The organism is Bacillus nitroreducens, assembly GCF_964021195.1.
The window spans coordinates 403,700-461,370 of record NZ_CAXHYI020000001.1 but is presented as its reverse complement, the minus strand read 5'-3'; the positions used below and the strand labels follow the sequence as shown (position 1 = coordinate 461,370).

At 39.5% G+C, this 57,671-nt stretch carries 52 protein-coding genes (2 of these 52 running past the window's edge); 33 read left to right on the top strand and 19 right to left on the bottom strand.

The genetic code is table 11. The features are described 5' to 3' along the window. The 3 genes from ACWPVE_RS02260 to ACWPVE_RS02250 form a co-directional block, all read left to right on the top strand. Positions 1–250, top strand: the 3' end of a protein-coding gene (locus ACWPVE_RS02260) for a GTP pyrophosphokinase (RefSeq protein WP_453990441.1). 374 nt of this gene lie to the left of the window's left edge; the window shows 250 of its 624 coding nt (coding positions 375–624); the start codon falls outside the window, past its left edge; the stop codon is at positions 248–250. Positions 251–320: 70 nt separating this feature from the next. Further along, positions 321–1,115, top strand: a complete 795-nt coding sequence (locus ACWPVE_RS02255; protein ID WP_453990440.1) for an NAD kinase — start codon at positions 321–323, stop codon at positions 1,113–1,115. Between the two features lie 17 nt (positions 1,116–1,132). Next, positions 1,133–2,032 carry an RluA family pseudouridine synthase gene (locus ACWPVE_RS02250; RefSeq protein ID WP_453990439.1) on the top strand — a complete coding sequence of 300 codons (900 nt, stop codon included), beginning with the start codon at positions 1,133–1,135 and terminating at the stop codon, positions 2,030–2,032. A 992-nt stretch (positions 2,033–3,024) separates the two neighbouring features. Here ACWPVE_RS02250 and prpE read toward each other — a convergent pair. Further along, complete coding sequence (gene prpE / locus ACWPVE_RS02245; protein ID WP_453990836.1) at positions 3,025–3,762, bottom strand: bis(5'-nucleosyl)-tetraphosphatase PrpE; 738 nt, start codon at positions 3,760–3,762, stop codon at positions 3,025–3,027. A 72-nt stretch (positions 3,763–3,834) separates the two neighbouring features. Then, entirely contained in the window at positions 3,835–5,010 is a 1,176-nt protein-coding gene (locus ACWPVE_RS02240; protein WP_453990438.1) for an FtsW/RodA/SpoVE family cell cycle protein, read from the bottom strand. Between the two features lie 345 nt (positions 5,011–5,355). On the opposite strand from ACWPVE_RS02240, the gene mgtE reads away from it, so the two are divergent. Beyond that, positions 5,356–6,747 carry a magnesium transporter gene (gene mgtE / locus ACWPVE_RS02235; RefSeq protein ID WP_453990437.1) on the top strand — a complete coding sequence of 464 codons (1,392 nt, stop codon included), beginning with the start codon at positions 5,356–5,358 and terminating at the stop codon, positions 6,745–6,747. Positions 6,748–6,777: 30 nt separating this feature from the next. Then, positions 6,778–8,625 carry a monovalent cation:proton antiporter family protein gene (locus ACWPVE_RS02230; protein WP_453990436.1) on the top strand — a complete coding sequence of 616 codons (1,848 nt, stop codon included), beginning with the start codon at positions 6,778–6,780 and terminating at the stop codon, positions 8,623–8,625. Between the two features lie 41 nt (positions 8,626–8,666). Here ACWPVE_RS02230 and fabI read toward each other — a convergent pair whose 3' ends face one another. Further along, positions 8,667–9,446 carry an enoyl-ACP reductase FabI gene (gene fabI / locus ACWPVE_RS02225; RefSeq protein ID WP_453990435.1) on the bottom strand — a complete coding sequence of 260 codons (780 nt, stop codon included), beginning with the start codon at positions 9,444–9,446 and terminating at the stop codon, positions 8,667–8,669. A gap of 360 nt (positions 9,447–9,806) precedes the next feature. Here fabI and ACWPVE_RS02220 point away from each other — a divergent pair, with 360 nt between their 5' ends. From ACWPVE_RS02220 to ACWPVE_RS02205, 4 genes are all read left to right on the top strand, one after another. Beyond that, positions 9,807–11,084: an IS110 family transposase gene (locus ACWPVE_RS02220; protein WP_453990434.1), complete on the top strand. Its 1,278-nt coding sequence runs from the start codon at positions 9,807–9,809 to the stop codon at positions 11,082–11,084. Between the two features lie 386 nt (positions 11,085–11,470). Then, positions 11,471–11,983, top strand: a complete 513-nt coding sequence (locus ACWPVE_RS02215; RefSeq protein WP_453990433.1) for a DUF3231 family protein — start codon at positions 11,471–11,473, stop codon at positions 11,981–11,983. Between the two features lie 337 nt (positions 11,984–12,320). Beyond that, complete coding sequence (locus tag ACWPVE_RS02210) at positions 12,321–13,553, top strand: MFS transporter (RefSeq protein ID WP_453990432.1); 1,233 nt, start codon at positions 12,321–12,323, stop codon at positions 13,551–13,553. Between the two features lie 6 nt (positions 13,554–13,559). Continuing rightward, positions 13,560–14,906 carry an amino acid permease gene (locus ACWPVE_RS02205; protein ID WP_453990431.1) on the top strand — a complete coding sequence of 449 codons (1,347 nt, stop codon included), beginning with the start codon at positions 13,560–13,562 and terminating at the stop codon, positions 14,904–14,906. On the opposite strand, the gene ACWPVE_RS02200 is transcribed toward ACWPVE_RS02205, so the two are convergent. Continuing rightward, a complete protein-coding gene (locus tag ACWPVE_RS02200; RefSeq protein ID WP_453990430.1) occupies positions 14,903–15,532 on the bottom strand; it encodes a LysE family translocator in 630 nt (209 codons plus the stop codon). The two genes, ACWPVE_RS02205 and ACWPVE_RS02200, sit on opposite strands and share 4 nt — an antisense overlap. Before the next feature lie 89 nt (positions 15,533–15,621). On the opposite strand from ACWPVE_RS02200, the gene ACWPVE_RS02195 reads away from it, so the two are divergent. Beyond that, the gene (locus tag ACWPVE_RS02195; protein ID WP_453990429.1) at positions 15,622–15,870 is read left to right on the top strand and encodes a hypothetical protein; all 249 of its coding nucleotides are present in this window, start codon (positions 15,622–15,624) and stop codon (positions 15,868–15,870) included. 81 nt (positions 15,871–15,951) lie between these two features. Here the strand turns inward: ACWPVE_RS02195 and ACWPVE_RS02190 are convergent, their stop codons facing one another. Further along, positions 15,952–16,302 carry a hypothetical protein gene (locus ACWPVE_RS02190; RefSeq protein WP_453990428.1) on the bottom strand — a complete coding sequence of 117 codons (351 nt, stop codon included), beginning with the start codon at positions 16,300–16,302 and terminating at the stop codon, positions 15,952–15,954. A gap of 499 nt (positions 16,303–16,801) precedes the next feature. On the opposite strand from ACWPVE_RS02190, the gene ACWPVE_RS02185 reads away from it, so the two are divergent. From ACWPVE_RS02185 to ACWPVE_RS02160, 6 genes are all read left to right on the top strand, one after another. Further along, positions 16,802–17,329: a hypothetical protein gene (locus ACWPVE_RS02185; RefSeq protein ID WP_453990427.1), complete on the top strand. Its 528-nt coding sequence runs from the start codon at positions 16,802–16,804 to the stop codon at positions 17,327–17,329. Between the two features lie 475 nt (positions 17,330–17,804). Then, positions 17,805–19,160 (top strand): arsenic transporter, encoded by a 1,356-nt coding sequence (locus ACWPVE_RS02180; RefSeq protein WP_453990426.1) that lies wholly within the window; start codon positions 17,805–17,807, stop codon positions 19,158–19,160. A 134-nt stretch (positions 19,161–19,294) separates the two neighbouring features. After that, positions 19,295–19,645: a DUF1360 domain-containing protein gene (locus ACWPVE_RS02175; protein ID WP_453990834.1), complete on the top strand. Its 351-nt coding sequence runs from the start codon at positions 19,295–19,297 to the stop codon at positions 19,643–19,645. 178 nt (positions 19,646–19,823) lie between these two features. Further along, on the top strand, positions 19,824–20,705 hold the full coding sequence (locus ACWPVE_RS02170) for a hypothetical protein (RefSeq protein ID WP_453990425.1): 882 nt from the start codon (positions 19,824–19,826) through the stop codon (positions 20,703–20,705). 199 nt (positions 20,706–20,904) lie between these two features. Further along, positions 20,905–21,576, top strand: a complete 672-nt coding sequence (locus tag ACWPVE_RS02165) for a DUF2642 domain-containing protein (RefSeq protein ID WP_453990424.1) — start codon at positions 20,905–20,907, stop codon at positions 21,574–21,576. A gap of 450 nt (positions 21,577–22,026) precedes the next feature. Further along, positions 22,027–22,908: a BMQ_0737 family morphogenetic spore coat protein gene (locus tag ACWPVE_RS02160; protein ID WP_453990423.1), complete on the top strand. Its 882-nt coding sequence runs from the start codon at positions 22,027–22,029 to the stop codon at positions 22,906–22,908. Between the two features lie 671 nt (positions 22,909–23,579). On the opposite strand, the gene ACWPVE_RS02155 is transcribed toward ACWPVE_RS02160, so the two are convergent. Continuing rightward, positions 23,580–24,434, bottom strand: coding sequence for a hypothetical protein (locus ACWPVE_RS02155; RefSeq protein ID WP_453990422.1), 855 nt, complete (start codon positions 24,432–24,434; stop codon positions 23,580–23,582). A gap of 144 nt (positions 24,435–24,578) precedes the next feature. Beyond that, positions 24,579–25,304, bottom strand: a complete 726-nt coding sequence (locus ACWPVE_RS02150) for a BMQ_0737 family morphogenetic spore coat protein (protein ID WP_453990421.1) — start codon at positions 25,302–25,304, stop codon at positions 24,579–24,581. A gap of 216 nt (positions 25,305–25,520) precedes the next feature. On the opposite strand from ACWPVE_RS02150, the gene ACWPVE_RS02145 reads away from it, so the two are divergent. The 3 genes from ACWPVE_RS02145 (at position 25,521) to ACWPVE_RS02135 (ending at position 28,887) form a co-directional block, all read left to right on the top strand. Next, positions 25,521–25,898 carry a hypothetical protein gene (locus ACWPVE_RS02145; protein ID WP_453990420.1) on the top strand — a complete coding sequence of 126 codons (378 nt, stop codon included), beginning with the start codon at positions 25,521–25,523 and terminating at the stop codon, positions 25,896–25,898. 109 nt (positions 25,899–26,007) lie between these two features. Continuing rightward, positions 26,008–26,130 carry a hypothetical protein gene (locus ACWPVE_RS02140; protein WP_453990419.1) on the top strand — a complete coding sequence of 41 codons (123 nt, stop codon included), beginning with the start codon at positions 26,008–26,010 and terminating at the stop codon, positions 26,128–26,130. Positions 26,131–27,525: 1,395 nt separating this feature from the next. Continuing rightward, a complete protein-coding gene (locus ACWPVE_RS02135) occupies positions 27,526–28,887 on the top strand; it encodes an arsenic transporter (RefSeq protein WP_453990418.1) in 1,362 nt (453 codons plus the stop codon). Positions 28,888–29,311: 424 nt separating this feature from the next. On the opposite strand, the gene ACWPVE_RS02130 is transcribed toward ACWPVE_RS02135, so the two are convergent. Together ACWPVE_RS02130 and speD are read right to left on the bottom strand one after the other, a co-directional pair. After that, positions 29,312–29,680: a hypothetical protein gene (locus tag ACWPVE_RS02130; RefSeq protein ID WP_453990417.1), complete on the bottom strand. Its 369-nt coding sequence runs from the start codon at positions 29,678–29,680 to the stop codon at positions 29,312–29,314. A 221-nt stretch (positions 29,681–29,901) separates the two neighbouring features. After that, positions 29,902–30,324 carry an adenosylmethionine decarboxylase gene (speD, locus tag ACWPVE_RS02125; protein ID WP_453990416.1) on the bottom strand — a complete coding sequence of 141 codons (423 nt, stop codon included), beginning with the start codon at positions 30,322–30,324 and terminating at the stop codon, positions 29,902–29,904. A 283-nt stretch (positions 30,325–30,607) separates the two neighbouring features. Between speD and ACWPVE_RS02120 the strand changes: the two genes are divergently transcribed. Next, a complete protein-coding gene (locus ACWPVE_RS02120; protein ID WP_453990415.1) occupies positions 30,608–31,519 on the top strand; it encodes a spermidine synthase in 912 nt (303 codons plus the stop codon). 150 nt (positions 31,520–31,669) lie between these two features. Here ACWPVE_RS02120 and ACWPVE_RS02115 read toward each other — a convergent pair whose 3' ends face one another. Further along, positions 31,670–32,659 carry a spermine/spermidine synthase domain-containing protein gene (locus ACWPVE_RS02115; RefSeq protein WP_453990414.1) on the bottom strand — a complete coding sequence of 330 codons (990 nt, stop codon included), beginning with the start codon at positions 32,657–32,659 and terminating at the stop codon, positions 31,670–31,672. 142 nt (positions 32,660–32,801) lie between these two features. After that, entirely contained in the window at positions 32,802–34,112 is a 1,311-nt protein-coding gene (locus ACWPVE_RS02110) for a nucleotide sugar dehydrogenase (RefSeq protein WP_453990413.1), read from the bottom strand. Between the two features lie 289 nt (positions 34,113–34,401). Here ACWPVE_RS02110 and ACWPVE_RS02105 point away from each other — a divergent pair, with 289 nt between their 5' ends. The 4 genes from ACWPVE_RS02105 to ACWPVE_RS02090 are packed head-to-tail and all read left to right on the top strand — an operon-like array spanning position 34,402 to position 38,520. Next, the gene (locus tag ACWPVE_RS02105; RefSeq protein ID WP_453990412.1) at positions 34,402–35,505 is read left to right on the top strand and encodes a DegT/DnrJ/EryC1/StrS family aminotransferase; all 1,104 of its coding nucleotides are present in this window, start codon (positions 34,402–34,404) and stop codon (positions 35,503–35,505) included. Positions 35,506–35,508: 3 nt separating this feature from the next. Then, the gene (locus ACWPVE_RS02100) at positions 35,509–36,579 is read left to right on the top strand and encodes a Gfo/Idh/MocA family protein (protein ID WP_453990411.1); all 1,071 of its coding nucleotides are present in this window, start codon (positions 35,509–35,511) and stop codon (positions 36,577–36,579) included. Between the two features lie 4 nt (positions 36,580–36,583). Beyond that, complete coding sequence (locus ACWPVE_RS02095) at positions 36,584–37,534, top strand: NAD-dependent epimerase/dehydratase family protein (protein WP_453990410.1); 951 nt, start codon at positions 36,584–36,586, stop codon at positions 37,532–37,534. Beyond that, positions 37,531–38,520, top strand: coding sequence for a glycosyltransferase family 4 protein (locus ACWPVE_RS02090; RefSeq protein ID WP_453990409.1), 990 nt, complete (start codon positions 37,531–37,533; stop codon positions 38,518–38,520). Before ACWPVE_RS02095 ends, ACWPVE_RS02090 begins: the two co-directional genes overlap by 4 nt. Before the next feature lie 106 nt (positions 38,521–38,626). Here ACWPVE_RS02090 and ACWPVE_RS02085 read toward each other — a convergent pair whose 3' ends face one another. After that, complete coding sequence (locus ACWPVE_RS02085) at positions 38,627–39,631, bottom strand: DUF4855 domain-containing protein (protein ID WP_453990408.1); 1,005 nt, start codon at positions 39,629–39,631, stop codon at positions 38,627–38,629. 141 nt (positions 39,632–39,772) lie between these two features. On the opposite strand from ACWPVE_RS02085, the gene ACWPVE_RS02080 reads away from it, so the two are divergent. The 5 genes from ACWPVE_RS02080 to ACWPVE_RS02060 all read left to right on the top strand — a co-directional run bounded on the left by ACWPVE_RS02080 (position 39,773) and on the right by ACWPVE_RS02060 (position 50,893). Continuing rightward, entirely contained in the window at positions 39,773–40,759 is a 987-nt protein-coding gene (locus tag ACWPVE_RS02080) for a hypothetical protein (protein ID WP_453990407.1), read from the top strand. Between the two features lie 66 nt (positions 40,760–40,825). Beyond that, positions 40,826–41,518, top strand: a complete 693-nt coding sequence (locus ACWPVE_RS02075) for a DapH/DapD/GlmU-related protein (protein WP_453990406.1) — start codon at positions 40,826–40,828, stop codon at positions 41,516–41,518. 311 nt (positions 41,519–41,829) lie between these two features. Beyond that, entirely contained in the window at positions 41,830–44,607 is a 2,778-nt protein-coding gene (locus ACWPVE_RS02070; protein WP_453990405.1) for an NTTRR-F1 domain, read from the top strand. Between the two features lie 278 nt (positions 44,608–44,885). Then, the gene (locus tag ACWPVE_RS02065) at positions 44,886–49,724 is read left to right on the top strand and encodes an NTTRR-F1 domain (RefSeq protein WP_453990404.1); all 4,839 of its coding nucleotides are present in this window, start codon (positions 44,886–44,888) and stop codon (positions 49,722–49,724) included. Between the two features lie 83 nt (positions 49,725–49,807). Then, a complete protein-coding gene (locus ACWPVE_RS02060) occupies positions 49,808–50,893 on the top strand; it encodes a glycosyltransferase (protein ID WP_453990403.1) in 1,086 nt (361 codons plus the stop codon). A gap of 64 nt (positions 50,894–50,957) precedes the next feature. Here ACWPVE_RS02060 and ACWPVE_RS02055 read toward each other — a convergent pair whose 3' ends face one another. Continuing rightward, complete coding sequence (locus ACWPVE_RS02055; RefSeq protein WP_453990402.1) at positions 50,958–52,277, bottom strand: glycosyltransferase family 4 protein; 1,320 nt, start codon at positions 52,275–52,277, stop codon at positions 50,958–50,960. Between the two features lie 136 nt (positions 52,278–52,413). Between ACWPVE_RS02055 and ACWPVE_RS02050 the strand changes: the two genes are divergently transcribed. From ACWPVE_RS02050 to ACWPVE_RS02035, 4 genes are all read left to right on the top strand, one after another. Further along, positions 52,414–52,641: a hypothetical protein gene (locus tag ACWPVE_RS02050; RefSeq protein ID WP_453990401.1), complete on the top strand. Its 228-nt coding sequence runs from the start codon at positions 52,414–52,416 to the stop codon at positions 52,639–52,641. A 100-nt stretch (positions 52,642–52,741) separates the two neighbouring features. Beyond that, positions 52,742–52,885, top strand: coding sequence for a YjcZ family sporulation protein (locus tag ACWPVE_RS02045; RefSeq protein WP_453990400.1), 144 nt, complete (start codon positions 52,742–52,744; stop codon positions 52,883–52,885). 144 nt (positions 52,886–53,029) lie between these two features. Then, complete coding sequence (locus ACWPVE_RS02040) at positions 53,030–53,284, top strand: stage VI sporulation protein F (RefSeq protein WP_453990399.1); 255 nt, start codon at positions 53,030–53,032, stop codon at positions 53,282–53,284. Between the two features lie 142 nt (positions 53,285–53,426). After that, the gene (locus ACWPVE_RS02035; RefSeq protein ID WP_453990398.1) at positions 53,427–53,666 is read left to right on the top strand and encodes a hypothetical protein; all 240 of its coding nucleotides are present in this window, start codon (positions 53,427–53,429) and stop codon (positions 53,664–53,666) included. A gap of 8 nt (positions 53,667–53,674) precedes the next feature. Here the strand turns inward: ACWPVE_RS02035 and ACWPVE_RS02030 are convergent, their stop codons facing one another. The 6 genes from ACWPVE_RS02030 to ACWPVE_RS02005 all read right to left on the bottom strand — a co-directional run. Then, positions 53,675–54,352 carry a DUF421 domain-containing protein gene (locus ACWPVE_RS02030; protein ID WP_453990832.1) on the bottom strand — a complete coding sequence of 226 codons (678 nt, stop codon included), beginning with the start codon at positions 54,350–54,352 and terminating at the stop codon, positions 53,675–53,677. A 40-nt stretch (positions 54,353–54,392) separates the two neighbouring features. After that, the gene (locus ACWPVE_RS02025; protein WP_453990397.1) at positions 54,393–54,587 is read right to left on the bottom strand and encodes a hypothetical protein; all 195 of its coding nucleotides are present in this window, start codon (positions 54,585–54,587) and stop codon (positions 54,393–54,395) included. A 48-nt stretch (positions 54,588–54,635) separates the two neighbouring features. Beyond that, positions 54,636–55,058, bottom strand: a complete 423-nt coding sequence (locus tag ACWPVE_RS02020; RefSeq protein ID WP_453990396.1) for a GNAT family N-acetyltransferase — start codon at positions 55,056–55,058, stop codon at positions 54,636–54,638. A 6-nt stretch (positions 55,059–55,064) separates the two neighbouring features. Then, the gene (locus tag ACWPVE_RS02015) at positions 55,065–55,580 is read right to left on the bottom strand and encodes a YjcG family protein (protein ID WP_453990395.1); all 516 of its coding nucleotides are present in this window, start codon (positions 55,578–55,580) and stop codon (positions 55,065–55,067) included. Positions 55,581–55,692: 112 nt separating this feature from the next. Next, the gene (locus ACWPVE_RS02010) at positions 55,693–56,415 is read right to left on the bottom strand and encodes an alpha/beta hydrolase (protein ID WP_453990394.1); all 723 of its coding nucleotides are present in this window, start codon (positions 56,413–56,415) and stop codon (positions 55,693–55,695) included. A gap of 107 nt (positions 56,416–56,522) precedes the next feature. Continuing rightward, positions 56,523–57,671, bottom strand: partial view of a dicarboxylate/amino acid:cation symporter gene (locus ACWPVE_RS02005; protein WP_453990393.1) — the 3' portion only. 81 nt of this gene lie beyond the right edge of the window; 1,149 of the gene's 1,230 nt are visible here — the last part of the coding sequence; the start codon falls outside the window, past its right edge; it ends in the stop codon at positions 56,523–56,525.

Below are 57,671 nucleotides of genomic sequence, written 5' to 3'. Positions count from 1 at the left end.
TCCAGTACAAACGATTGATGGTGAAAAGAAAATCTTGGTAGAAATACAGATTCGTACACTTGCGATGAACTTTTGGGCAACAATTGAACATTCTTTAAACTACAAATATAAAGGCAGATTTCCTCAAGAAATTGAAGACCGCCTTCAACGTGCAGCAGAGGCTGCGTTTTTGCTAGACGAAGAAATGTCAAAAATCCGCGGAGAAATTCAAGAAGCGCAAGCAATTTTTTCAAGAAAAACTGAAAAATAATATGCCTGTAATCAGTGAGGATATACTGCTCATTATTGCGGAATAAATCATAATAGATAGGGTGTAAAACATGAAATTTGCTGTAACTTCGAGAGGTGACTCGAACTCGAATACATTAATGCATAAAATCAAAACGTATTTAATGGATTTCGGGCTCACATATGATGAGGATCAACCTGATATTGTTGTTACTGTCGGAGGAGATGGAACATTATTATATGCCTTTCACCGTTACCGCAGTCGATTAGATAAAACAGCATTTGTAGGGATTCACACAGGACATCTCGGATTTTATGCAGACTGGGTTCCTGAAGAAATAGAGAAACTTGTAATTGCAATTGCAAAAACACCTTATCAAGTAGTGGAATACCCATTACTTGAAGTGTATATTCGTTACATTAATGGTGGACGTGAATCGAGATACCTTGCTTTGAATGAATGTACGGTAAAAAGTGTGGAAGGATCACTCGTAATGGACCTTGAAATCAAGGGCCAACTATTTGAAACTTTCCGTGGTGATGGACTATGTATATCAACGCCTACAGGAAGTACTGCGTATAATAAAGCCCTTGGTGGTGCAATCTTGCATCCTTCTATTGAGGCGATTCAAGTTGCGGAAATGGCTTCTATTAATAATCGGGTGTTTAGAACGATTGGTTCGCCGTTAATTTTACCGAACCATCACACTATTTTATTAAAGCCAGTTAATGATGTGGACTTTCACATAACGATTGATCATTTAACACTTTTACACAAAGATGTTAAATCTATTCAATGCCGTGTGGCTGCAGAAAAGGTACGATTCGCTCGTTTTCGCCCTTTCCCATTTTGGAAAAGAGTGCGTGATTCATTTATTTCAGATTAATGAAGGGATAGAGGATTTTGGCGGCTTTTACATTAGAGTGGCACATATCGGCAGACGATAGTGGTAAATTCGTTAGAGAGTTTCTAAAAGAACAATCGATTTCAAAAACGGCTCTAACGGATATTAAATTTGCTGGGGGCGGCATTTTCATAAATGGAACGCCAGTTACCGTTCGTCACAGACTTTCAAAGGGTGAGATTCTCAAAGTTGTTTTTCCACCAGAGGCACCAAGCTCCGATTTGCAACCTGAAAATTTACCTTTGCATATCGTTTACGAAGATGCCTATCTACTAGTTGTAAATAAACCACCATATCAGCAATCAATTCCATCACGTGAAAGTTCTAGTGGGAGTCTGGCGAATGCATTGATTTATTACTACGATTCTATAAGTCATAATGCAACCGTGCATTTAGTAAATCGACTTGATCGTGATACTTCTGGATTATTGTTAGTCGCCAAACATCGCCATATTCACCATTTGATGTCTGAGCAACAAAAGGCAGGAAAATTGAAAAGAATATACGAAGCCATTGTGCATGGGGATTTTGCTATTGAATCTGGTACGATTGATGCACCAATTGGTAGGAAAGACGATAGTATCATCGAACGACAAGTACGTGAGGATGGACAGAAGGCGGTTACTCACTTTAAAGTTGTTGAGAACGTTGGAAAGTGGACTCATGTGCAACTTCAATTAGAGACAGGGAGAACACATCAAATTCGAGTCCATCTATCTCATATCGGTCATCCAATCGTTGGGGATGACTTGTATGGTGGAGAGCGTAAAGAGATTGCACGGCAAGCACTCCATTGCTGTAAACTTCGGTTCCAACACCCAATGGATAAAAGAAAGCTAGTCTTTGATGCGGAAATGCCAAACGATATGAAAGAGTTATTAAGAAAAGCGACCATTTGAAGACGGTCGCTTATTTTTGGTTTGTGGTACTCGGGACGAGCTGGAGTAACGTGGTAATCCAATTATTAGGAGGATGATGGTACTCGGGATGAGTTGGAGTGTCGAGGTAATCTAATTATTAGGAGGTTGATGGTACTCGGGATGAGTTGGAGTATTGCGATAATCCAGAAATTAGGAGGATGGTGGTACTCGGAAGGAGCTGGAACTCCACAACATTCCAATTATTAGGAGATTGATAGCACTCGAATCGAGTTGGAGTATCACGATAATCCAATTATTAGGAGGATGATGGTACTCGGGATGAGTTGGAGTGTCGAGGTAATCTAATTATTAGGAGGATGATGGTACTCGGGATGAGTTGGAGTATTGCGATAATCCAGAAATTAGGAGGATGGTGGTACTCGGACGGAGCTGGAGTGACGTGGTAATCCAATTATTAGGAGGATGATGGTCCTCGGGACGAGTTGGAGTATTGCGATAATCCAGAAATTAGGAGGATGGTGGTACTCGGAAGGAGCTGGAACTCCACAACATTCCAATTATTAGGAGATTGATAGCACTCGAATCGAGTTGGAGTATCACGATAATCCAATTATTAGGAGGATGATGGTCCTCGGGACGAGTTGGAGTATTGCGATAATCCAGAAATTAGGAGGTTGATAGTACTCGGCCCGAGCTGGAGTATCATGATAATCCAATTATTAGGAGGATGATGGTCCTCGGGACGAGTTGGAGTATTGCGATAATCCAGAAATTAGGAGGATGGTGGTACTCGGGACGAGCTAGAGTACCACAAAAATCCAGAAAATAGGTGCCTGATAGCCCTCGAACAGAGCTCGCGTGCCTCCTAAATCCACATTTTAGGAGACTCACAGTACTCGAACCTACCTGGAGCGACTCCAATATCCATTGATTGCGCTCCAACCCACTCTTAGTAACCTATCATCCAAAGAACAAATCATATCTGTTTTCAAACAGTCATCCACCTAAACCTAGTCAAACTCCCGAAATTTTTCTGCGACGCATGGCATCGAAGAAGGGACACTGACTGTCTCCATTTCAGGATATCTCAGCGCCGTTAAGTGTCCGCCAAATACACAGCCAGTATCAATATTTATCGTGTTATGTATACGTCTTGGTTCCTTCACGGGGGTATGACCATAGACAATCCATGAGGATCCTCGATATTGCTTCGCCCAGTCACGTCTAACGGGGGTACCATCAGGATTACTTTTACCTGTGATATCACCATACAAGACAAAGGTTTTTACTTTTTTATCTGTGCGACCGATATAATCTTCACGGATTCCAGCATGCGCAATGACTAGTTTCCCACCATCCAACCTTTCATATAGCGGAGCTTTTTCATATAACTCAATAAACTGATTACGGACTGAGTCTTGTTCTTTACTACTCAAGGCCTCATATTCTGCAACGGTTGTTTCCAAACCGTGTGTGACTTGGACGTTACTCCCAAGGAAGTATCGATATAGTTTGTTGCAGTGATTTCCTGGTACATAATAGGCTTTTTTCTCTTGAACTACAAGTTGATAGACGGTTTCAATTACCCGTAGTGATTCAGGACCTCTGTCTGTTAAATCTCCAACAAAAGTAAGTACCCGATCAGGATGTAGTGGAATCCCACTTTCCCACGAATATCCAAGCTTCTTTGTTAGTTCTTCAAACTCCTTAAAACATCCATGTATGTCGCCGACTACATCAATTTTCATCATGAACACCCTTCATATAAAAATAAAGCCACTCTTCCTAGTATAAGAAGAATGGCTCAAAATTATTTTTGGTTAATCAAACATAAACTTCTTTGTCCTCGAACGAACATTTAATACAATCCCAATCGCTACCATATAGGTTGCTAGGGAACTACCCCCGTAGCTAATAAAAGGTAGCGGTAAACCTGTGATAGGTAAAATACCTACTGTCATCCCGACGTTTTGGAACACTTGGAACGTAATCATACCGATTACACCTGCACATAAGTAACTTCCGAATGGGTCATGACTTTCAAGTGCAATATGTATCATTCGGTAGATTAATAAGAAGAATAAAGAAATAATGATACTTGTTCCAACAAAACCGAATTGTTCGGCCACTACAGCAAATATAAAATCGGTGTGTCCTTCGGGGATTGTTACCTCAGATTCACGAAAGCCTTTCCCTTGCAATTGACCAGAACCAATCGCGAGCAGAGAACGAACTAGTTGGTGCCCTTCATTACCTGCAGTCCCCCAAGGATCGAGCCAACCATAAAAACGACTCATTTGGTAGTCTTCAATAATGTACTCAAAGAAGAAGTCAGGAAAGTTGAAATAAAGAAAAACACCTAAAGATACCGTGAAAACAGCGGTAAATACAGCAGATAAAATGATTCTCCATTTAATTCCAGCTACAAGTAACATAGTAGCAATTATTGCCATAAAGACCATAGTCATTCCCATGTCTGGCTGCAAGACTAATAATCCAATCGGAGGAGCTGATGCTAACATAATTTTTCCAATTAGAACGAGATCATCCTTCACAGTACTAATCGGATATTTTTCACGGTGGTCGACAATAATTTTACTCAATACAATGATGATGATGATCTTCATTAATTCTGATGGCTGGAAACTCGCAAATCCAAAGTTATACCAGCTTGTTGCTCCTTTGACTTTACTGGCAAAGGGGATGTCAACAATATATTTTTCAACAAAGAGTCCAAATAATAATACCATCCCAAATCCATATAGATACCAGGAGATCATTTTGAAACGGTCAAAATCGATTACCATTGTCCCGGCAATTGCAACGAGGCCAATGACATACCACTGAATTTGCTGAGCTGAGAAATTTATATTTTTAAGCTTTTCTGGTAAAAATGGCTGTGCACTTTGAATGGCAATCACACTAACAATGGCCATAAGGAATAAAATAAACAATAATGTATAATCAATTTTCTGTGGATTATTTTCTTTATTCATGGATAAAAAAATCCTTTCTAATCAAGCACGATTTTTATATCATAGAAAACAGGGTATAAGTTATAGCTAATTTTACAAAGGTGCTTAGTGAAAAAACACCATGAACCTGTGAAATCTAGCCAATCGCGTTTTCAAGGTAGCATTTGTCTAAGCTAAAAGTGCGCTAAGCGCATTTAAATGAGCCAATTCTATCTTAGCTCATTTTTGGATGATTGCAAATCATAACATAGTAGTTATTAAAAAAATAATAATATACATAAGGTAGAAAAAAGTAAATGGTTGTATGTTACATTTCTATTAAATGTATGGTAAGATTTTAACTTTCAGCTGGTTAGGGGGGAGCATATGTTACAGCAACAAGAGATTAAAGAGATTAATGAAAAAGAGCAACAACAACTCGAAATTGAACAATTACTTACAGCTCTCGAAAATGAGGATATTGATCAATTCCGGGATTTATTCTTAAATATACATCCGTATGAAAGAGCAAAATTCTACGCAAAGCTGTCAAAAGAGACAAGAGTTCACGTACATCGCTTTTTATCGCCAACTGAAATGGCAGAGGTATTTGAAAACCTCGAAATTGACGAGAATGATTATGAAGAGTTATTATCGGAAATGGACCCAACCTTTGTAGCTGATATGCTTTCAAAAATGTTTGCTGACAATGCAGTTGATGTCTTAAATGAATTAAACAAAGAACAGGTCGCAAGTTATTTAACAATTATGGATGAAGACGCTGCAGGAGAAATAAAACAGCTTCTTCATTATAAGGAATATACAGCAGGTAGTATCATGACTACCGAATATATTGCAATTCATGCCAACCAAACAGTGAAATCTGCGATGCATATCTTAAAAAAGGAAGCGCCTCGTGCTGAAACGATTTATTATGTGTATGTGATCGATGAAGAAAAACGCCTAGTAGGAGTTATCTCGATACGTGATTTGATTGTTACAGATGACGATACAATGATTCATGAAATTATGAATGACCGTGTTGTATCTGTTTCTGTTAGCGAGGATCAGGAAGAAGTTGCACGTAGGATGAAGGACTATAATTTCTTAGCCGTACCAGTTGTTGATTTTCAAAATCATTTGTTAGGAATTATCACAGTAGATGATATCATTGACGTTATTGATGAAGAAGCATCTGATGACTACTCGAAACTTGCTGGGATATCTGATGTTGATTCTGATGATAAAAACATTTTTACATCTGCGAAGAACAGATTACCATGGTTAATTATTTTATCGTTTCTCGGAATGCTTACAGCAAGTCTAATTGGTCGTTTTGAAGCTACTTTAGATCAAGTTGCTATTTTAGCAGTCTTCATCCCGTTAATTGCAGGGATGGCAGGGAATACTGGAACACAAGCTTTGGCAGTAGCCGTACGAAGAATCGCGATAGGTGAAGATGAAGATGAAAATAAATGGTTGTTGATACTACGGGAAGCTGGAACAGGTGTAATAACTGGGACTGTTTGTGGAACGGTAATAATGTTTGTTGTTTATTTTTGGAAAGGTGAATTCTTTCTTGGCTTATTAGTAGGATTTTCAATTTTAATTACGTTGATTGTAGCAACATTAGCGGGTGCACTCGTGCCACTCATAATGCATCGTTTAAAAGTGGATCCTGCAGTTGCATCAGGACCTTTCATTACCACAATCAATGACATTATTAGTATTTTAATTTATTTTGGATTAGCAACACTGTTTATGAATTACTTAGTGTAATAAACTTCATTAATTAAAAGGGGGTAAAACATGGAACATGGTGCTTCAGTAACATCATTGGTTATTGTAATGGTGGTGGCTTTCTTAACACCACTGTTATTACATAGGTTTAAACTTCGTATCATCCCTGTCGTTGTAGCAGAAATCATTATGGGGATTATTATCGGAAAAAGTGGGTTTGATGTAGTCGAACCTGATATGTGGCTTGAAACGTTATCGACGTTAGGATTTATTTTTCTTATGTTTTTAAGTGGTGTTGAAATTGACTTTTCAGCTTTTGCTGGGGGGAAGAAAGATCAAAAGCTCCCGAATGGCAAAAAGGCACCTAATACATTTATCGTTTCCGTCGTTGTATTTGCAGGAATTTTTGTCTTATCTCTATTCTTATCCTATTTATTTGTTTGGATGGGATTCACAGATAATGCGTTTTTAATGACATTAATTATTTCTACAATTTCCTTGGGAGTGGTTGTACCAACTCTTAAAGATGCCCAAATCATGAAGACAAACATTGGTCAGATAATTTTATTAGTGGCTGTAGTAGCAGACCTTGTTACCATGATTTTACTTGCAGTTTTTGCGTCCATTTATGGTGGCGGAGAAAGCAATATGTGGCTGCTATTAGTCTTGTTTGGTGTTGGGGTACTGTTATACTTTGTTGGAAAAAGATTTCAAAGCCGTTCTTTCCTTGAGACGATGTCAAAAGGAACGATTCAAATTGGAACAAGGGCCATTTTTGCATTAATTATCATACTAGTAGCACTCTCAGAGACAATTGGTGCAGAAAACATTTTAGGAGCATTTTTAGCAGGAGTCTTAGTTTCATTATTATCACCAAACCATGAAATGGTGCAAAAGCTAGATTCATTTGGGTATGGATTCTTAATTCCGATTTTCTTCGTGATGATTGGAGTTGAACTCGATTTATGGGCCTTATTCCAAGATCCGAGAATTCTATTGTTAATCCCATTATTATTTATTGCATTAGTTATTTCCAAAGTGCTTCCGATCATATATATCAGACGCTGGTATGATTGGAGAACAACTCTAGGAGCAGGGGCGTTGTTAACATCCACGCTCTCACTTGTTATTGCAGCTGCTACAGTTGGGGAAAAGATGGGAGTAATTGATGATAGAATGTCAGGTGCATTGATCCTAGTTGCGGTTATTGCAAGTATCATTTCTCCAATTGGATTTAAAAAGCTCTTCCCGAAACAGGTTGATGAGGAACCAGTTATCCGAGTTGCTTTTATTGGGGCGAATCAGATGACATTACCTGTAACAAGGGATTTAAATTCAAAACTCTACGATACAACGATCTATCATACGAAACAGGATAAATTGGATAAAAAACATTCGGGTTCTGTGTTTGATATAGTGGAACTACCTGATTATTCGGAAGAAACACTTCAGGCGACAGAAATATTTGATGTAGATATTTTAGTCGTTACAACAGGTTCTGATGAATTGAATGCTGAACTCGCAAAACGGGCAAAAGAAAACGGAGTAGACCGTGTAATTGCAAGAATCGAAACAGGTGAGGTTGGCGAAGAGCTTAAGGACCTTAACATAGAGGTATTCTCGTTAATCATGTCGACTAATACATTACTACGTGCACTTATTGAAGCACCAAGTATCATGTCACTTCTGACGAACCAGGAACAATCCTTGTATCAAATTAAGATGAATAATCGTCTATATGACGGGACAATGCTACGGAATTTCCCGTTTACTGGGGATGTAATCTTTGTACGAATTTTTAGAGGAAAGGACTCAATCGTACCACATGGAGATACAGAATTACATTTAGGTGACCGACTGGTTGTGACTGGATCGCGTGAATATGTTGATGAGTTAAGAATGGACTTGGAATTCTAAATAAAAGAGAGGGCGTACCAATTTGGTCGCCCTCTACTTGTTTAACCTACAATATTATATCCAGAATCTACATAGATGACTTCTCCAGTGACTCCTCGTGAAAGGTTACTTAACATAGCGACTGACATATTCCCAACGTCTTCTTTTGTAACATTTCTTCGAAGAGGCGCCTTTTCCTCAATCATCTTCATAATGTCATTGAATCCAGGTACACCTTTTGCCGCTAATGTTCGAATTGGACCAGCTGAAATAGCATTAATTCTGATCCCATCTTTTCCAAGGTCAAACGTAAGGTATCTTACACATGCTTCAAGTGAAGCTTTAGCAATACCCATTACATTATAACCTGGTAATGCACGTACGGCACCTAAGTATGACATCGTAATGATTGAAGCATCCTCAGCTAAGTAAGGACGAGCTGCTTTTGCTGCAGCGACTAAAGAATAAGCACTTGTATCTTGAGCAAACGCATATCCATCTCTTGAGGTATCGATGAAATCACCTTTTAGATCATCTGCATTTGCAAATGCAACAGAGTGAACAAGTCCGTGAATGGTTCCCACTTTTTCACCGATTTCATTAAACGCTTGTGTGATACTTTCATCACTATTTACATCACATCGAACAATCATTTCTGCTGGATAATTGTATTTTTCCAGTAATTTTTCTAATTTTTCACGTGAGCGGTCTAAGCGATATGTAAATATTAACTTTGCCCCAGCTTTATATAGGGATTCAGCAACTCCCCATGCAATACTTCTTTCATTAGCTACGCCCATAACAACGATATGTTTACCTTCTAATTGAATTAGATCTTCCATGTTTACCTCCATAAAAAATACGAATTTTTCATTTTCTATTATACCTGGTTTTAGTATCTGATACTAACTATACCATTTTTTATTATTTTACCCAATAGTTTGTGATACAAGTTCTTATAATTTTTGATACATTTTCTTCTAGCTGTAAAAAGATAATGATTACAAAATTATTGGACACACTATGTATGTGCTTCTAGAAAGGAGGCACTGTGAATGAATAAAATTACATACACATTAAGGAGCATTCCTGTTAGAAGGATTTTCGGGGACTTGAACAAAAAAGAGCCCTCTTGGTATGATACGGGGTGTCAAGATCTGCAGAAATTGACCCCTAATTTGTTAACCAAGGAGGACTCCACAATGAATTTTAAACAAAATCAAAAAATTAATCAAGTCACTGAAAAAACACTAGTAGTCGGAATCGATATTGCTAAGCGAACACATTTTGCTTGCTTTGTTGATGATCGTGGCCGTGTGCTCCAAAAATCGTTTTCCTTATCCCAAGATGGAAATGGTTTCGATTATTTCTATAAACGCATTCTGGATGCAATGAAAGAAAACGAAAAAACAGAGGTTATTATTGGTATTGAACCAACGGGCCACTATTGGCTGAATTTAGCTTACTTCCTTGAGGAACGAGGCATACCTATGGCGATGGTTAATCCAATGCATGTCCGACGGTCAAAAGAGTTAGATGATAATCTTCCGACTAAACATGATCGTAAGGATGCATTAGTAATTGCCCGTCTCGTAAAAGATGGTCGCTTCAGCTATCCCCGTATCTTAAAAGGCATGGAAGCTGAACTTCGCGTTGGATCATCTTTCAAAAGTAAGCTCACTGAAGAATTAGGCGCTGTCAAAAACATGATGACTCGCTGGTTAGATCGCTATTTCCCTGAATTCACTCAGGTGTTTCCGTCATTCGGAAAAATGTCTTTGGCTGCACTTGAATGTACTCCATTTCCAAGTGATCTTCAACAGAAACAACCCGATGAAGTTTTATCCCTTTATCGAAAGGTTGAGGGGCTTAAATCCCCCCAAAGGCCTAAAGCAGTGCGCCTTATTGAAGTCGCTGCTAATTCTATCGGAGTAACAGAAGGACATGAGATGGCCCGAATTGAAATCACCACACTTGTCCGCCGTTACCATCAACTAGAAAAAGATATTGAAAGCATTAATCAACGCTTAGTTGAACTTGTAAAAACATCAGTAGAATACGAATGGCTATCAACGGTTGACGGAATTGGAGATAACACTATTGTCGATTTATTAGCCGAAATAGGAAGCTTTTCACACTACGAGAATCCACGCCAATTAATCAAACTCGCGGGATTAACGTTACGCGAAAATTCCTCTGGGCTGCATAAAGGACAAAAACGCATCTCTAAACGAGGCAGAAGGAAACTACGTGCTCTACTGTTCCGAGTTATGATGCCGATGATTCGTCACAATGAAGCTTTCAAAAAGCTACACGAGTATTACACAAACCGTCAGGTTAATCCTTTACGTAAGAAGCAATCTATCGTGGTTCTATGCGGAAAACTATTAAAAGTATTACACGGAATTTGCACGAAGCACAAAGCGTTTGACGCAAAGCGAATGATGAGGGATATACCTGGTCTCGAAAAGGCTGCATAAGCCCTATACCCCTTAATTAGACTTAGACATCAGGATGACACGGAGAAGCTGGCACTATTTTCACCATTCGACCTCGAGTCCCTAAAGGAGCTTCGCTAGCCTCTGCCTTATGACTAGACCGAACGAAGGAATGTAGGCACATTGATGCCCAGAGACATGGGAGGGTACGTCATCATAAGCTACGCAGAGATCCATTGTGCATCGAATAATTCCCTAGCACTACTTACCAGTATTACCCAGTAGTGACCGCGTAGCGCACCCATGTATTGGAATAGTTTCACATATTTTAAAAATACTGTTAGGAATTGTGTCGAAAAATATTTTTTTGACACCCCACTAACGGATCAAACCGTTGGTAAATCAACATTTATAGAGGGAGGTTAAGTATGGGAATTTTAAGTGGAAAACCAACAGAAGAACCCCTACACTATGGTGAGGTGTTTGATCTTTGGACTTCAATATTAGTAGGTAACGGCATGATTGCTGGTTATCAAACAGCTTTAAACCATGCAGGGGATGAAGATTTAAAAAAGTTATTAGTGGAAGCAATCGAAATAGGAAAGCAACAAAAGGAACAGGTGGAGGAATTATTAAAAGAGAATGGGATTGCATTACCACCTGAAGCTCCAGAGCCACCTGAAGCATGCTTGGAAGATATACCAGTAGGTGCGAGAATGCCTGATCCAGCGATTGCAGCAACTCTTTCGGCTGATGTAGCTGCTGGATTAGTGGCATGCAGTCAAGTGATTGGAAAGTCAATAAGAGAAGATGTTGCCTTAATGTTCACTCAATTTCATGCACAAAAAATTGCATTAGGCGGCAAAGTTCTTCGTTTAAATAAGGAAAAAGGGTGGCTGATCCCTCCGCCGTTGCATCCTAAAAAACAAGGTGATTGCTAGAGGTAACTGACTTTTGAACTGAATCTACTATGGATTCAGTTCTTTTCATTTCCCTGCATAATAAATTCCAGGTGGACAATTCCTATTTAAGCCTTTTCAAGCAGGAATTGACAAGCGTCCTTGTTTCAAAATACGCGCGAAAAAGTCGATTCCCTTTGAGCAGCAGAAAGCATATGCCGGTAAAATTTCGAGTAATAGGGTTGGGCGATGTTGTGTTGGCTCCTTAGGAAAAAACTATATTGGGTAAACCCTTCCATACATATTATCAGTGATAGAAGGTGAGGCTAGATTCTATACGCTCTAAAAAATACATTAGAATTCCGAAGGAGATAGGAGAATGCAAAAAAAGGAGAAATGGGGCGTGCTTTCGCTTGCATCTATCCCATTAGTTATGACCTTGGGAAATTCTATGCTTATTCCCATTTTACCTATAATGGAAAAGGAAATTGAGATTACACCCTTTCAATCGAGTTTAATTATTACCATATATTCAGTCGTAGCCATTATTTTAATTCCGATTGCAGGATTTCTTTCCGATCGAATTGGAAGGAAAAAAGTAATTATCCCTAGCCTAATCATTGCTGGAATTGGGGGATTGATTGCTGGACTAGCTTCCTGGTTATTTGAAAGCCCCTATTGGGTCATTTTAATTGGTCGATTCTTACAGGGAGTTGGAGCTGCTGGTGCTTCACCAATCGTACTCCCATTAGTTGGAGATATGTGTAAAAGTGAAAAAGATGTGAATACAGGCCTTGGATTAATTGAGACATCTAATACATTCGGTAAGGTGCTAAGCCCAATTTTAGGTGCAGTCCTTGCGGCAATGATTTGGTACCTGCCTTTTTTTGCTTTCCCCATTTTTTGTTTAATATCTATCCTATTAATTCATTTCTTGATTAAAACGCCCAAAGACAATGAAGTAGACACCTCAAGCTTCGCTTTTTTTCTGAAAAAAATTAAGCGGACTCTTAAGGAAGAGGGAAGATGGTTGATATCGATATTTATCGTCGGGGCTATCTGTTTTTACATTCTTTTTGGTATGCTCTTTTTCTTATCGTCGATTTTAGAGGATAAATACGGAATTGACGGAATTATGAAAGGACTGATTCTTGCCATTCCACTTGGTGCCCTATGTCTTGCATCATTTATTACCGGGAAAAAGCTCGGCGATGATAAGAATGCTATTAAATGGATTATTTTCTCGGGGATTTTGGGTACCACAATTGCCGTTTTTGCGATTTGTTACACTGAAAACCTTTATATTTTCTTAGCTGGGCTCGTGATTAGTGGGATTGGCATTGGAATCGCTCTTCCAAGTTTAGATGCGTTAATTACGAATGGCACAGAAAAAGACGAAAGAGGTACAATTACTTCAATTTATAGTAGTGCACGGTTTATTGGTGTGGCTGTCGGTCCTCCTGTGTTTGCCATATTAATGAAGATTTCACACGATATTCTGTTTTTTTCAGTAGCAGGTATTTCAGTTATTGCAACGGTTTTAGTATTATTCTTTATTAAACCACCAAAGCGCGTACGAACAGATTCTTTGTTCCAAAAGATGAAGAGGTAGGGGAATATGGGAAAAGAAAAAAGTCAGAAAAAAATAAAATGGTGGCAATTGTCTCTTTTTGGGGTTGGTTGTACAATCGGTACAGGATTTTTCCTGGGGTCTAGCATCGCAATCCGAACAGCTGGCCCCTCTGTATTGATTCTATTTATTATCGCTGCCATCGGTACGTATTTTGTATACGATGGCTTAGCTAAATTAACCGCAAAAAATCCCGAAAAAGGAGCATTCCGTACCTATGCTAAAAAAGCTTATGGAAAATGGGCTGGCTTTAGTATCGGGTGGATCTACTGGAGTGCCGAGATGCTTATTATGGGAAGTCAGTTAACGGCATTGTCTATTTTTACAAAGTTTTGGTTTCCAGATATTCCATTATGGGTATTTGCTTCAGTTTATGGAGTATTAGGTTTAGGGGTCTTGTTAATTGGTACAAATGGAATCAATAAATTAGAAAATGTGTTTGCTGTTATTAAAATTGCAGCAATCTTGATGTTCATCGTAATTGCAGTGTTGGCGGTAACAGGGGCAATTGATGGGACACGAGACCCACAAATACCATCTGACTTTTACCCAAAAGGAATTCTTGGGCTTTGGTCTGCATTAATATTTGCCTATTATGCATTCGGGGGAATTGAAGTCATGGGATTGATGGCCACCCAGCTTAAGGATAAAAGTGAAGCACCAAAGGCGGGGAAGGTCATGCTTCTTCTTCTCACCATCATCTATTTAGGATCGATTGGACTTGCGGTGATGCTTGTTTCTTGGAAGGTCTTTACAGGTGAAGAAAGTACTTTTGTTGTTGCGCTAGACAGCTACAATATCCCATTGGTAGCTGATATCTTTAATGGTGCCCTTATTATAGGCGGATTTTCCACAATGGTTGCTGCTCTATATGGGGTCACGAGTATTTTAGTGAACCTATCAGAAGATGGTGATGCCCCTAAAGTCTTCTCGAAAAAAGGAAAACTAAAGATACCATTACCAGCTTTTATACTAAGCGCATGTGGGCTAATAACATCCATCATATTTTCCCTACTAATGCCTGATAGCATTTATGAGTACATAACAACCGGTGCTGGGCTAATGCTCTTGTACAATTGGCTCTTTATCCTCTTATCTGCCAATCGACTATTAAAGCCTGGCTTTGTTGGGAAAATGAAATATTATTTGGGCATTTTGTTCATATTACTAGCGGTAAGTGGTACCTTATTCAGTAAGGAAATTCGTCCAGGCTTCTTTATTAGTCTCGGATTTGTTCTTATCATCGGTATCTTTGCGTTTATCAAAAATAAAGGTGGAAAGAAAAAGGACTCCATGAATATGGGAACATTATTTGAAAGGCTTGAAAAGCCTTAAATGGACAACAAAAGCTTTACACCTTCGATCCCGAAGTAGATACCAAATCCAATGAGTGAGAGGCCAGAAATAATGGATATAACTATTAATAAACGTGATGTTAAAATTCTTCTGAACCCACTTGATATAGTGGCCATTGTGACATCCCAAAGAAGGAGTCCACAGAAAATAGCCGCACTATAAATCATAAGCTCGCTTGTGATTGAAGTGGAAGCTGTTTTTGCTAACACAGATCCGTAAATACCAAGCCAAAATAAAATCGTTAACGGGTTTGTAATGGACATAATAAATCCTGAAAAAAAAGCTTTATAAACGGATTCCTGCTTTCTTGAATTATGTAGATTGATTTTCCCAGCACTTACTATGCTTTCAACCCCAGTATAAAGTAGCACAAAACAACCAAAAAGCCATAGAAACGTTTGAATCATTGGGGTATTGATAAACGAGACTAGACCTAAATAGACAAGTAACATATAAACACCATCGGCTAGTACCGCTCCGACCCCAACAAGCCATGCGTGGAAAAATCCATATTTGATACCCCGATCTAATTGTGCAGCATTCACTGGACCGATTGGTGCCGCTAGACTAAGACCTAAAAGAACATAACTAAGAAGAACAGCCATATACCTTACCCCTCTAGAAAAGACTTGTCACAGGAAGTGTATTCAGGAAGAAGAACTCGTACCACTACTTTTTTTAGGAGATGGGATAAATGAATGAATTAGTCAATCAATTCAAACAGTCTGTTGAAGAGGCCCAGAAAGCGGTCATTGAGTCACAAGGCAATGGTGATCAAGAGCGATTCCAGAAAGCACAAAACATGTTGCTACAAGCGAAGGAACAATTGCGAGAGGTAGAAAATTCAGGCGTAACAGATGAGCTGACATATATACGCGCAAAGACACTGCTTCGCAAGCTAGAAGAAACTCAACATGCAATAGAAGGAACGATTAAGTTCTAAACTTTTTTCTAATAAATGATAAACTAGACCCAAGATTGTTTTGATTATTATCAACAAACTTGGGTTTTTTAATAGAAGGATCTATCCTGATCCTGATTGTGAAGTAGAGTTAATACTAGAGTTTATTAAATCACTATCTCGAACTTTTATCCCTTGTTGACCACCCTGTTCATCGTTATTGTAACCAGCTATTCCACTTCTACCATTTCCATTTGCAAATTGTGAATTAGAATTTGCAGCAGTGCTGTGATCGAGTGCATTTAAGCCACCTTGATTCGCGTTCGTTCCAACATTTCTATTAATTTGTCCGCCACCTTCGGCTCTTTGCTCTAGATGAATGTCTCCAATATTATAGGTAATATTGATATATATATTGACTCCAGGTTCACCTGCTTTTTTGTGTTTGTGACCATGTTTCTTATGTTTTGGCATATTAAGGTTCCCTCCTTTGCAATTGATACTATTAATATATGTAATCGAATAAAAATAGATTGGATAATAGAATAGAAAAGATAACCATTTTAAGGTTAATCGATGGATAGTTAGTTTGTTGTCTGTAAAAAATCCGCAATTTGCGTAAACGATTTGCACTATATCACTTTTGAGATTGTGAATATGATAATAGTAAAAATACGAAGAGGTGAAATAACGAGTATCCCGTTTCCAGAGAGTCATCGTTATTTGTAAATGGCTAAAAAAAATACTAGAAGATAATGTAAATATCTTAAGACGACAAATATCTTATAAGGAACAGCTTGAAATAATGATTACTCCTAATCTATACATAACCAAAATCGGCCCCTCACTTTATCAAGGGGTGATTTCGTCTGCAATAAATGTGAAAAATAGACATTCATTCTAGTATAAATGCCGTCTCATATATGCGAATCTCCAATATAATACATTAGACTCACTGAAGGGAGGGAATTAGATGCCTAAAAAAGAACATGGACACAACTCTCATGCAGATGAAATAACTAATGTAGAAGCAGATGTTCAGGTTGAAGCAAGTCTTGAAGTTGATGCACAGGCAGAAGGAGAATTTACACATCCTCATCATCATGGCCATCATCACCGTGGTCGTCATCACCGACATGGCCATCATCACCGTGGTCATCACCACCATCACCACGATCATGATCATAATCACGATCATGACCACAATCACGACCATGACCACGACCATAATCATGATCATCATCACGACCATGAGCATCACCATGGTCACGGCCCACATTTTACAGGTGACACTGTAAATCTGATTGTGAGTGCTGTCAATCGAAACCTAGTTACAGAAGTACAAACAAATTCGGAATTAAATGACATTGGTTTCGAAATCGTACCAGGAGTTACATCATTTACTGATGCGAATTCAGGCCTATATCTACAAGGTTTCCGTCTGGTGGCAAGTATTAATGATGAAGATGGTGACGGAGCAATTTTCATTTATGTTCGATAAGCATTCCCCTCGTAAAAAACAATAATAAAGTGTGTACTGTAATTGCAAAGCGCACTTATGATAATGACACAATCCGTTCTCCAAAAAAACAGAAAAAATGACTTCAGAATTTCTCTGGAGTCATTTTTTTATGCTTCAAGTTTCTCCTAAAACGAATTCAATTCCTCAAACTTCTTATCTTACAACTCTAGGTTTTCATCTAGGGATACATGAAATAAAACGGCTATAGGTAAATATACTTCTAGTTGATTTTCCCTAGTTACATATAGTTATAACTCCCTTTGGTCCATTTTTTTGTCGTTTATATCTAGTTATATCTCACTGTGGTACATTTGGCCTGTGATGACAAGCGTACATTTTTACTAGATTTGGACGTTTTATCTATCTCTAGAAGTAGAGGTAAGAATATACATATAGTGAAAAAGACAAGGAAAGACAAACATCATTTTGAGTAACTTGAAGGAGGTGATTAATCATGACTTTTGAAATTGTCATGACAATATTTATTTTTTGTATGACAATGATAGTCATACTGTGGCGTCCTAGGGACCTTAATGAAGCATGGCCAGCAACGGTTGGAGCTGTATTGATCATTCTTACTGGAATGGTATCTCGTGCGGACATTTCGGATATCATTAGCAAAATAGGGGGAGCATCTATCACGATCATTGCAACAATTGTTATGGCGATAACGTTAGAAAGTTTTGGCTTTTTTTACTGGGTGGCTGCTAGACTAGTAACCTTGGCTAACAATTCAGGGTATCGCCTCTATTGGTATATACAGTTGTTGTGTTTTTTGATGACTCTATTATTTAATAACGATGGGAGCATATTAATAACGACACCCATTCTAATCATTCTTCTCAAAAATCTTCGTGTAAAACCACATCAACAAATTCCTTACTTATTGAGTGGTGCCTTGATTGCAACTGCTTCAAGTACACCGATAGGAGTTAGTAATATCGTAAATCTCATTTCATTAAAAATTGTTGATATGAGCCTCTATATGCAAACAGCAATGATGTTTGTACCAGCAACATTAGGATTACTCTTCATGTCAACCATGATGTTCTTCTTGTTAAAAAAGCATATTCCTAAGAACTTACCAGTTTCAACATATGATCTGGAAGAAGCCTTTTTTACTAGACGATTTCATCCTTTAAAAAAGTCATCAACTACTGAAACAAAGAGAAAACGGTCAAAATCGATGTTACATGTTTTATTATTCGTTATTTTCGTCCGATGTCTACTATTTGTTGCTTCATACTTCGCCATACCAATTGAATTGGTGGCAATCGCTGGATCAGTTCTATTACTGATCTGGAGGTGGTATAAATTAGGAATAAATCCATTAGATTTAGTAAAGAAGACTCCTTGGCATATTCTTGTATTTGCCTTCTCGATGTATGTGATTATATACGGCCTTCATAATGCTGGTTTGACTAAATTGCTTATCGCATTCTGTGAACCAATTGTGAATCAAGGGCTATTTCAGGCAAGCTTTATCATGGGAGGGTTAGTATCCATATTATCAAATATCTTCAATAATCACCCTGCTTTAATGATCGGGACAATCACATTGACAGATATGGGACTAGATCCAATAACGTTAAAAACGATTTACCTAGCTAACATTATTGGTAGTGATATAGGCTCCTTATTGCTGCCAATAGGGACACTCGCATCATTGATTTGGTTGCATATCCTCAGACAAAATAAAATTAAGGTTTCGTGGAAGGACTATACAAGACTGACGATCCTTCTTATACCTATTTCTACAGTCGTAACCTTATTTCTACTTTACTATTGGATTCGATGGGTTTTTGTATAAGATAAATAGAGGTTTCTAGGAGATTTCCTTGCCGTGTACTCCTTAAACGATGGCAAAATGTCCTCTGTATTTGCATAAGATATGGTAAAAAAACAACATGTTTGTTCATAAAGGGGAGTATGAGTCTAATGAATATGAGTTGGATGGAATTGCTGCTACTTGGTTTAGCTTCGTTTCGGCTTACGCGATTAATGATATATGACACGATCACATCTTTCTTAAGGAGACCATTTCATGAATGGATGGAAGAAGAGCTTTCTGATGGAACAATAGAAACCTATCTTCATATAAAAGGAAAAGGATTAAGAAGATGGATTGGGGAGTTACTAAGCTGCTACTGGTGTGCAGGAATATGGTGTACATTGCTAATAGTAGGGGGACACTATTTCCTTCCTTATTGGAGTGAACCAATCATCATAATCCTTGCTATTGCAGGTTTTGCTGCAATAATTGAAACCGTTATTTCCAAATTAATAAATCAATAAACACGTAAGAATCTATAAAACGCCAGCACAAAAAATGAGTTGTGCAGGTCCTCTATTTTTAATGGACAAATGCTTATTTTTATAGAAATAGGCTAGAGATTAGGACCAAAATCTTGTAGGTGCATATAGATACAGTATAAACACCCCAAAGTGATATTTGATAAGGAGGCAAACATTAATGAATGGAAATATGAATTTGGAATACCTTGAATCAATCCAGGGTAAAGCTGTGCGAGTGTTTAAAGGTGGACCTGAGTCTAGACTAGGTCAACTCCTCTCAGTGAAGTCTGATTATTTAGTGTTAAATACGAAAGATGAGGGGGTTGTCGTTTATCAAACAGGTCACATCAAAAGTGTAATTGAAGACACCACAACAAGTATGAATACATTAAATTCTGCAGCTGTAACGGATATGATGTCAACAATTGATGATACTCAAAGCTTTGCAGAAGTATTATCGGCAATGAAAGACAGTTTTGTTCGTATTGACCGTGGAGGTCCAGAAGCTCGAAATGGTAGACTGCTTGACGTGAAAAATGATTATTTAGTTCTTTATACAGAGAAAGACGGGGTTGTTTTTTATCAATTAGAACATGTCAAAAGTATTAGCAAGGCCGTGAAAAATAACAACAATAACAATGAAGATGATCAGTCTTCAAACGCAAATATGATGGTTGATAACTTTGTTAAGCCGGAATATATTGAAGCAGATGATTTTGCAGGGCTATTAACAAAAATGAGATATATGTGGATTACAATTAACCGCGGTGGTCCAGAAAGCATGAAAGGTGTTCTTGCGGATAGCTCAGACGGACACTTAGTACTCATCTCAGAAAAGGAAGTTATTCGAATTCCAACATTCCATATTCGCAGTATTAGCTATGTATTGAAAAATGAAAGTAATCAAAATGCAGAAAACAACAACCAGGATCAACAAAACTCAGAAAACAATAACAACCAAAATCAAAATCAAAATAACCAAAACAATAATCAGAATAACAATAGCAAAAAATCCTATAGCATTAAAATGTACAGTGGTTCTACAAAGTCAAGATTATAAGTACTCAAAATGGATTTGGTCATGTGATAACAGGATATAGGAATAATCAGAATAAATGGATGAAAAAAACAAAAAAGTATCGGTTTCTTCATTGCGTCAGGTGTCTAGTACGTAAGATACCGATACTTTTTGCTTGAAAAATTCTCAAAAAAGTGTACATGTTTGTTAGAAAAAAGGGATTAAGAATCGAGGTGAGACTGTGAAGCATTTAAGCCACTATATTGGGGAACAGGTTGTGGTTGAAATATCAGGTCATAAATTATTAATTGGTATCCTTATTGATATTGGGACAGATATTATTGTCATTTATACAAAGGATAAAGATTTTTATTATGTACCAATCTTTCATATCCAAAAGGTGAAAATACCAAGGTTAGATGAAACAGAGGATATAGCAAAACCAGAAAATACACCAATTAACACACATACGGATGAGATCTCTTTAAGGAAAATTGTAACAAATGCCAAAGGGCTATTCGTCGAACTGTTTGTTACATCAAAAAATTCAATCCATGGGTATATCACAAATATCATGAATGACTATATCGTATTTTATTCACCCGTATTTAAAACGATGTTTATTCCATTTCAGCATTTAAAATGGTTGATTCCTTACAATCAAAACCAAACACCTTATGGACTTGATAAGCAGAACTTTCCAGTAAATCCATCCACTATCACACTTTCAAGAACGTTTGAAGAGCAGGTGAAAAAGCTCCAGGGAAAAATGGTCGTTTTTGATCTAGGAGACGATAAGGATAAAATCGGACAATTGAAAAATGTAAAGGATAATATCATCGAACTTCTTACAGCTCGAGAAGAAACAATTTTCAGTAATACCCGCCATATTAAAACGCTACATTTTTCATAAAACATTGAGGAACCCCCGATATATGGGGGTTTTTATTGTTTAAGAAATTATAAATTAGGATATTTACAGCTAGCGCAAGCATCCTAGCCCCTCGAGGTCAAAAGTCAATCCGGCAAGAAAATCAAATTACCCTCCTTTAGCCGTATGGTCTTATGCTTGTCGATTTTACACAGGACGAGGAAGGCTTCGAGAGCATTAGCATCTCACAAAGAAAATGCAAAACATTTGAGGATGTGTTGACATAGACAATTGCTCTCACGACGTGGGAATAGTTAGTCGATGTTTCACTTTTAAGGCGCATCCCGCATTTGTGCTTGTGTTTGAAAGGACTTAGAAATCCCATTACTAGTAAATGACAGGTGCCTAAAAAGGTGATTGTTTTGTATGTTTCGTAGTAACGAATTGGGCGAATGTCACATATTCTATAGAAAGTAAAGGGGTGATAAGACCATGACTTTCAATGATCAACATTTAACTGATACACACTTAATAAAGGTTACGAAGTTCACTGACTGGTTGTGTAAGTATTCGAAATTTCAGTGGGTGGAAGATGTTGTAAAAGATATTGATTTTAATCCAATCATTGATGATATTAGCATCCCTTGTGGAAGAGAGCCTCGAACAGTCTGGGAAGTTAACAAACAATTTCAATATGGATTGCCCGCAGCGGTTACTATTTTATTTGAAAGTGGCTGTGGAGCAGAGATGTTTATATGGATAAATGGTGTGGAGAAATATAGTTTAAAAGAAGGAGAGTGTAGGACTTTTCAAATCGAGCATTTGAAGACAATTGAAGTAAGTTGTAATGGTGGTAACGGTGTTTGTAACGGTATGCTAGAAATTAAATATAAGCCTGAGGAATTCATTCAATGGTTAAGCTTTGCAGAAGTGAAATGTTTTTTTTCCAACAGTGAGGGAGAACGCCAACCTGATTGTTCTTCCATTAGATGTAAGGAAATGAAGCAGTATGGCGGGAGAGATACAATCCAATTAACACTTCCTGATTGGAACACAGTAGAATTACAAAGAGTAAAACTCTTGAAAAAAGGGTATGTGGTTCTCATGTTTTATGTAAATGGTCACTGCATATATACAACGAAACCAATCCTTTTTGAAGGAATAGAACAAGTATTAATAACTGCACCAGAATACACTGACATAAAATGTGAAGTCCTTGAATGCGATTGTCAGGTAGTTGAAACAAAAGTAGAGAAAAGGCAGTCATTTGAAGTCAAATTTTCAATTACAATGTTCCAACGAATAATGGCTGTTAAAGATGTTGTCGTTGAAGTAGAAGGGACTTATTGTTACCCAAGAGAAGATTCGTCATAGAAAACCTCCCTGGCAAGTAGTAGGATAAAAAAACTTGTCATGGAGGTATTTTTGCATGATGATCTATGGAATGAACCAGAAAAGGCAACAATTAAAAGATGTTTTCCAACATTTCTGGGAGGAATGCTCCAATGTAAACCTCATGAGCAGCTAGATGAAAAGCATGCGTCATTTGGAAAAACTAGTACGTGTTAAATATGACCAACAATCGGAAGATAAAAACAAAGTCAAATTCATTCTCTGTACACATACAGGGAAAATACTTGAGAGTATGATAAAAGAAATCTATCATATTGCATTTATCTGCTTAAATAAATAGTAAGACTTGTAAAAGATTATGTCCTAAAAGAGTGCTTTGATTCTACTGTTTTATTACTTTTCTGGATGAGAAACGTGTGGATATAGGAGAATAGCGGGCTAATCTAGCATTCTTCTTTACGATTTACAAGAAATCGTTTTTTCGTAATTGGCACATAATCATGAGCAGAATCAGATTGTAAATAACTATAATTGGGGACTCAGTCCCCAATTTAATGAAGTTCCACATTGTTTTGACTAAAACCAGACTCTAGACCGTCTGTTTTAAAGAAGAACCATGAGATGCTCAGGTTGCACTTTTGGATTGATTCCATTTTGTTCCACCATAAATGGCAATTAGAATATGCCATACTCTATACGTTAATGATGATTTTATTGAGTGCTGGAATGCCATTAGGAAATTCCCTGCAATATGAAAAGGCCTCGATCAGAATGGACGTATGTTTCATTTGGCTGCTTAGTGTAAATTCAAAATTAGAGAAAGTCAGTTTTTGCTTTGGTTGTATAATGGATGAATTGGACGGTTTAATCCAATATTCTCCACTTTTTTTAATTCTTTCTTTCCAATCATCATGAACAAATTTCCACTCATCTTGTGGAAGATTAGCATTTGATACATCATCGAGTTGTAATCTGTTTGTTGCAATTTTACCGCTTAAATGGCCAGCATTAGTAGGAGTAATTTTAATACAAATGATAGGTTGATGAAGGTCTGCCGTACCATAATTGTCTAGAACCATATCACCAATGATGGTAATATTGTGATCGTCGACGATCTCAATTAACTCATCTACGATCTCCTCTTGAGGGGTATATAAGAACGAATAGTTAAAATAGGACTGCAAACCCAATAAGGGTTCAATTTCTTTTTTGACTTCTTGTTTTTCAATTTGGCTGGATAGAATATATTTTTCCTGAATTGCTTTCGCACGCTTTTTTTCTTCCTCTAATGCAACCTCACTTGCTAATAATTTCATTTTCAGAGAAGAAATTTCTTTTTCATATGATTCAAGATTTGTATTTTGAGCTTCAAATAATTTCTCTTGCAAGTATTGATTTCGGATTTTTTCTTTTTCTAGGTTCAACTCGGCTTGTTTTATTTTATTTTGAAATGAGGCTAATTCCGAACGGTAATGTATAAGTTTTTGTTGCATTTGTAGGCTATTATTTTTGTTTAGAGATCCATCTTCAAATTTATTTCTACTCACAATCATTACCTCCTAAATACATCCTTATTCTATATGTATGTAATATAACGAGGAGTGTAGTCATATAAAATTCAAACATCATCTTATGAGAAATAAGAACATCAAAAAAAGATAAGGCTGCACAATTGTGGCAGCCTTACTTTATTAATATGCTGGGAAGACTTCTGGGCATTGTGGTGGGAATTTTTCAGTTGGGCAAAGTTGTGTTGGTTCGATAATTTCATCACGTGGATGGCAATGTTTTGCTTCAATTTCTAGTTTTACATCAGCTTCCATTTGTACTTCTAAGCAAAGTGTGAGAGATACGTCTAATTGTGCAAAATTATCAGCGCAAATTAGACTTGCATCACATTCAAAGAATGAAACATGGCAATCTAAATCAGTTCCTTCAGGAGCGCATAATAAGAAGTTTTGTACAGTAGCAAATGGGATTCCTTCTGAATGGCAGATGACATCTCCAGTTTCGTCTTCAATTTGTACAGCGACCCATCCTTTAACTAACGCTTTTACTCTCTGAAGTGTTACATCATCACCATTTGGTAAAGTAACAGTTACTGGTGGTCGGCCCGAAGAAGGAAGGATTTCTTTGCAGAAGAAGAATTCTTGCTCATCGTCCTTAGGATCAATTCTGTTCCCTTTATCATCGCTGAGGAAGCAATTTACGGAAAAGTCACCACCGTGTTTTTCTAGAAACTCACAAAGCTTTTCAACTTTATCAGGTTTGCCACCTTTTTCACACTTAAACTTTGCATCAAGTTTATCGTCTGCCATATTGATGATTGGAATCTCTACCTGGCGAGTAACCCAGTCATAAACTTTACGCGTTCTAATACAGACTTTTTCTTTGTCTTTATGTGTGTACTTGCTCACCTTTATTCCTCCTGTTCAAAAATTTACCCTTTACATTGGTACTAAATATAATTCCCTTTGGGTATCGGGGCTACTGTATAGTATGAATTTAATAGTCAAATGTGCTGTGACAAAAGCGGAATTTTCGATTTACATCATAACTAGTGGTATAAATGCACACTATTTTGAATTAGATATATTAATGATATGTATCATGTAAGGAAAGGAGTGGATATTTTGAAAAAAAGTCAATCAAATGAGAATATCATATTAAAACAGAAAATCATTCATTTTCAATCAGAGTTGAATAAGTACAAGGAAAAGCTAAAAAGATATGAAAATCATTCTGATCATTCAGATTACGGTCAATTAAATCATGAAAAGCAATTGCTTGAAATTGAAGTCGCAGAGTTATCTGATACTGTCGAGGGATTAAAGAAAGAAATTGAAGAGCTCAAAATAGAAAATGACTACCTCAGGGGGATTAACCCAAACGTGGCGGGAGTAAATGAACAATCAAATGAAAAAAAGAAAACACTCGATTCATGGTTTGTAAATAATTTAGAACATCAGAATGCAATTAAGCGTTCCAAGAGACTAGATTCAAATAAATAAATGGTATTTCTATGTGATAAACACATAAAAAAGGGCTTTGTAGGAAGTGTCAATTAATGTTTTTCCCACATAGGTTATAAGTAACCTGTACATTGGGAGGAATAACTATATGAATAGAAGAAAGAACAGTCCTTCAACTGTTAAAGTCATTTCATCTTCAAAAAATCAATCAACAAAACGCAGAAAAGGTACTGGCGGTTGTGGTTGTGGTGGAAATAAACAATCAAAATAGGAAATAGAGCAGATTATCGGTAAAGGTAATCTGCTTTTTTTGTAAAAAAAAGTTGGGCTTTTCCAATATCTGAACTGTTTAGATGAATTAATAGTTACTAGGAGCTATACGTTCTAATAATCGACCGAACTTAATTTAATAGTTTATTTAAATGAAGCTTTGGACAAGATTTTTAATGACGAATTTCTTCGCCTTTTAAAAATGGAATGACATTTGGCAATCCCATCCGCATGATTATCAACTGTCTTCAAATTATCCCCCGTATGATCGAGGCAGCTGAAAAACTTACGTTTTTTATAGGTGATTAAATTGATAAATCAAAAAAGACGACTAAAATTCATTTTTTGAATTAAAAGTCGTCTTTTTTATGCATATGATACCATTTCACCCTGGGTTATACGAAAGAGAAGTCTACAAGTTCATTCATTTTCCGTAGCATATTATCCTGCGGAACGACAATATCATAGATTTGCATAAACGGACTAAAAGTCATGGATTGTTGTTTTTGAATCATAGAACCCACCCACATAGAATTGATACAACCATTATACAATGAAAAAAGGTATTATTTTCTCAAATTCAGAGAAAATAATACCTTTTTAACTAATGTTGATTGGAGCGGAAGGCACGAGACTCCTGCGGGAAAAGCGTGGCCAGGGGAGACCCCGCAGGAGCACAGCGACGAGGAGGCTCCCGGACCGCCCGCGGAAAGCGAGTGGCTGCAGCGGAAATCAACACCAATTTTAGAAAGGGACTTTTTCAGTGCCCTCGTATGATCAGAGCTCATTTTTTTTCATTATCTTGTTTTTCCAGATTCAATTCCTAAAGTCATCTACCAAAACGAAGACTACACTAGTTTCTACAAGTACGTCTACGTCACAATGCCTATCAAAAAAATCCATCCTAATCCAGCAAAAAGTATTTTTTGAGTAAAGGACTGATTTGAAGATATATATTTTTGGACATAGGCTCCGCTCGTAAGGGGAGGATGTTGCAAATTCATTCCAACTGCCTTCTGTATGTGGGAGACAACAGATTACTATCATAAACTCATTGTTTGTGGTATTTCATGATGAAAAAGAATGTCCTTTCATTTTCTGAGTTCGACTGATATTTTTAAAAATCAAAACTAATAGTTTCTGCCTTCAAAATCTATCTAGGTATTGTCATTAGAAGGACATTTGTACGTTAGTGACTCTAGTGGATTTTTGAAAAAATAGGTACAAACCCTAGCTCCAACATTTCGCTATTACATATTATAGATTAATACCTTAGCGAGATAGATTGAGGGGAGGGACAAATCCAATACAATGATATGAAAACTTCGAACTGAGGAGAAAGTGCTGTTTCAGGAATGAAATCCTGAAACGTTGAAAACACAAGAAGGTGAAAAATATGAGTATGATAATCGGTTGGGTAACCATACTTACTTTTTTGGTTACACTCGGTTTTATTCTCTGGAGACCAAGGGGGATGAATGAAGCCTTACCTGCCACTATCGGTGCGATTGTTGTTGTGTTGATTGGAAGTGTGTCTATTTCAGACCTTGGAATCATTACAAGCACGATAAGCGATGCTGCTATCACAATTATGGCAACAATCGTGATGGCAATCGTGTTAGAGAGCTTTGGGTTCTTTCATTGGATGGCTGAAAAACTTGCGGAAAAAGCAAAGGGCTCAGGAATTCGATTATTCTGGTATGTCAATCTATTATGCTTTATCATGACACTATTCTTTAATAATGATGGAAGCATATTGATCACAACTCCAATCCTATTGATGCTATTAAGTAATATGGGATTAAAAAAACATCAAAAAATTCCATATTTATTATCTGGAGCATTAATCGCAACGGCTTCAAGTGCGCCAATAGGTGTAAGTAATATCGTAAATTTAATTGCTTTAAAAATTGTTGATATGGATTTATGGTTGCATACAGCTATGATGTTTGTTCCTTCGACATTAGGCTTATTACTCCTAACTTGGTTGTTATTTCTTCGTTTCAAGAAAGTCTTACCAAAGAAAATCCCTACAAATGTAACAGGCCTTTCTAGAGCAGATTATCATCCTTTAAAACAGCGACGAGGAATTCAACATGCTTCGGAAAAAGCACGTTCGAAATTTATGCGAAACGTTCTACTTTTCGTATTTGCAGTTCGATGTAGTCTATTTCTCGCTTCCTTCTTACACATTCCAATTTCTGCAATGGCTGTTTTAGGCTCAATCATTCTATTGGTATGGAGATGGATCTATTTAAAACAATCACCTGCCGATATGATAAAAAAAACCCCGTGGTATATCATCATTTTTGCTTTTGGTATGTATACCATTATTTATGGTCTAAATAACATCGGTTTAACTGACATGTTGATTTCTTTTATGAAACCAATGGTTTCAGGTAGTCTACTCAATGCAAGTATTATGATGGGGGGCCTACTCACAGTACTCTCCAATATATTTAATAATCACCCAGCTCTAATGGTAGGGACACTTACGTTAATGAATATGGACCTTAGTTTACTAGAATTAAAGATTGCTTACCTAGCGAATGTAATTGGTAGTGATATGGGAGCGTTGTTACTTCCAATTGGAACCCTTGCAACGTTGATGTGGATGCATATTGTGAGGAAAGGAAAAGTAAAAATTTCTTGGATGCAGTATATGAAAATCACTTTCGTTGTCATCCCACCTGCCACATTGTTTACCCTTGTTGTTTTATATTATTGGGTTAATTGGCTTTTTGCTGGTGCACTATAATTGAAGCTACCCAATATGGAAAAATGGCAACATCCTGATGTAATCAATGATGGGGGAAAAGATGCTTAATCAGAAGGTTGGTGTACCTTGAAATGACAACAACATTTCGATTCGTTCATAAATGGGGGAAAGGATTTAACGGAAAAATTCTTGTAGGGAGTATGATTCAAATGATAAGGAAGGAAGGTATAAAAGAATAATCCACCCTTTTGGCTAGGAAGGATGGATTATGCAGATACACTGGAGTTTTTTGACCGTGATGTGTCAAAATCACGGTCGCTTTTTTAGTGTATATACCTAATGATAGGATATGTTTGATTGTCTAATTTGTTCGTAGAAAAATAATAACAAGTACCTATTGTGGGATTTGTACCTTCAAACGTTGGGTGGGTACTCATGCAAAGGTTTTGTCAGTCAGTTAATTTTATTCATCATCCGACTTTGTAATGAGATAATGATCTCCAGACGGGTCTTCGAGTAACTCATAAATCATAATATTCTCAAGATCTTGCTCGTTCCCACTAATCGTGATATTGATGGTGTCACCACTACTAAATCTAGGGATGAAAGCAACAACTCTCGATGTAAGTTGGCTTTCTAGGACAACATGGTCGCTTTCAATTTGTACCAGTGGATGATCACCAATGAAAGTATAATGTAGTCTCTTTTCTACTACCACGGTAATACCGCTTGATTGCTCATCGAATACCTGATTATCATAATGATAACCAGTTGAGTTAATTCTATTTGCATATGGCGTAAAACGAGAATCATCATTAAAGCGCTTTGACATAAGTCACCTCCCTCTACCTCCTATTATAGTAAATGCAAGAAAGTGGAAATAGCTTGGACTGAAGGAGGAGTGAAAATAACCATTTTTAATAGAAACATATGAGACCAGGTTAGAGGTTGATGATTAGATGAGTTAAGAGGGATTTTACTCGTGTATTTTGTTGCATAGTTAGACTCGGTGATTTGCCTTATGTGAGGAAACTAGAATCTTACGAGTGCTAGCTAGTCGCCTTGTTTATCAGGATTCTCAGTAGGTGAAAAATCACGAATGGATACGTGATTACCCTTGATTATCTGAGGATATGTTGTTCCTCTAGCAATAAAATAAACGATCGCATGGCTAGATTCCAATCCTTTTAAGAGAATTTCAACTTGTGTCTCAATGTTACGGTCACCACAAGTATAAAAGTCTAACGAAGCATACCCTTTTTCTGGCCATGTATGAATGGATAAATGAGACGTTGATAAAACGAGCATGCCAGTTACCCCGTGTGGATAAAACTGGTGAAAGTAGGTATACAAAACCTCCATATTAGTGTTATTGGCTACTTTCTCACATAAGTGTTCCAAATAATCCATGTCATCCAAAATGGTAGGATTACAACCGTATATATCTAAAATAATATGCTGTCCTTCTATGTTCAAAATTAGATCACCCTCTCTTTATAAGTTGTCTAATATCGTATGACATCCCCTAAATAACAGATTGTACCGTTGTCCATATTTCTTCGAAAAAGTACTTTAATAGGGCCAAAATACTAAAAAAGAATATGAAGGGAAAAGTTGGACATTCGTCCAACCGTTGAATGAGGGTTTTCATATCATAACGTAGGTCCTTATAGTAAATAACGCAGCGTATGTACAATGTGAGTTTTTTGTAAATGGGTTAAATAGTTTCTAGAATGATATATAAACGAGGAGTGTTATTGTGAGTAGATTTAAAAAATCAGAGCTCGACTCTTTAAGGGATTATATAAGTATTGATGAAGAACCTGAAGGAGACTATCAAATTTTACGTACCTATAAAACGCCTACCCAAAGGATTGCGGTTGTGGATGAGGAAGGAGATATTTTAATCTATAGTAACGGACATCAAATGTTCGGTACGACTTCTGACGAACGAAGGTTTGCAGAGGCAGTCGTACATGCTCCTATGGCGGCAACACGCAGTCGACGAAATGTATTAATTATCGGGGGTGGTGGAGGAATTACGACATGCGAGGTCCTTCGCTATGCAGATGTTGAACATGTCTCAACTTTAGACATTGATGATGTGATGATAAATTTTGGTAAAAAATTAAAGCCACTTGTAAAATTTAATGAAGGTTCTTTAAATCATCCGAAAGTAAAAACAGTGATTGAAGATGGGAGAAAATTCTTAGAAAATAATCATGCAAAATGGGATGTCATTATCGTTGATTTACCTGAACCGACTGTAAGAAATCCGTCCCTCTCTCGTTTGTTCAGTGTGGAGTTTTATCGCCTTCTGAAGGAGCGGTTACAACCAGGTGGGGCAATAAGCGTGGCTTGTTCAACAGCAGACTCTACACCTGAGTATTTATGGAGTATCTATAACACTCTTGGTCAAGCGGGTTTTTATGTATCACCTTATCATTACATCGAACATGAGGATGCAGAGGACTGGTTGTTTTGTCTTGGCTCGACAACGCCGATTAGAGTAAATACGTTAAGAATGAAAGTGAACGCTAAGTATACGACAACTGAGCGGTTAAGAAATATGTTTCGTTTACCATATTATCTTGTAGTTTCACGGCATAAAGGGAAGGTTCAAACCGATCAAAATACAGTGTTGGTCGATATTACGAATAAGGTATTTTAAGAGAATATAATTGTTTTAACACATGCCACTTTAAAAGTGACTTACGCCAAATGGAAAGAATAAAGCTACCTAGAATGGTAGCTTTTGAGTGTAGACAAAGTCAAACTTGACTTTGTCTACATTTATTTTTATAGGAAACACTAGTACTTGTTATAAACGAATCACTTCTTCTTGGAAAATCTTATGCAATTGAGGGTTTTTTTCTTTAATCACAATAGCTTCTCTTTTATAGGCTAACATATTACTTCTAAAGTGAAAGAGACTACCTAGATTTGAAGGTAATGTTCGGTATGGAACACGGATACTCCTCATTTGTGTGGATAACGGTTTCTTTGCACCCAATTGAAAACCCCAGTCTCCAAACGATGGGACAATTGTATGATAGCCTTCTGTATATAATCCTGCTTTCTCCATTGTTAGGCCAATACTCCAAAACACAATAGGTGTATCTTCAGGAGAGTTAGCCTGACAGACAATCAGCCCGTCTTTAGCTAAATAATTGGTTATCATTTGGAACATTTCTAACGTGTACAAGCTAGCGAGGGTAGCATCAGTAGGATCTGGAAAATCCACAAGTATAAGATCGTACTTCTTGTTATTATTTTTCAGAAAGTGACGAGCATCTTCTGCATATGCATTCACACGTTTATCAAAAAATGCTCGTTCATTTAATTCAACAATTTCTGGTATATTTCGAGCGATATTTAACATTTCTGGGTCTATGTCAACAAGGTCAACATGCTTTACGTCTGAGTATTTTAATACCTCCCTTAATGCTAAACCATCACCGCCCCCTAAAATTAAGACGCGGTCATGGTGATCAGTAAGCGCCATGGGGATGTGAACAAAAGCTTCATGATAGATCCGCTCATCTAAAGAACTAAATTGAAGTTGTTCATCTAAAAACATCCTAATTTCTTTCGCTTCTAAAACATGGATATTTTGGAACTTGCTCTGTCCTTGATATAATTTTTTATGGTCACATCTCAACATTTCTCTAAGATTTATTTGATCCCAGATATCCGCACGATTATTTTTCTTTATTCCAGTATTTTCGGACCTTTGATGGTTCTTCTTCAAATTTTGTTTAGTTGTGATTACACCATCTGAGAGCCATAACCTTGGTTTTGAATCATACACACTATCCCCACCAATCAAGTAAAAGATATTAGACAAATATCATGTCTTGTAGTTAGTGTATAAGATTCGTAGGCTCTCAGTCTGTGCGGTTGCCTATGTGAATCATAATTGATAAAAACGCCTATACCTTCCGTGTTTTGGATTAATCCTTAATCGCTTCACCTAATCGTACCACCTTGGCATTTCCATGATGTCCTTTTGTCACATTTCGAGTATCGAAAACAAGTTGACTGTTCGCTAAGATCGTGTCTAATGGGATCTCCGAATGGTCGGTTAATATGATAACGCAATCCATCTCGTTTAACGTCTTTTCTGTAAGCGGAATATTCGTATATAAATGATCGTGAATGAGGATAGAAGAGACAAACGGGTCGTGGTAAAGTACATTTGCACCTTCTCTATGAAACTTCTCCATAATTTCTAGTGCTGAAGAATCACGGGTATCTGATACATCCTTTTTATAGGTGATCCCATAAATAAGTATGTTAGCAGAAGCGAGAGGTTTAGTAGGCTTCAAAAGCTCTCTTGTACGGCTAACAATGTGGTTGACCATTGATTGATTTGTTACATCGGAAATGGTGATAAAGTCGCTACTTGCTTCTAATTGCTGCAGTTTCCATTGAAGATAGAAAGGATCAACTGGGATACAATGACCGCCAATACCTGGTCCAGGATAGAATGGGGTATATCCATATGGTTTTGTCGCAGCGGCATCAACAATTTCCCAAATATCAACTTTTAGTTTTTCGCAAAGGATTGCCATCTCATTGATGAACGATATATTAATGAAACGGAATGTGTTTTCAAGTAGCTTTGTTAACTCTGCAGCTTCTGTTGAAGAAACAGGTACAACATCTTGATAGATTTCTTTATAAAGAGTGACACCTACATCTAAACACTTTTCTGTAACCCCTCCAATTACTTTTGGGATTTCTTCTACAGAATATTTTGTATTACCAGGGTCAATTCTCTCAGGTGAATTGGCTAAAAAGAAATCTGTACCAACGTGAAATCCACTTTTCTCTAGTATCGGTAATAACACTTCGTTCGTAGTTCCAGGATAGGTGGAGCTTTCTAATATGACAAGTTGCCCCTTTTGTAACCTTTTTTGAACTTCATTTCCTGCGCTAATGATAAAACGTAAATCAGGTGTTTTTTGTTTAGTGAGTGGGGTGGGCACACAAATGATGATTGAATGGACATTCTTTATCTCATCAAAATCATAAGTTGGAAAAAAGTTTCCTTCTGACATTACCTTTTCTAGTCTGTGATCGTCTATGTCACCAATATAGCTTTTAAAGCTTTGGAGCTGATTGATCTTCCTTTGATCTTTATCTATACCGATTACATGAAACCCTTTATCAGCAAGCATGACAGACAAGGGAAGGCCGACGAACCCTAGACCGATCACTGCAATTTTATGATTATTCTTCTGTGAATCTTCGTTACTCATAATAAAACTCACCTCGTCTAATATAAAAATTTTATACAATCTTAAAATATGCACGGGTGATTTGAATGAAATGGACAAACAGCTTAATTCTTAAAAATATGCATTTATATCATGGACACATATGTACTAATCTTTATCCCAAATAGCCTTTTTTCCTATTAATAAATAGAAAAATCTAAGAGTGGTATGGTCTACAGCCGTTCCTCTATGTAATTGCAGTCATAAATTATGTAGGACAGTAATTTAAGCTTTATAGGTTTGAGTAATTAATAGAAAGGAGATAGTCAGATTGATTAGTTTGGTAGACTTAAGGCGCCAATTTCAAAGTGTTAAATACGAGATTTCACAAGCAATAAATGAAGTAATCGATAGTGGTCAGTATATTTTAGGGCCAAAAGTTACAGAGCTTGAGGAGAAAATTGCTAAAAGAATGGGGGTCCAAGAAGCCATTTCAGTTGCAAATGGGACGGATGCACTTGTTCTTACTCTTGATGCATTTGGCATTGGTGAGGGGGATGAAGTGATAACTTCTCCGTTTACATTCTTTGCTAGTGCTGAAGCCATATCTAGAGTTGGAGCCACCCCTGTATTCGCCGATATTGATCCTGTAACCTACAATATTGATCCGAAAGATGTTGAAAAAAAGATCACATCCGCTACAAAGGCGATCATCCCTATTCATCTATTCGGGCAACCAGCAGATATGGATGAAATCATGGATATAGCGAAGAATCACAGCCTTTACGTGATTGAAGATGCCTGTCAAGCGTTTGGGGCTACTTATAAAGACAGACCAGTTGGGAGTCTAGCAGATGCTGCTTGTTTCTCATTCTTTCCAACAAAAAATTTTGGAACAATGGGGGATGGGGGAGTCATTACAACCTCGGATAAAAACCTAGCTGCAACAATCAGAAAGCTTCGTACTCACGGTACAACTAAAAAGTACTATCACGACCGAATCGGTTATAACAGTAGACTTGATGAATTACACGCTGCCATTTTACTTGTGATCCTCCCAAAGATTGATGAGTGGAATCAACAACGAAGACAACATGCCATGAGATATTGGGAGAGGTTGAAACATGCTCCACATCTTCAATTACCAAAGGAAGCAAGTAATCGAACTCATATCTACCATTTATTTTGCATTGAAGCAAAGAACCGTGAAGAAGTGATGGAACGTTTGATAGATGAAAAGATTCAAACGGGCGTATATTATCCTCAATGCTTGCATTTACAAGACGTGTATTCAAATCTCAATTATAAAAAAGGTGATTTTCCAATAGCCGAATCAGTATCGGAAAAGCTTTTCGCCGTTCCCATGCATCCTTTCTTAACCGAGAAAGAACAAGATGAAGTCATATCGGTTTTACTTGCTAAGGGAGATGAATAAATCGTGATACGGTTTGGATTAATTGGCTGTGGATATATTTCAAAAAAACATGTGCAAAGTTTAGCTCAACATAAGGATGCTGTTCTAATGGCTGTAAGTGATTTAAATGAGTCACGTATGGATGCGGCGAGAGAATTATATCAAACACTTTCAGGTAAAATGGAACAAATCAACTATTATAAGGATTATGAAAAAATGTTAAGAGACCAAGATATTGATGTCGTCATCATCTGTTCTTTTTCAGGTTTACATGCAGAAATGGCAAAAAAGGCCCTTCAATCCAATAAACATGTCATCTTAGAAAAACCAATGGCATTGTCTATTGAAGAGTCCAATGAATTGATCACATTAGCTAACCAGCAGAACAAACAACTCATGATTTGTCACCAACTTCGCTTTCAACCTTTGATGCAAAAAATAAAAAAGGTCATTAAAGAAGGAAAATTAGGAGAAATCTATTTGGGAGTTGCCTCTTTTCGAATTAACAGGTCCTCTGAATACTATACTTCTGCCTCTTGGAGGGGAAAATGGGATAGTGACGGTGGCATGTTGATTAATCAAGGTATTCATCTTATTGATTTGCTTCAGTGGTATCTAGGTGAAGTAAAGTCTGTTTACGGTGAAATAGGTCATTACTCTGATTTGAAAGAAACAGAGGATGTTGCAATAGGGATATTGGACTTTACTACTCGCACAAAAGGAGTAATTGAGGCAAATATTGTTACCCAACCTAATAATCTAGGATACTCGTTATCCATCTTTGGCGAAAAAGGAACCATTTGTATTGAAGGGCCATCTCTGAATAAAATAGGTCGTTGGCATATTCAAGGTGAGGAAACAGATTGGAACGAGCTGAACTCCCTCCTAGAAGACCGAAATGAGGAAGTATATATGTATGAAAACTTTTTGGATGCCCTGCAATCTCAAAATGAGAGTTTAGTAGTAGATGGAATTGAAGGAAAAAAAGCACTTGAAATCATATTTGCCATTTATCAATCACAAATGATGAGGCAAGCTGTTCAGTTGCCAATTACCTCTTTTTCCACGTCAGATATGAAAGAAAGGAAGGGATAACGAGATGAATCTTGGAAAGGTTCTTGTAACTGGGGGTGCGGGGTTTTTAGGTTCACAACTTGTAAAAAGCCTGATGCCTCTAAGTGAACACATTATTATTATTGATGACTTATCGACGGGAAACAGATCCGCAATTCCAAAATCTGAGAAAATCACATTTTATGAAGATAGTATAACGAATGAAAAATTGTTAGAGGAAGTCCTTCCTGAAGTGGAGTATATCTTCCATTTTGCATGTAAAAATCTCGTATTATCTGTTGAGAATCTAAATAATGATTTCAATACGAATTTGTATGGGGGATATTTGCTACTTCAAAAGTCACAAGAATGTTGCAAGCAGTTAAAACGATTTATCTATGCTTCAACAACGTCTATTTACAGTGAAGCAACCATCTTACCCACACCAGAAACCTACCATAATATTAAACTTCCCTATGCCGCAAGTAAATTTTCAATGGAACATTATTGCCATGTCTATCATCAATTATATCAACTACCCATCACCATCCTTCGCTTCTCCAATGTATACGGACCTGGGCAGCTTACAGAAAACCCATATTGTGGAGTAGTAGCAAAGTTTTTTGAAGCAGCAATGACTCAAAATCCAATGATTATATACGGTGATGGAAATCAGACGAGGGATTTCACGTATGTTGAAGATGCCATCGAAGCTGTTCATTTAGCTGCAATCGATCACAAGGCAATTGGTCGTGTATATAATGTAGGGACTGGAGTTGAAACAAGCGTCATTGAACTTGCCCAAGTCGTTCATGAAGTGACTGATGAAGAAAACTTACTACTTCAATTTATGCCGAAACGCAAAGTGGATGTGGTGCAACGGAGAAGTATTGATTCCAAAAAAATTCAAACTGAATTAAATTGGACAATCAACCATTCTTTACAAGAAGGAATTCAAAAAACCTATAACTGGCTTAAAAATGGAGGTAGATCATGAAGATTTTTCATGGAACAACTGAAATTGCAGGCCAAATGGGAATCTTGAGCAGTGCCCTTACTAAAAAGGGGCATTGCTCTGTTGGATATAATACATTCCATTCCTATCTTGGCTATAAAGACTTTTTGGTAAATACGGACCAGGACGGATTAAATGAAAAATATGAGGAAATTCTTGATACCTTTGATATTTTCCATTTCCATTATAATACGACACTTAGACCAGATTTTTCAGATTTGTATGATTTAAAAAGAAGGAAGAAAAAAATGATCATGCATCATTGGGGAAATGATGTAAGATTTCATGAACTAGCAAAAAGTAAAAATCCATTTGCGTATACTGGCGATTCTCCGCCGAATGAGGAAATTCATGAAAAGTTAGTGGCAATTACAGAATATATTAAAGAGGCAATTGTTCAAGATTACGAAGTATATGAATATGTGAAAGACTATTATGAAAAGGTTCATGTTCTTCCTATTGCGATTGATCTCGCTTTATTTACTCCTCATTATCCTTCCATTAATAAGGATAAGCCCTTGATTCTTCATGCACCAACGAATCCTGCATTTAAAGGAACTGCCGTTGTGGAGGAAACGATTGAAAAATTGAAGGAATCATATGACATTGAATATAGGAGAATTGAAAAAATGAATCATGATGAAGTAATTGACCTTTATGCAAACGCAGATATTATTATTGATCAAGTTTTATGTGGTTCATATGGATTGCTCAGTGTAGAATCAATGGCATTAGGAAAACCAGTGTTAACCTATATTCGTCCAGACCTTGTGAAAACCTTCCCCTCAGAGTTTCCGATTGTCAACAGCAATCCGAATGATTTATATGCAAAGGTTAAGATGTTGCTGGATAATCCATCATTACGGAAAGAAATTGGTAGAAAAGGTAGAAAGTATGTAGAGAAATATCATTCCCATGATGTAGTGGTAGATCAGTTGCTAACCATTTATGCAAATCTAGGTGAATAAAAAAACTAAAAAGCTATTTCAAATAGAATGTTGCGCTATTTGAAATAGCTTTTTTAACATAAGAAAACCGGCCAACGAGAGGTGTTTTTTGACCGGTTCACAATTTTTAATGAGGGAAAGCAGCAGTCGGATAGACAGGTGAATACGTTTGTTTGATAAAGGAGTAGAGGTAGATATATTCGGTTAAGTTGTTTTGGTAAATATCTTGCATGGTTTGATTAGGAAATTGATAGACGAGTAGACTTTTTTTCATATACTCGTTGAAATATCCAAAATTTAAATAATCGAGCAAATGGCCGTCTTTAAAAAGTGCACCTTTCCCAAATGTGATTTGCATTCCTAAATGGTAGTGTCTAGCAAATACAGTTGCGTTCGGGATCCACGTATAATCTGGTCCAACATTTCCATAATAGTTTGGATGCGTGCATGCAGCATCAAATCCAAAGTTTTTCCATTCTACACAACCTGTAGAACCGTATTGCTGGAGCCATAAGGAAAGATAGCCTTTTTCACGAATATAAGCTGTGATTCGTTTCACAATATTTTCATCCTGGACGGCAATTGATGCCCGTGGCCAAACAAATCCTCGAAATAGTAACTTGTTATGCAGATGGATAGATTCTGCCCATTTAGATAAAAATTTTGAGATCCACCATTGTACAGCACTAAAACGATCGTCATCATTTTTAAAATTTAGCTCTTTTCCATCGATACTACCGAAATTTTCTTGTGTGAGGATTGGATAAGGAAGGGTTACCCAAATATCTGTTTGTTTCCCTGCTACTATATTGTTAGCGACTGCTTCGAAGTTATGGTTCATTTTAAACAACCGATTTAATACGATTTTCCAATCCTTTTTTTGAGGTAAAGTACCAAAATCAGCATACATCGGATATAGATAATGTCCTTTTCTCCCCATAATCGGATTAAAGATAAAACCATTAAATAGAGTATCAAGTGCCACACCATTTACAAGATAAGATTGATATGGTTTCAGGTCTTCTGCGGTCCAGTTTTTAATGGTATTCTCGCTCTCTTCTCCGTATGGAAGTACGCATATATGATTTTGGATGCCAAGTTCCTCAGCTGTCATATAATCATTTACTGTCAAATTCATCCCACCTTTCTTCATATCTTTTATAGCATATGAGGTGCCAGTTTATACGGTGAGTCCGCATGTCCCCATTTTGCAAGATTTGCATAACCAACGAAACCTTCTTGAATATGCTGTAAAAGGAAAGGAGAGATTCAGATGAAAATTGTTCATGCGCAAACTGAAATAGCAGGACAAATGGGGATTATATGTAAAGAGTTAAGAAAAAAAGGACATCAAGTAGCGGGATATAACTGTTTTCACACGTACTTGAATTATCGAGGAGATATCCATACTACAGATGCATTTGAAGTAATGAAAGAATTTGAGTTTCTTTTAAATAATAGTGATATTTTCCACTTTCATAATGCTAACACGCTCATACAGGATTTTGCAGATCTTCCATTATTAAAGGAAAAAGGGAAGAAAATGCTCATGCATCATTGGGGTAGTGATGTACGAACTGTCGAAATGGTTAATAGATTAAATCCTTATCCACTTCCACCAACCTATTACTCAGATGAAGAAATTCACAGACAACTCACATTCCTTTCAGAACATATTGATACAGCGATAGTACAGGATTATGAAGCGTATCATTATGTAAAGGATTATTATAAAAATGTATATGTTGTTCCACTTGCTTGCAATGTAGATGACTTTCAAGTTGCCTATCCTTCTGTTTCTAACAATCATCCTCTAATCATTCATGCTCCTACAAACCGAGAGTTTAAAGGTTCTGACTATGTAGAATCTGCTATTACAAAACTACACAATCAGGGGAATGTGTTCACCTATCATATTCTTGAGAAAATGAGCCATGACAAAGCACTTGCTGAATATTTAAAAGCGGATATTATCATCGATCAGTTATTATGTGGAACTTATGGAATGCTGAGTGTTGAAGCGATGGCCTTGGGCAAACCAGTAGTTGCTTTTATTCGTGATGATGTCAGACAAAAATTACCTGCGGATCTCCCAATTGTTCAAGCAACTCCAGACAATCTAGACGAAGTCCTTCAAGGTCTAATCAATGATCCAGTTCGTCGTCATGAGATTGGAAAGGCAAGTAGAATGTATGTTGAGAAGTATCATTCCGCAGAGCGAGTAACAAATGAGCTAGTAAATATTTATGAAAAACTATAGAAACATCTTAACCCAATATTCAATTAGTAGGTCATGAAATTGTGTCTAAAAATAGGGGGAGTGTCTATGATTCATCCATCAGTGGTGCTAGGCGATAATGTGAAAATAGGTGAAAATGTAGTCATAGAAGAAAATGTCATAATAGGAGATTCAGTATCGATAGGACATCATGTGGTGATTAAAAAAGATACAAAGATTGGAAACTTTGTACAAATTGGTGAGCTAACCGTCCTAGGCAAACCGACATCTTCCAATAAAAAAATGGCAAGAAAGCCAGGTGCAGCATTAGATCCATTGGTTATCGATGATTATGTAATGATTGGATGTAACAGTGTCCTGTATCGAGGGGGAAAGCTTAACCCTGGTGTTTTTGTTGGGGATTTAGCTAGTATTCGTGAAAAAGTAGAAATCGGTGAAGACAGTATTATTGGCCGAAATGCAATCGTTGAGACAAATACGAAAATAGGAAACCGAGTAACCATTCAGACGGGATGTTATATAACTGCAGATATGGTGATTGAGGACGAAGTGTTTTTTGGGCCATGCTGTTCATCTTCAAATGATAAGTATATGGGGATGGGAAATTTTAAGCATCAAGGACCGATTGTTAAAAAGGGTGCTAAAATTGGCAATAATGCCACTCTCCTACCTGCTATCACAATTGGTGAAAATGCAATTGTTGGCGCAGGGAGTGTCATAACGAAAGATGTTCCGCCGAACAAAACCGTTGTGGGTAATCCTGGAAGAATAATCAATTAATAAAAAGAGGCCATTCATTTTGAAGAAAGGAATGAATGGCCTTTATTTAATGATTGATTCACTTCAAACGAATGCTTACTAAAAATGTTTATGTAATTGAATGAAAGTTTTCTTATATAAGAAGATTAACGCACTGCAAATGTAAAATTTTTTTCTATAAAAGTAGACAAGTAATCTAAGCTCGTTCAAATTTGAGTGAATAATCTAGTAAATTTGAGTAACAAGCACCATCACTGTTATTTTTCCTCTACATAAAATGTTTTTGAGTACTCTTAATTGAGAGTGCTATAAAAAGTAAAGGAGGAGTGACATTGAGTATAGAAGACAGAATAATAAATGGTAGTTTTGAAACAGGAGAACTTTCACCATGGGTAGCTTTTAACGCTTTCGTTACTAGAGACTTTTCCCACAGTGGTTATTATTCAGCTAGATTAGAAGGTGTTTTTGAAAACGGATATATTTATCAAATCGTTCAGGTTAACCCAGGAGAAAGTTATGAGTTGCTTGCGTCACTTGCAAGAGTAGGTGCGGCTCTAAGTTCGCCAATTACCTTATCTGTTGGATATTATGATGCAGCATTTAACTTTCTCGGATACGGTCTTATTACCGTAATCGATGAAGATCGTATACCAAACGTTCTTGATAATAATACTTGGTTGGAAGTCTATCAAACTACTACACCTGCACCAGCGGGAGCAACACAGGCATTAGTTCTAGTAAACAATCTCCCGAGAGTTGGATCATCAGATGTAGTGGTTGATGATGTTCAACTATTAGTAGGAACTGGTCAAGGAGCTACCGGAGCAACTGGAGCGACAGGTCCGACAGGTCCGACAGGTCCGACAGGTCCAACTGGTGCAACAGGAGCGACAGGAGCTACAGGTGCAACAGGAGCAACAGGTGCGACAGGAGCGACAGGAGCAACCGGAGCCACAGGCGCAACAGGAGCTACAGGCGCAACAGGAGCTACAGGCGCAACAGGAGCGACAGGCGCAACAGGAGCCACAGGAGCGACAGGAGCGACAGGAGCTACAGGAGCAACAGGTGCAACCGGAGCCACAGGAGCAACAGGTGCAACAGGCGCAACAGGAGCAACTGGAGTGACAGGCGCGACAGGCGCAACAGGAGCAACAGGTGCAACGGGAGCCACAGGTCCAACAGGAGCCACAGGCGCAACTGGAGTGACAGGAGCGACAGGCGCAACAGGCGCAACAGGAGCGACAGGAGCCACAGGCGCAACAGGCGCGACAGGAGCGACAGGCGCAACAGGAGCGACAGGGGCAACAGGAGCGACAGGCGCAACAGGAGCGACAGGCGCAACAGGAGCGACAGGCGCAACAGGAGCGACAGGCGCAACAGGTGCGACAGGTGCGACAGGTACAACAGGTGCAACCGGAGCCACAGGAGCAACAGGTGCAACAGGCGCAACGGGAGCCACAGGAGCAACAGGCGCAACAGGCGCAACAGGTGCAACAGGCGCAACGGGAGCGACAGGAGCAACCGGAGCGACAGGAGCGACAGGAGCGACAGGTGCAACGGGAGCCACAGGAGCGACAGGAGCCACAGGTGCAACCGGAGCAACAGGAGCAACAGGCGCAACCGGAGCGACAGGAGCCACAGGTGCAACCGGAGCAACAGGAGCAACAGGCGCAACAGGCGCAACCGGAGCCACAGGTGCAACCGGAGCAACCGGAGCGACAGGTGCAACGGGAGCCACAGGAGCGACAGGAGCCACAGGTGCAACCGGAGCAACAGGAGCAACAGGAGCAACAGGCGCAACAGGTGTAACAGGTGCGACAGGCGCAACCGGAGCCACAGGTGCAACAGGAGCCACAGGTGCAACCGGAGCAACAGGAGCCACAGGAGCCACAGGAGCAACCGGAGCGACAGGCGCAACAGGTGCAACAGGTGCAACAGGCGCAACAGGCGCAACAGGTGTAACAGGTGCGACAGGCGCAACCGGAGCCACAGGTGTAACCGGAGCAACCGGAGCCACAGGAGCGACAGGTGCAACCGGAGCGACAGGCGCAACAGGTGCAACCGGAGCGACAGGTGCAACGGGAGCCACAGGTGCGACAGGAGCCACAGGTGCAACCGGAGTCACAGGAGCCACAGGTGCAACCGGAGCGACAGGCGCAACAGGTGCAACAGGTGCAACCGGAGCCACAGGTGCAACAGGTGCCACAGGAGCAACAGGTGCAACAGGCGCAACGGGAGCGACAGGCGCAACAGGCGCAACCGGAGCGACAGGAGCGACAGGTGCAACGGGAGCGACAGGCGCAACAGGTGCAACAGGTGCAACAGGTGCAACAGGTGCAACAGGCGCAACCGGAGCGACAGGAGCGACAGGAGCGACAGGCGCAACAGGAGCCACAGGTGCAACAGGAGCCACAGGTGCAACAGGAGCTACAGGAGCCACAGGTGCAACAGGCGCAACGGGAGCGACAGGTGCAACGGGAGCGACAGGCGCAACAGGAGCTACAGGAGTGACTGGAGCGACAGGCGCAACAGGCGCAACCGGAGCGACAGGAGCGACAGGTGCAACGGGAGCGACAGGTGTAACAGGAGCTACAGGTGCAACAGGAGCCACAGGTGCAACAGGAGCGACAGGTGCAACAGGTGCAACAGGAGCCACAGGAGCCACAGGCGCAACAGGAGCAACTGGCCCAACAGGTGCAACTGGAACTTCAGTCACGGCTAATTCAATGTTTGCATCAAATACTACTGGTTTTGTAGTTCAACTCGGTGGAGATGTTATTCCACTTCCACAGAACCAAAATCTAGATGGTTTCACAGTAGACGGAACAAATACCGTATTTACTGTTCCAGCTGATGGACGTTACTATATCACATACCAAATCAATACAACAGCTGCAATAGCAGGTACTTCAAGAATATTATTAAATGGTAATCCATTAGCAGGATCTGTAGTTACTCCACTTCTTTCTCTATCTCAATTTAACAATGATGTAATTGTTAACCTAACTGCTGGAGATACCATTTCTCTTGAATTACTCGTATTACTTGGTGCAACCTTACTCGGTGGAGGATCAACTGGAGCTGCATTAACTATTATAAGGGTGGAATAGAAGTAAAGGGCATGGGGAAGTTTCTCCATGCCTCTATTTCTTTGAGAGAAAAGTTAATACCACCGTCATTGTTATGAAATTTGTTTTACAGTATTTAAGTAAATCTGAAATTGTAATGCACATAAGGGTTTTATTTAAAATTCTGAGAATGTGTTTTTCACTAGAGGTAAGAGTCCTGTCAAATCGTGTTGTGAACCCGTACAATACTGTATGTTTGAACATCACTAATGACAACTGACTGAGATATATTACTAGTAAAAAATTAGGAGGTGATGGGTTTGTCTATTATTGACCAAATTATAAATGGTGGATTTGAAGACTTTTCACTTATGCCTTGGATTGCTTTGAATACTGAATTAACAAGTGAATTTTCACATTCTGGTTATTATTCTGCAAGATTAACAGGTGGAGATTCTGTTGCATTTTTAGTTCAATATGTTCCAGTTCAAGGAGGTGTGCAATATGAGTTTTTCACTTCGCTCGCAAAGGTTGGAGAGTCAGAGAGCCCCATGATAAGTATTTCCATTGCTTATTATGATGATTCGCTAAATCTCCTTGGATACGGGTTAATTACAAATATCAATGAAAATAGGTTACCTAATGTAGAAAATAATCAATGGCTGGAAATATATGAAAATACCACTGCAGCACCAATTGGTAGTACGCAAGCACTTGTTGCAATCGTTAAGCTACCTCAGGTAGGAAGCTCAGATGTACTAGTAGATGATGTGGCGATGCTGACTGCTGAGGGAATTGGAATAACGGGCCCAACTGGAGCCACAGGAGCAACCGGAGTCACAGGTGCGACCGGACCAACAGGAGCAACTGGATCAACAGGCGCCACGGGAGTCACAGGTGCAACTGGATCAACAGGCGCAACAGGAGCCACAGGTGCAACAGGAGCCACAGGTCCAACAGGCGCAACGGGAGTCACAGGAGCCACAGGAGCCACAGGCGTCACAGGAGTAACAGGAGCAACAGGATCAACGGGAGCCACAGGTACGACAGGTGCCACAGGTGCAACCGGAGCGACAGGAGTAACAGGAGCAACCGGAGCAACAGGCGCCACGGGTGCGACAGGATCAACTGGACCAACTGGAGCCACAGGCGCCACAGGAGCAACAGGCGTTACTGGAGCAACAGGCGTTACTGGAGCAACCGGAGTCACAGGTGCGACCGGACCAACAGGAGCAACTGGATCAACAGGTGTAACAGGCGCCACGGGAGCCACAGGCGCAACAGGTGTAACAGGAGTCACAGGTGCGACAGGAGTCACAGGACCAACGGGAGCCACTGGAGTTACGGGTGCAACAGGCGCCACAGGCGTCACTGGAGCCACCGGAGTCACAGGACCAACGGGAGCAACAGGCGCCACAGGAGCAACAGGTCCAACAGGCGCCACTGGAACAACAGGAGTCACGGGAGCCACAGGTGCAACAGGATCAACAGGCGCAACGGGAGCCACAGGAGCCACAGGAGCAACAGGATCAACTGGACCAACGGGAGCCACGGGAGTAACAGGTGCAACGGGAGCCACAGGAGCGACAGGAGTAACTGGTGCAACGGGAGCCACGGGTGCAACAGGAGCCACGGGTGCAACAGGAGCCACGGGTGCAACAGGAGCAACAGGCGTCACTGGAGCCACCGGAGTCACAGGACCAACGGGAGCCACAGGTGCGACAGGTCCAACAGGACCAACAGGCGTTACCGGACCAACCGGAGTCACAGGTGCGACCGGACCAACCGGAGTCACAGGTGCGACCGGACCAACAGGAGCAACTGGAGTCACAGGAGTCACAGGAGTCACAGGAGTCACAGGAGTCACAGGAGTCACAGGACCAACGGGAGCAACGGGTGCCACAGGTGCGACAGGTGCGACAGGTGCCACAGGCGCAACGGGAGCCACAGGAGCCACAGGAGCAACAGGATCAACTGGACCAACGGGAGCCACGGGAGTAACAGGTGCAACGGGAGCCACAGGAGCGACAGGAGTAACTGGTGCAACGGGAGCCACGGGTGCCACAGGAGCCACGGGTGCAACAGGTGCAACAGGTGCCACAGGAGCCACAGGATCAACAGGAGCCACAGGCGCAACAGGTGTAACAGGAGTCACAGGTGCGACAGGAGCCACAGGTGCAACAGGAGCCACAGGAGCCACAGGAGCAACAGGAGCAACAGGTGCAACAGGCGCAACGGGAGCGACAGGCGCAACAGGCGCAACCGGAGCGACAGGAGCGACAGGTGCAACGGGAGCCACAGGTGCGACAGGAGCCACAGGTGCAACCGGAGCCACAGGAGCCACAGGCGCAACAGGTGTAACAGGAGTCACAGGTGCGACAGGAGTCACAGGAGTCACAGGTGCAACAGGACCAACGGGAGCAACGGGTGCCACAGGTGCGACAGGTGCCACAGGCGCGACAGGTCCGACAGGTGCAACAGGCGCAACCGGAGCGACAGGATCAACAGGAGCAACAGGCTCAACAGGAGCCACAGGAGCAACCGGAGCCACAGGAGCCACAGGTGCAACAGGAGCGACAGGAGCCACAGGTGCAACAGGAGCCACAGGAGCAACAGGCGCAACAGGTGCAACAGGCGCAACAGGTGCAACAGGCGCCACTGGAGCCACAGGCGCGACAGGTCCAACAGGACCAACTGGTGCAACTGGAGTCACAGGAGTAACAGGACCAACAGGGGTCACAGGCGCAACAGGACCAACGGGACCAACAGGTGCAACCGGAGCCACAGGTGTAACTGGAGCAACTGGGGCAACAGGCTCAACTGGACCAACAGGCGTCACCGGAGCGACAGGAGTCACAGGAGCGACAGGTGCAACAGGCGCAACCGGAGCGACAGGTGCAACGGGAGCCACAGGAGCCACAGGTGCGACAGGAGTCACAGGACCAACGGGAGCCACTGGAGTCACGGGTGCAACCGGAGCCACAGGTGCAACAGGCGTTACAGGCGTAACAGGAGTCACAGGTGCGACAGGATCAACAGGTGTCACAGGACCAGCAGGCGCCACAGGAGCAACTGGACCAACTGGACCAACTGGACCAACGGGAGCCACGGGAGTCACAGGTGCAACTGGATCAACAGGCGCCACAGGAGCAACAGGTGCCACAGGCGCAACAGGACCAACAGGTGCAACCGGAGCCACAGGCGCAACAGGACCAACAGGCGTCACCGGAGCGACAGGAGCCACAGGAGCGACAGGTGCAACAGGCGCAACCGGAGCGACAGGTGCAACGGGAGCCACAGGAGCCACAGGAGCCACAGGTGCAACAGGCGCAACAGGTGCGACAGGAGTCACAGGACCAACGGGAGCCACTGGAGTCACGGGTGCAACCGGAGCCACAGGTGCAACAGGCGTTACAGGCGTAACAGGAGTCACAGGTGCGACAGGACCAACCGGAGCAACAGGTGCAACTGGAGTCACAGGTGCAACAGGAGTAACAGGACCCACTGGCGTCACAGGAGTCACAGGTGCAACAGGACCAACGGGAGCCACAGGAGCAACAGGCGCCACTGGAGCAACAGGAGTCACGGGAGCAACAGGAGTCACGGGAGCCACAGGAGCAACAGGTCCAACAGGACCCACTGGCGTCACAGGAGTAACAGGAGTAACAGGACCCACTGGCGTCACAGGAGTCACAGGTGCGACAGGACCAACGGGAGCCACAGGTGCAACAGGAGCAACAGGCGCCACTGGAGCTACAGGAGCCACCGGAGTCACGGGTGCAACTGGAGCCACAGGCGTCACAGGAGTAACAGGTGCAACAGGCTCAACGGGAGCCACAGGTGCAACAGGCGCCACTGGAGCAACAGGAGTCACGGGAGCCACAGGTGCAACAGGCTCAACAGGACCAACAGGTGTAACAGGCGCGACAGGAGTAACTGGTGCAACGGGAGCCACGGGAGTAACAGGCGCAACAGGCGCAACAGGAGCGACAGGCGCAACAGGCGCAACAGGAGCCACAGGTGCGACAGGAGTCACAGGACCAACAGGAGCCACGGGTGCAACAGGAGCAACAGGCGTTACAGGCGTAACAGGACCAACTGGAGCCACCGGAGTAACAGGTGCAACTGGATCAACAGGCGCAACAGGAGCCACTGGATCAACAGGATCAACAGGACCAACAGGACCAACTGGAGCCACCGGAGCCACTGGAGTAACAGGTGCAACAGGCGCAACAGGTGCAACTGGATCAACAGGAGCCACGGGAGCCACAGGCGCAACAGGAGCGACAGGCGCAACAGGAGCGACAGGCGCCACAGGTGCAACAGGTGCAACAGGAGCGACAGGCGCAACAGGCGCGACAGGTCCGACAGGTGCAACCGGAGCGACAGGCGCCACGGGTGCGACAGGCTCAACTGGACCAACTGGAGCCACAGGTGCCACAGGCGCAACGGGAGCTACAGGTGCAACAGGAGCAACAGGTGTAACAGGAGCTACAGGAGCTACAGGAGTGACTGGAGCGACAGGCGCAACAGGTGTAACAGGAGTCACAGGAGTAACAGGACCCACTGGCGTCACAGGCGCGACAGGTCCGACAGGCGCAACCGGAGCGACAGGAGTAACAGGAGCAACCGGAGCGACAGGCGCCACGGGTGCGACAGGCTCAACAGGACCAACAGGCGTGACAGGCGTCACTGGAGCAACAGGCGCCACAGGCGCAACAGGCGTCACAGGAGTCACAGGTGCCACTGGCCCAACTGGACCTTCCCCCATTTACCAATTTAATAATACTGCGGGACCAGTGGCTATTCCGGTAACACCACCAACAGAAACTGTGTTAGGAACAATTATTGTACCTGTAACAGCAGGTGATGCATTACAACTTGCCTATGCTGCATCAATTGAGTTTGTAGCAACAGCAAACAATACTATTAATTATAGCCTACGACTATATGCAGACGGTAATCTCGTAGACACTAGAACTGTTAATACTCATTATTCCCCAGCAGGAACTTACAGAAATCCAGTTGCAGTAATCGCTGGATATAATGCAACGACAACAGGAAATGTAACGATTCAAGTTCGAGCTATTGTAAACAGTGCAACCAGTGTTACTTCCGTTTCAGGTTTGAATATTGATTTAAATGTTATTGTGTTTTAAGAGATTTTTGATAAAAGCGCAGTTATCTGCGCTTTTTGCTGAATGACCTTTTTTATTGATTAATAGAAAGGAGCAATTGATAAATGGTAACGATTAGTTTATGTATGATTGTAAAAAATGAAGAAGAGGTATTAGCAAGGTGTCTAGATACTGTTAAGGATATCGTAGATGAAATTAATATTGTAGATACAGGATCAACCGATCGGACAGTTGAAATCGCAAAGCAGTATACAGACCGTGTGTTTTTCTTTGAATGGATTGGTAACTTTGCTGCAGCAAGGAACGAGTCATTTAAGTACGCAACAAAGGATTATATTCTGTATCTTGATGCAGATGATGTATTGCTAGAAGAAGATCGAAAGAAACTTAAGGAATTAAAAGAAACGCTCGATCCTTCCGTTGATTCGGTTTCGATGTATTATGATGCGGGAACAGATGAGTTTGGAAATGTCACATTGCGTTACCGTCGTAATCGTCTTGTGAAAAGGGAAAAAAACTTCGTATGGAAAGGAGACTGTCATCAGTATTTAGAGGTCTATGGAAACATTATTAACTCCGACATATCCGTTACTCATAAAAAAATTAAACATTCAGTGGGGAGAAATCTAAATATCTATCAATCAAAAATTGATCGTGGAGATACGTTTTCTGCTAGAGACTACTTCTACTATGGAAATGAACTTAGAGAGAATGGTCATTATGAAAAAGCAATCAAAGCCTATGATGACAATCTTGCTATAAAAGATGGTTGGATTGAGGATAAAGTATATGCCTGTATAAATAAAGCGGATTGCTATCGTTTTCTTGGAGATTTAGACAATGAGTTACGATCATTATTTCAATCGTTTGAGTATTCCAAGACCCCGCGTGCAGAAACTTGTAGCAGAATTGGTTATAACTTTCAAAGAAAACGTGAATATCATGCAGCGATTTACTGGTACACCCTTGCAACTGAGTTGCATCCTGATTCAGACAAATGGAGTTTTAGCTATCCTGCCTACTATACTTGGTATCCTCATCTACAAATGTGTGTTTGTTATTATAATTTAGGCGATCTCGAAAAAGCCCATTATCATAATGAAGAAGCAGCTAAATATAGACCACAAGATCCGAGAATTCTTCACAATAAAAAGCTATTCGAAACAAAATTTGGAAACAAAGTAGTTTAATAGAACAGTAAAAAACTTCATAATCGGTGGAAAAGTCACTCCACTGATTATGAAGTAATTTGTTTTATTTATCTAATAAAGATCTATACAGTGAAAGCATTTTTTGACTATTTTTTACCATATCATGGTGTGTTTCAACATAGAGCCTTCCCTTTTCCCCAATACCTGGCAACATATCAAGATTATTTAGCGTGTATTCGATCGTATCTTTTATGGTATCAGGATTCGCCACTAAGATAGGCAGGTCGCTTGAATAATGGTCTTTCATAAAGTCACTAATCCAGCAAATAACGGGTTTTCCCATTGCCATTGCCTCTACAGCGAATAAACCGTAACTTCCTATATGAAGTTGGTCAATAATTAAATCAGCCTCCTGATAAATTCGCATTGCCTTTTCATGGGACAACCCCTTCACTAGTCGAAAATCAAAATCATATTGATCCTTCAATGATTCAATTGCTTTTAAAATATAGTTGGTACCTTTGATTTCAGGAGAGGTCGGGGCATGAACAATAAGTGGTCTCTTAGTTGGTTGTGATTTCTTAATGGGTCTGTATCTTTCTAAATTAATCATAGAAGGTATGATATGGACATTTTCATAGAAATCCTTCACGTATTGATAAAGTTCATGATCAAACACGACACAATCCTGTATATGATGTGAAAGGGTAGATAGACTTGTTTTGATTCGATATTCATTTTTATTTTTCGTTAACGCATATGGATTTAACTCAAGGGCTTTAGAGAATATTCGTACGTCACTACCCCAATGCTGCATAAGAAGTGACTTCCCTGAAGACTTATATAAGGGAAAGTCCGACCAATCTAATGTCAAACTTGTTCCAAAATGAAAGTGAAAAAGGTCATAACGAGTAAGAAACTCTTTTGTTAATTTTCTAAGCTTCTCATTAATAGATTTCGAGCTTCGTTGGCCTATTAAATTCCAGGTGTAATTCGAATCATAATTTAAATAATAGGGGTAGTAATTGATTGTATGTGAATGAATTCCTTGTCTCGTTAATCCTTCTGAAAGTGTATTCATTTGGTTGGCAATTTCGATACTCCCCTGAAGAATGCGAGGATTCGAATAGACAAATTCTGGCTTTTTAGTTGAGCATTCTTTTTCAAATCCTGTAGCTGATAATGTTGCATCTACAATTTCCATGATCGTAGTCAAAATTGGTTCATTTGGATAGTGATCAAGCCCTCTCCATGTCCATAACCAAGCATTTTGAGGGTTTGTTTTTTGTAAATGGTCACATGCTTGCCTTGCATAATGGGTGGGAGAGTCAATTGCTGGTTTTTCTTGTTCAAATAATTCCATTGCCTTTCTAAAATTTCCTACTTTTACATGTTGAATAATTTGGTTTTCAATCTCTTTCAATTCCTCACCACTTTCAATCTATTTTTGCATAAATGGCTATATGAGTATATAAATGTAAATGCGAATATCAATGTTCATGCATATGCTAAAAATGATGAAATGATTGAGTTAATGAGATTTACCAGGAGGTACTGTCATGAGTAAATTTGAAAAAGAAATCGAACGTTTTGTGGCTGACTATTACAAGGACCATGATGAAGCAAAAGCGAAGCTTGATAAATGGGCTGCAGAAAATGAAAAGGGAATCAATCAGTTGGAAGCAGAAGTTAGAAAATTTCAGAACGAACTTGAATCAAGGATGGAAAAACTGGACAAATGGTTTTCTAAAAAACAGGGAGAGTTAGAAAAAAATATAGAAGGGTAATTCGTTTCAATTTCCGCATATGCCCTATGTTCCTGTCCGCACAAAAACACTCCTTATAACATATTTTATAATGTACTCTTTTTATGAGGAGGTGCGAAATATGGGCTACGGATTTGGTGGATTCGGTGGATGCGGCTATGGCGGCTACGGCTATGGCGGCGGCTACGGTGGCGGATCAACTTTTGTATTAATCGTCGTATTGTTCATCCTATTAATTATTGTAGGTGCTTCTTTCTACAACTAATTATGACTTTTTAAAAAAGTGAAGTACGAGTCAATCGACTCGTACTTTATCCATTTAATGAAGAGAATATAGTTTTTTCTCACGACTTTGCACCACTTTTAGGCGGGAGTCATAAGATATACCACAATGTAAGGAGGTTTCGTAATGGACAATAACTTTTTTAAGAATATTGAAAAGAAAACAGGCGTGAATATGCAGGAGGTATTTCAGCTAGCAAACTCTTTGCAAAATGCGAATTTTAAGGATGAGAAAACGGTTCGTAATGTGATTAGAAAGGTTTCTAAACTTGCAAATAAGCCAGTAAATAAACAACTCGAGGACAAAATTGTAAATAGTATTATTAATGGAAATGAAAAAATGGACTTTAACACCATTTCAAAAATGATTAATAAAAAGTAAGCAAAGTGGGTCTGGCGCAAGGTGTCAGGCCTTTTTTAAAATAGACCCTCATAAAGAAGAGGTTGTTTTCGAATATTTTAAATAGTAAAAAATGTATATATAACAAAATATATTTAATAGAAGAGGGACTGGAGGGCAGAACATGGGTTATATTTTACCAATCAACAATGAACAATACACTCAATACGTGCACCGTACCACTAAATATAAAACAAATGAATTAAAGCTTTATCAAGTTCATCCAGCAACATTGAATATGAATCAACGTTTGAATCCTCCCCATGTTGAACAAAAGCAAACTTCAAAAAAACAAAGTCAATATATTGAAAATGTTCGGGCTCAATATACTGGAAAAGGTCTGTTATTCGACGAGAGTATTTAAAAAGAAGGCTAGTATTCTTGAATATACAAGCCTTCATCTTCTCTCCATTCCGCATAAAGTAAATCCTTATATGAAGCGACACCTTGATTTCTCAATTCTGATTGGAGCCATTCCTCCGAAAAACCACTCTCTCTCAAATTTTCGATAATGAGTACACCATCACTTACGAATGTGATCGGGAGTCGAACCTTTTGTTCCTCCATCTTATAGTCCTGTCGAGTAGGTGGTTCATATGGAGACTTTTTAAGAACACTGATGGAACCGTCTGTCTCCAAGATGGCATATTCAGCTTCTCTAATTGAAAAAACACCCTTCGAACGAAGTAGATGCTGGAGTTGGTTAAGATCAAGTTTATTTTTCCTTAAGTGTTCTTTAATAATCTTTCCTTTATGTATAATGATTGAAGGTTTTCCCTCCAGTATAGGTCTTGTACGTCTTACCTTTTGTGTGATGACTTCTATCACATGAATTAATCCACCCCAAATAAATATAGCAAATAATATCTGAGAAATTCCTATATCTTGATCAAATACAGCATTGCCAACAAGTTCGCCTAATACCAATGCAGAGATAAAATCAAATGCAGTGATTTGAGTTATTTGTGTTTTTCCCAGTATTTTGGTCAGAATCAGTAATCCTATAAGACCAACTATTAAGTCAAATGCAATCCTGAAATATTCCACTATGCTCACCCCTCTATGGTAGAATGAGCATGTTTACCCTTTTTTATCCAAGAGGAAACTGGTTTTCACTTCTTTTTTTTCTTCTTTCTAGAAACCAATTGCCTATAAGTCCAATCCACAGACAAGATACAAACCAATAAATGTTTTTGGCAAGAAACTCTCTGCCAATATCTATAAATCCGAGTATAACCGCCAAAACACCGACAAATATGAATACGTTAAACAATCGATGTAACACTCTTTATTCCTCCAAAAAAAGAATGTCTATAGAAGACATTCCTTAATTTTACATTTCTTTTATCATGGTGACATGTGGAATACCAGCATCCATAAAAATCCCTGATACGGTTTCATATCCCAACTTTTTATAAAAGTTTTCTGCTTGAGTTTGCGCATTGAGCTTTAATTTAGAAATCCCGCGCTCTTTGGCAATTTCCTCCATTTTATGCATAATGATATTCCCTGCTCCTTTTTTTCGATGTGAAGCTAGAACACAAATGCGTTCCACTTTGCCATATCCATCAAGAACGCGAAAACGGCCTGCTCCTACAGGTTCATTGTCATCATACAGGACGATATGTGTAGCTTCATCTTCGAATTGGTCAATCTCTTCTTCAAGAGGGACCTTTTGCTCATCCACGAATACGACTTTTCGGACAGTGAATGCGTCATCTAGTTCTTTGTTGTCTGTTACGATTCTTGCTTCCATGTTGTGTTAATTTTCCTTTCCTAAACGAAATGTTTCATATACAGTCCAAGACCCATTTTCTAATTGATAAAGGAGATGAATGCGGTCAATTTGTTCCTCATGGTCCATTTTAATCATCCGCAATTGGCCATATACATCGGAATGTTCATCACTTGATAACTTTTGTCCAATTGTAATGTGGGGAACGAACGCATATTCAGGTTCTCCTGCAAAATAACCAGAGTGAAGTGCATGATGTAATTTAAGTAGTTCTTCATTAGGATCTACTTTTAAGTAAATAACGTTATTAACAGGAGAAAAAGAGCTAACCTTTACCACTTTTAGTGTAAATGGTTTTGTTTGTTTGGAAATGGACTCTAATTCTCTCGTGATATCATTAATTTCTTCATTAGATGCGTCAAATGCATTCTTAATCGTAAGATGTGGTGGAATTAATGCATAATGCGGGTCATAACGCTTACGATACGAATTTACTGTATCTTGCAGTTTTTTGGACGGGAAGATCACGATACCATATTTCATTTTATTGCCCTCCTCATGATTTATCATTTAACAACTGGAAGTACTTGGATTGTTTGAACCAATTATAACAAATAAAAAAAAATGATAGAACACATAGTCCATAAAAAACATGTTATTTTAACATTTTTGAAAGTGCTCTTGGTAAATCAGGTTGCCAAAAGGTCCATGTATGGTTGCCGTTGAATTCCTCATAGAAACAAGGATAGCCCTTTTTATCGATGATATGATGTAATGCTCGATTTGGAGTCAGGAAATCTTCAACCTTTCCTGCTGTTGTTTTAACCTCTGTTTCACCAGTTCCAATTACATGATACAAATCAAGAAGATGTGGATCATCAAAGTGCTCAACTTGGTGAAGTACATGGTCATTTACAAAAGGGGATTGCATAATGACTTTTCCAAATGTATGAGGATACTCAAGTGCAGTTAAAAGTGAGACCGTAGCTGCTAGTGAATCGCCAATTAATGCCCTGCCTAGTCCCATTTGATACGTTGGAAATTCTCGGTCGATGAATGGTACAAGTTCTTCTCCTAAAAACCGCTTATACAATGGATGTTGCTCACCTTCGGGGTGATACTTTTTACGTCGATCTGCGACGCTTTTATATGGAACCCCAACGATAATGGTATTGCTAATTTCACTTGTTGCAAGGAGTTGATCAACAACTCGAGCAATTCTGCCTAGATTAAAATAATCTCGACCATCTTGCGCAATGAGAACATTGTATTTATAAAGAGGAGAGAAGGTTGCTGGTAGATAAACGATAAGTTCAAGCTCCTCATTCAGTATCTTACTATGTATAGTCATTTCCCTAACTGTGCCTTTATTAACCATCTTTATAATCCTCCAAACACTCAATCTAAACAAGCTATATCTATTATTATAACGTTTGGAAAAAACGAAAGCGACAGGAAAAAGTCCCTGTCGCGAAAGATTGATTATTAAACTGCTGCTTCATCCATATGTTTCTTTTCAGATTCAGCAACATACATTGCACATGCAGCATCACCAGTAATATTAATTGCGGTACGAGTCATGTCAAGTAAACGGTCAATTCCTATGATCAAACCAATACCTTCTGGTGGTAAACCAACTGCTGTTAGTACCATTGCAAGCATAATTAAACCTACTCCAGGTACTCCAGCTGTTCCAACACTAGCAAGAACGGCTGTTAATATGACGACTACAATTTGAGAAAATGTAAGGTCAAAACCATATACCTGTGCAATGAATATGGTCGCAACCCCTTGCATGATGGCTGTTCCATCCATATTAATTGTTGCACCTAAAGGTTGTACAAAGCTACTGATTGATTTAGGTACCTTAAGATTATTTTGGGCAGTTTCCATTGATATTGGTAGTGTTGCACTACTACTTGACGTACTAAAAGCAACTGTAATCGCTGGAGCAAAGCCTTTTACAAACTCGATGGGGTTACGTTTAGCTAATAATGCAACAGTTCCTCCATATGTGAATGCAGCATGTATGAAAAGAGCGGCAAGCACAATTAAGAAATAACCAATCATTGCCTTTATTGCAGCATAACCTTGGCCTCCAATGGCAGTAGCGATTAATCCAAAAGTTCCGTATGGTGCCGTCTTCATCACGAGATTAACAAGATACATTAAGATTTCGTTTGCTTGTTGAAATAAATTTAGTATTCCTTTTGTTTTTTCACCTAAGACGGTTAAAGCTAATCCAATAAAAATAGCAAAGGTAATAATTTGTAGCATATTAGCATCATTCATTGCCGTAAATGGATTTGTTGGAATAATATTAACTAATGTTTCCATAAAAGGAGGAGCTTCAGTTGCCCCATCATAGGAAACCCCTTCGGTCTTAAATGCACCTCCAGCTCCTGGCTTAAAGATCGAAGCTAGTGTGATTGCGATTGTAATAGCAATTGTTGTTGTCGCTAAGAAATATGTGATTGTTTTTGCACCGATTCTTCCAAGTTTCTTAGGGTCACCAAGCCCTGCAACTCCTAGAGTAATAGAAACCAAGACGATTGGAACAACTAGCATCTTGATTAAACCTAGGAAAATTTGTCCAAGAGGAACGAAAACCCACGTATTTGCATATTCAAATAC

Excerpts from the sequence above, each read along its gene's own strand:
- ACWPVE_RS02255 (WP_453990440.1), top strand. The coding sequence starts at position 321 with ATGAAATTTGCTGTAACTTCGAGAGGTGACTCGAACTCGAATACATTA.
- prpE (WP_453990836.1), bottom strand. The coding sequence starts at position 3,762 with ATGAAAATTGATGTAGTCGGCGACATACATGGATGTTTTAAGGAGTTT.
- ACWPVE_RS02240 (WP_453990438.1), bottom strand. The coding sequence starts at position 5,010 with ATGAATAAAGAAAATAATCCACAGAAAATTGATTATACATTATTGTTT.
- mgtE (WP_453990437.1), top strand. The coding sequence starts at position 5,356 with ATGTTACAGCAACAAGAGATTAAAGAGATTAATGAAAAAGAGCAACAA.
- ACWPVE_RS02230 (WP_453990436.1), top strand. The coding sequence starts at position 6,778 with ATGGAACATGGTGCTTCAGTAACATCATTGGTTATTGTAATGGTGGTG.
- fabI (WP_453990435.1), bottom strand. The coding sequence starts at position 9,446 with ATGGAAGATCTAATTCAATTAGAAGGTAAACATATCGTTGTTATGGGC.
- ACWPVE_RS02220 (WP_453990434.1), top strand. The coding sequence starts at position 9,807 with ATGAATTTTAAACAAAATCAAAAAATTAATCAAGTCACTGAAAAAACA.
- ACWPVE_RS02215 (WP_453990433.1), top strand. The coding sequence starts at position 11,471 with ATGGGAATTTTAAGTGGAAAACCAACAGAAGAACCCCTACACTATGGT.
- ACWPVE_RS02210 (WP_453990432.1), top strand. The coding sequence starts at position 12,321 with ATGCAAAAAAAGGAGAAATGGGGCGTGCTTTCGCTTGCATCTATCCCA.
- ACWPVE_RS02205 (WP_453990431.1), top strand. The coding sequence starts at position 13,560 with ATGGGAAAAGAAAAAAGTCAGAAAAAAATAAAATGGTGGCAATTGTCT.
- ACWPVE_RS02200 (WP_453990430.1), bottom strand. The coding sequence starts at position 15,532 with ATGGCTGTTCTTCTTAGTTATGTTCTTTTAGGTCTTAGTCTAGCGGCA.
- ACWPVE_RS02195 (WP_453990429.1), top strand. The coding sequence starts at position 15,622 with ATGAATGAATTAGTCAATCAATTCAAACAGTCTGTTGAAGAGGCCCAG.
- ACWPVE_RS02190 (WP_453990428.1), bottom strand. The coding sequence starts at position 16,302 with ATGCCAAAACATAAGAAACATGGTCACAAACACAAAAAAGCAGGTGAA.
- ACWPVE_RS02185 (WP_453990427.1), top strand. The coding sequence starts at position 16,802 with ATGCCTAAAAAAGAACATGGACACAACTCTCATGCAGATGAAATAACT.
- ACWPVE_RS02180 (WP_453990426.1), top strand. The coding sequence starts at position 17,805 with ATGACTTTTGAAATTGTCATGACAATATTTATTTTTTGTATGACAATG.
- ACWPVE_RS02175 (WP_453990834.1), top strand. The coding sequence starts at position 19,295 with ATGAGTTGGATGGAATTGCTGCTACTTGGTTTAGCTTCGTTTCGGCTT.
- ACWPVE_RS02170 (WP_453990425.1), top strand. The coding sequence starts at position 19,824 with ATGAATGGAAATATGAATTTGGAATACCTTGAATCAATCCAGGGTAAA.
- ACWPVE_RS02160 (WP_453990423.1), top strand. The coding sequence starts at position 22,027 with ATGACTTTCAATGATCAACATTTAACTGATACACACTTAATAAAGGTT.
- ACWPVE_RS02140 (WP_453990419.1), top strand. The coding sequence starts at position 26,008 with ATGAATAGAAGAAAGAACAGTCCTTCAACTGTTAAAGTCATTTCATCT.
- ACWPVE_RS02135 (WP_453990418.1), top strand. The coding sequence starts at position 27,526 with ATGAGTATGATAATCGGTTGGGTAACCATACTTACTTTTTTGGTTACA.
- ACWPVE_RS02130 (WP_453990417.1), bottom strand. The coding sequence starts at position 29,680 with ATGTCAAAGCGCTTTAATGATGATTCTCGTTTTACGCCATATGCAAAT.
- ACWPVE_RS02110 (WP_453990413.1), bottom strand. The coding sequence starts at position 34,112 with ATGAGTAACGAAGATTCACAGAAGAATAATCATAAAATTGCAGTGATC.
- ACWPVE_RS02095 (WP_453990410.1), top strand. The coding sequence starts at position 36,584 with ATGAATCTTGGAAAGGTTCTTGTAACTGGGGGTGCGGGGTTTTTAGGT.
- ACWPVE_RS02090 (WP_453990409.1), top strand. The coding sequence starts at position 37,531 with ATGAAGATTTTTCATGGAACAACTGAAATTGCAGGCCAAATGGGAATC.
- ACWPVE_RS02080 (WP_453990407.1), top strand. The coding sequence starts at position 39,773 with ATGAAAATTGTTCATGCGCAAACTGAAATAGCAGGACAAATGGGGATT.
- ACWPVE_RS02075 (WP_453990406.1), top strand. The coding sequence starts at position 40,826 with ATGATTCATCCATCAGTGGTGCTAGGCGATAATGTGAAAATAGGTGAA.
- ACWPVE_RS02060 (WP_453990403.1), top strand. The coding sequence starts at position 49,808 with ATGGTAACGATTAGTTTATGTATGATTGTAAAAAATGAAGAAGAGGTA.
- ACWPVE_RS02050 (WP_453990401.1), top strand. The coding sequence starts at position 52,414 with ATGAGTAAATTTGAAAAAGAAATCGAACGTTTTGTGGCTGACTATTAC.
- ACWPVE_RS02045 (WP_453990400.1), top strand. The coding sequence starts at position 52,742 with ATGGGCTACGGATTTGGTGGATTCGGTGGATGCGGCTATGGCGGCTAC.
- ACWPVE_RS02040 (WP_453990399.1), top strand. The coding sequence starts at position 53,030 with ATGGACAATAACTTTTTTAAGAATATTGAAAAGAAAACAGGCGTGAAT.
- ACWPVE_RS02035 (WP_453990398.1), top strand. The coding sequence starts at position 53,427 with ATGGGTTATATTTTACCAATCAACAATGAACAATACACTCAATACGTG.
- ACWPVE_RS02020 (WP_453990396.1), bottom strand. The coding sequence starts at position 55,058 with ATGGAAGCAAGAATCGTAACAGACAACAAAGAACTAGATGACGCATTC.
- ACWPVE_RS02015 (WP_453990395.1), bottom strand. The coding sequence starts at position 55,580 with ATGAAATATGGTATCGTGATCTTCCCGTCCAAAAAACTGCAAGATACA.
- ACWPVE_RS02010 (WP_453990394.1), bottom strand. The coding sequence starts at position 56,415 with ATGGTTAATAAAGGCACAGTTAGGGAAATGACTATACATAGTAAGATA.